Origin of the sequence: Cellulomonas sp. ICMP 17802 (genome assembly GCF_041295535.1) — a bacterium.
Taxonomy (GTDB): Bacteria; Actinomycetota; Actinomycetes; order Actinomycetales; family Cellulomonadaceae; genus Cellulomonas.
In genome coordinates this window covers 1-53,034 of the sequence record NZ_JBGFQZ010000023.1, presented here as the reverse complement: position 1 = coordinate 53,034, position 53,034 = coordinate 1, and the positions used below count along the sequence as shown (strand labels likewise).

Sequence of the window (53,034 nt, the reverse complement as noted above, 5' to 3'; positions counted from 1 at the left end):
CGCGGGCCCCCCCCCCCCCCCCCCCCCCCGGGCCCCCCCCCCCCGCCCCGCCCGGGGTCGGCCTTCCTCGGTCCGGTGGTGCGTGCCACACTCGGCCGAGGAGGAGAGTGCCGCGCAAGCCCCAGCAGCTCGAAGTCCGATTACTCGGCCCGTTCGAGGTGTATGCGCAGGGGATGCCGGCTGATGTCGGCGGCGCGAGGCGCCGGGCGGTCCTGGCCATGCTGGCGCTCCAGGACGGCCGACTGATCACGGTCGACACGCTGATCGAGGGCCTGTGGGGGGAGCATCTCCCGGCATCTCCCAAGAATGCGATCCATCACCACATCGCTCGACTTCGCGCCGCCCTTGGCGACACGACGATCGTCGGCACGGCCGAGGGGTATGCACTGCGCGACGCCCGGGCGGATGCGCTCCGGTTCGAGGACCTGCTCGTGAGGACGCGCGATGCTCTGCGGGACGGTGACCTCCGTGCGGCCGACGACGCGGTCACGGCGGCGCTGAACCTGTGGCGCGGCCAGGCACTGCAGGCGCTACCGGCGACGGAGTGGTTCACCGCTGAGGCGCGCCGGCTGGACGGGTTGCACGTCGACGCGCTCGAGGAGCAGTTCGACGTCGCGCTCGCGCTCGGTGCCCATCGTGACCTGGCACCCGCGCTCCGGTCGGCGCTGGCCGGCAACCCGTTCCGGGAGCGCCTGTGGGGGCAGCTGATGCTGGCGCTGTACCGCAGCGGGCGGCAGGCCGAGGCGCTGGAGACGTACCAGGAGGTACGGCGACTGCTCGCCGACGAGCTGGGGGTCGAGCCCGGGCCGGAGCTGCGTCGGCTCCACGACTCCATCCTGGGGCACGACCCCGCGATCGACGTCGCCTCCCTCGTCCGTGCCCGCAGCGAGACCCTGCCGGCGTCCTCGACGTCGTTCGTGGGGCGCGCGGACGAGCTGGCCGTCGTGACCGCACGGCTCTGCGAGCACCGGCTGGTCACTCTCGTCGGGCCGCCCGGGGTCGGGAAGAGCCGGCTGGCGCTCGAGACCGCACGTTCGCTCCAGGACGACTACCCCGACGGCACCTGGCTCGTCGATTTCTCACGCGTGGACCGACCCGGTGACCCGGTCCACGTTCTCGCGGACGCCGTGGGGGTCCGCGGCGCCGACCCGCTGGAGCGGGTCGTCTCCCGGCTCCGATATCTTCACGCGCTCGTCGTCCTCGACGCGTGCGAGCGCGTCGTCGGCGATGCCGCCCGGATCGTGTCGGAGGTCCTCGCCGGCTGTGCGCAGGTCCGCGTCCTGGCGGCGAGCCGTGAGGTGCTGCACCTGCCGGGCGAGGTGCACGTGTTCGTCCAGCCGCTCGGCCCCGCCGGCGTCCAGCTCTTCGTCGAGCGGGCGCGGGCGGCGCGGCCCGGGTTCGAGCCGGACGGTGTGGGGCTGGCCCTCGCCGGTCGGATCGTCCGGCGGCTGGACGGGTTGCCCCTCGCCATTGAGCTCGCCGCCGCGCGTGCCGGCGTGCTGGGCCTCGAGGAGATCCTCGCCGTCCTCGACCGGCGCACGACGCTCCTCCGCGACCTGCCCGTGCACGACCCGGCCCGCTCGTCGCTGCAGGCGCTCGTCGAGTGGAGCTACGACCTCCTCGTGGACGACGAGAAGCTGCTGCTCCACCAGCTGGCCGTGCACCGGGGCGGCGCTTCCCTGTCGTCGCTGTGCGCGATGGCGGCAATCCGCGGCCTCAGCGAAGCGAACGTCGTGTCGATCCTCGGTGCGCTCGTCGGCAAGTCGGTCGTCTCCGCCTCGTTCCCCGCGGGCGCCGCGCGGTACGAGCTGCTCGACGCCGTCCGCGAGTACGTGCTCGACGAGCTCGCGGCCAGCGGCGGGCTGGCTGTCGTGCGGGAGGCCCACGCGGAGCACTTCGCGAGTCTCGCCGACTCGGCGCGAACAGGGCTGCGGAATCCCGACTGGCTGACATGGATGGACAGGCTCGAGCTCGAGCTCGACAACCTGCGGGCGGCGCTGGCTCACGCGAGCGAGGAGCGCCTCCCGATGGTCGCCGCCCGGCTGGGGGCCGGTCTCGCGCTGTACTTCAGCATCGCCGGCCGGGTCTCGGAGGGCCGCGCCTACGTCGACTCGGCGTACACGGCTGCGCAGGACGCGTCGCTCCCGGTCCGTGTCGAGCTGCTCGCGTGGGCCTGCTATCTCGCGACGGAGGAGGACGACCTCGACGCGGCGGTCGGGGCCGGGCAGCGCGGCCTGGCCCTTGCGTCGGGCGCCGGGCTGCCGTGGGAGACCGCACTGGTGCAGCTCGCCCTGGCCTTCGCGTACGACCGCGCGGGGCGCTACAAACCCGCGGTCGCGCTGGCCGAGGAGGCGCGCCGTGTGTTCGACGAGCTCGGCGATCGTTGGGGGGCGGCGTCGGCGCTCACGTTCGGCGCTATCGGCGCGCTGGGCTCCGGTAACGAGCCGACTGCTGCCGCGCTGACGGCGGACGCCGTCCGTCTGCACGGCGACTACGACGTCGGCACCGTCCCCGCCGCACTGCTCACCGCCTCGTTGGCGGAGCGGCGAGGCGACGCAGACGCGGCGTGCGACGCCTACCGTGCGGCGCTCGAGGGATCCGAGCGTGCCGGCTTCGCCGATCACGCCTCGTTCGCGCTCGCCGGGCTCGGCTCTGTCGCTGCGGGCCAGGGCCGGCTCGACGAGGCGGAGGCTCATCTCCGACGGGCCCTCGCGGTCGCCGCCGCGGCTCCCGCGCCCTGGCATGTCGCTCACGCGAGGGTACGGCTCGCGCAGCTGCTCGAGACCCTCGGTGACGTGGCGGGTGCCGCGAGCCTGTACCGCGACGTGATCGCATGGTCGGAGGCACCGCGCCGACGGCAGGGCCGCGAGGCGCTCTTCATCGCGCTCGCCGGCAGCCCCACCAGTGCGGCGCTGCTGGGGCTCGCCGGGCTCACCGAACTCGCCGGCCGAGCTCCGGCGACCGACGACGCTCGCGGGCGGGCGGGCTCCACCCCGACCTGACCCCGGTCTCGTCATCGGGTGGCTGAACGCTCCGGCGCGGTCGTCGCGCCGCCGAGCAGCCGGTCGTGCAGCTCGCTCGTCATCACCTCGATGGCACGCGTGAGCTCGGTGTTGGTCGTGAGCTCGGCCTCCTGCCGGCGGAAGTCGTCGTCGGCCTTGGCCTGCTGGAAGGCTGCCTGCCGGTTCTGCCCGATCATCACGAAGGTGGACAGGAAGATCGCCTCCAGGGAGACCGCGAGCGTGAGCCTCGGCCACGGCGAGGGCTCCAAGAGCAGCATCCAGGTCGCGAAGATCGCGATGTGCCAGTAGACGAACGGCATCGAGCCGGCGAACCGCGTGATGATGTCGGCGATGCGCAGCTGCCGGTCGTCGGCGCGCCTCTTGAGCTGCTCGGCGACCACCGGGTGGTGCGCGGGGCCGTGCGGTCGGGGATCGGGCATGGTGTCCTCCTCGGCGCCGTCTCGCCCGTGACCGGGAGAGCCGTCGCCCGGTCAGTGGGTGAGAGCGAGGGCGAGGTACACGACGCTCAGCCCGAGCGCGACGAGCGCCGGGATCGCCTCCCGCGGGCTGTCCCCCGCCCGCCGGTGGGCAACGAGCGCGCCGACCAGGAGCGCCGTCATCCCGGAGGCGGCGGCGACGCCCAACGCGGGCATCACCAGGCCGGCCAGCAGGCCCGCTGCAGCCCCGAGCTCGGCCACGCCGACCAGGCGATAACGGGACCACGGGATGCCGAAGTGGGCGGCGGCCGCCCGCATCCGCGGGTGAGCCAGGAGCTTGCCGGCGGCGGGAACGAGGCAGGCGGCAGTGAGCAGAAGCGTGATGGTGACGAGCACGGGGACTCCCAGGACGGTTGCGGTTGACATATCGGACTTTAGCACGCCATCATCAGTTCTGTCATGCATCATCAGTTATGACTAGGGCGTCAGGCAGCAGGCCTAACGCCAACCTCAGAAGGGACGTGTCATGTTCAAGTCCGTCGCCAGCTCCGTCATCGCGCGGGGCGTGCTCGCTCTCGTCGTGGGCGCCGTGGCTCTCGCCTGGCCCGGTGTCACGGTGGGCGCGTTTGTCGTCATGTTCGCCGTGTACGCCTTCCTGGACGCCTTCGCCCAGCTCGGGCTCGCGTTCGCCAGCCCCACCGCGAAGCCGCTGTTCGGCCATCTCGTGCTCGGTGTGGTCGAGATCGCGGCCGGCGTCATCGCCCTCGCGTGGCCCGGCGCCACCGCCCTCGCCCTGGTGCTGCTCGTCGGCGGCTGGGCGATCGTGACGGGTGTCATCGAGTTCGCCGCGGCTTTCCGCAGCGGCGCGACGGCCGGCTACCGCGCGATGTCCGTCGTCGGTGGCCTCGTGTCCATCGTGTTCGGCGTCGTGCTCTTCGCCCGTCCCGAGGTGGGCGCCGTCACGCTCGCGGTGATGTTCGGCCTGTTCAACGTCGTCGTCGGCACAGGGATGCTCGTGCAGGGCATCCAGCTGCGCTCTGCCGACAAGCAGCTGCGCTCCCTGACGCAGCCGGCGACCGTTCCCGTGGCCGCCTGACCCGGGCGGTGCGCGGCACCGGTGGAGGCGGCGGGCGCTCATCGAGGCGCCCGCCGTCATGACCACCCGAGGAGAGCGGCGGCGGGCGACGACGCGCCAGTCGCTCGTCGACGCCGTCGTCCGGCCGATGGCCGACGGCCGGGGGAACCGCGCGAGCATCCGGGAGATCACCGAGACCGCCGACGTGGCGGTCGGCTCCTTCTCCAACGACTTCGTCGGCAAGGACAAGCTGTTCCGGATCGCGAGGGACGAGGTCCTCGAACGCTGGGGACGGATGATCGACGCCCGGGTCCGCCGGCCTCTGCGGCCCCGCCGAGGTGTTCGCCGTCTCCCTACGGCTCTCGGCGGCCCTGGCCTCGACCCATCCCGAGATCGCCGCCTTCGCGGCCGGTTCCGATCTCGGCCTGCTCGGCGCTCCGTGCGGCCTCGGGCCTCGTGCGCTGCGCGACGTCCGCGCGGGGCAGGACGCCGGCCGGTTCACCGTCGCCGACGCCGAGGTCGCGCTGAGCGCCGTGGCCGGCGGCCTTCTCGGGGTGCTGCGACTCCGGGAGCGCCAGCCTGCACGTGTCGACACGAACGTCGTCGACGAGCCGACCGACGGATGTCTACGCCTGCTCGGCGTGAGCGCCATCGAGGCTCGACGGCTGGCCCACCGGCCGCGTCCCGCAGAGACGACCTGGTCGATGGCCCTCAGCGCGCCCGCGTCATTCTCATGACGAGGCGCGACGTCGTTCGGCCGACGACCGCTCCGGTCACGGCGCCGACGATCACGTCACCCGGGTAGTGCACGCCGGTGTAGACCCGCGAGAAGGCCACCGTGGCCGCGGCGACCCGCAGCGGGACCCGCAGCTGCGGGATGACCCCTCCGACGGCGACGGCGAACGCGGCGGCGGACGCCGAGTGCCCGGACGGGAAGGACGTCGACGCGGGCATGGGGATCCACCGCGCGACCGGCACGCGCATCGAGCGCCGGTCCGGCCGCCGGCGGGACCCGGCGCGCTTCATCGGCTGGTTCACCACGAAGGACGTCGCACCGATCGCCGCCACACCCGCCAGCGCTGCCCGGCGCCCGGTCGGCCCGCCGACGACGGCGAGGACCGCCGCGGTTGCCAGCCAGGGCTTCGAGTGGTCGGCAACCCGAGACACGACCCGCATCGGCTCGTCGAGCAGCGGCGTCGACAGCCCGGCCACCACCTCGTACGTCCGCCGGTCCCACCCGCCGAGCACGCGCAGGACGCGCAGCAACCCCGCGGGCGGCACCCCCGGACCCGCGTCGACGAGCCGCCGAGCCAGCCAGTCCTCGACCGACTCCCTGCCACCCGACGGGGAACCGCTCCCCGCCGGCACCGGTCCACTCCCGACCCGCTCGTTCACGTCAGGCCCCTCGGCCGGACGCCAGCCGAGACAGCGCTGTGAACGGCGAAGGGCTCGCGGCGCCGGCGGGCAGCGGCATCGATCTGCGCGGCAGACGCGCTCGCGCGATCCGGACGACCAGGGCGCCCGGCCGCGTCACGAAGTGCAGCGGGGCCTCGAGCGTGACGGCCTCGCCGTCCACGCCCAGGGCGACGGGCTGTCCGGAGGCGACGTCGAGCTCGTTCGTCGTCCACTCGTGCCACCCGGGGAACCGTTCACTGTGCCCGGCCGCGTCGAGAGCGGCCAGCCGTTCGGCCTCCGCACGACCCGGCACGCGAACCGACACGACGCCCAGAAGGCCGCTGTCAAGCCGCGGGCGACCCGCCCCCTGCGGCGGGCCCGAAAGGCGGTAGGGGTTGTTCGACACGAGCAGCACCTGAGCCGTCGTGGCCCGCTCGCCGCCGGGCAGCGCATACCGGAGGTCGGCGGGCGCGGCCGACGGGCCGACCAGCTCGGGCAGCAGCTCGACGGCGGTGCGGACCTTCGCCTCGCGATAGCCCGGCGAGCGAACGAGCTCGGCGTACGCACCCATCGACGCGTTGTTGACGAACACGCGGCCGTTGACCTCGGCGAGGTCGACACGGACATCGACACCGTCGACGAACGCCGACAGCGAGCCGACGACACCGGTGCCGACGCCGAGGTCGCGCGCGAAGTGGTTCCGCGTGCCGGCGGGGACGACGACGAACGGAACACCGTGGCGGGCCGCGACGGAGGCGACCAGGGCCTGCGAGCCGTCCCCGCCGGCCATGCCGAGAAGGTCGCTCCCCCGCGCGACGGCGGACTCCGCCAGCTCGACGAGGTCATCACCGGGATGCAGCACGACGGCCTCCACGCCGAGGTCGCGGCAGCGGTCGCCCAGCCGGTATCGGGTCACCGTGCCGCCGCCCGACCTCGGGTTCATCAGCAGGACGGGGTGCGTCGCACGGAGCGCGCGGTCGGCAGGGTGCCGCTCGCGGCGCGGCGGGCCGCCCGCGGCGTCGGCGGACTCCTGCGACATGCGGGCCCTCCCGCCTCCTGGTCGGTCCGATTAGTGATGATAGTATCAGAACTGATCTCAGCATCGTCAAGCAGAGGAGACGTTACGGTGGCGCTCGTGACAGCGGAGCCTGAGGAGCAGCGGACCCGCCTGGACCGTCGCAAGGAGCGGACGCGTCGGGCGCTGATCGAGGCCGCGCAGCGGATCCTCGCCGAGCGAGGCACCGACGTGAGCATCCAGGAGATCACCGAGACCGCCGACGTCGGCTTCGGGTCCTTCTACAACCACTTCGCGTCGAAGTCCGAGCTCTTCGAGGTCGCTGTCGGGGAGATCCTCGAGGAGTACGGGGCCGCGCTCGACAAGGCGTCCGCGGACCTGACCGACTCCGCCGAGATCTATGCGGTCGGGGTGCGGATGACGGCGCGGCTCGCGCTGACCCGCCGCGCCGTCGCGCAGGTGCTCCTTCAGGTCGGCCTGTCGTACGCGGCCGAGGACCGAGGGCTCGCCCATCGGGCGCTGCGCGACATCAGGCAGGGTGTCGCCGACGGCCGATTCACCATCGAGAACGCCCGGCTCGGAGTCATCACGACGGCCGGTTGCCTGCTCGCGTTCCTCCAGACGGCACTTGAGCCCACGAGCGAGCTCGACGAGTCGGATGCGGACGCGCTCGCGGAGATGCTGCTGCGGATGCTGGGCATGACTGCACGGTCTGCGGCCGCCGTCGCGCGGCGCCCACTGCCGGCGATCCCCGTCTGACGGACGGGCGAACGGGCGCCGGTCCAGCGGGCGTTTCACTCGTTGCCGAAGACCCACAACGAAGACTCTCAAGTATCGCGACCACCTTCCGCCTCCCGTGTCGGTGGGTCCTGCGACCATGGCGCGGGGACGAAGGAGGCGGCGGTGCAGCGGATCACGTACGAACGACGCCCGCAGGGCGATCGCACCCTGTTCGTCGTCCGGACCGATGATCAGATGCTGCTCCCGGGGTTGGCGGCCGGCGGGTTTGCACACGAGGGGGACGCCTGGACGAAGTCGTTCCCGAGCGATGCGCCGCACCTAGACCGGGCGTGGCTCAACATCCAGGAGCTGCTCGTGCCCTGGCTGCGCCAGACGGTCGGTCTGGACCCCGTGCCGTGGGCCGGCACCCTGGCGTCGGTGATCGACCGGCTTGGTCGGGACGGCATCGACTGGTGGCTCACGGGCAGCGCCGCCCTGGCGGTGCAGGGGGTCAAGGTCTCCCCCGCCGACCTCGACCTGGTGGTCGCCGGCGACGACGCCCGAGCCGTGGGCGACCTGCTCGTCGACGGGCTCGTGGAGCCGGTGGCGCGCGTCGACTGGTTCTGCGACTGGTGGGGACGTGCGTTCCTCGGCTGCCGCGTCGAGTGGGTCGGCGGCATCGGACCGCGTGCCGACGAGCCCGAGGTGACGGACTTCGGCCCGACCGCAGCGGCCGCGCTCCGCACGGTCACGTGGCACGGCCGCCCGGTCCGGGTGCCGCCGATCGAGCTGCAACGCGCGGTCAGCGTGCGCCGCGGGCTGTCCGACCGGGTCGCGGCGATCGATCGATACAGACTGCGCACAGCCCTGCGCTGACCTCGACAGACGACGAAACCCTCGGCACCGCACGAAGCGGTGCCGAACGTTCGTTCGTCCAGCGCGCAGGCTTACGTCTTGGCTGACGTCGCGCTCGCGTCAGGCAGCGAACACCACGGGTACCGGCGAATTGCTAATCCGACGCGCGCCGGATGACGCATCGATGATGGCGACACCGACCGTCGGTCGAGCACCGCACGCCGTCGGCCGGATGCCTCGGGCGCCGCGACGTTCGTTCCAGGGCGAGGCTCCCACGCCCGAAGCGGAGGCCTAGGTCCGGTCAGCGCTGGACGCTCGGGGTCCCGCATCGGCAGGGTCGGCGGCCCAGGAGGCGAGCAGGCGGAGACGTTCCGCGGATGGCGAGCCTGGTTCGGCGGTGTAGATCAGGAGCACCTGTCCGGGCTCCGCGGTGATGTCGAGCTCCTCGTACACGAGGGTGAGCTCGCCGACGACGGGGTGATGGAACCGCTTGGTCCCCGTGCCGTGGGTCCGCACGTCGTGAGCGCCCCACAGCCGCCGGAACACGTCGCTGCGGGTGGATAGCTCGCCGACCAGGTCCTGCAGGCCCTTGTCGTGAGGATCTCGGCCGGCTTCGGCGCGCATGATCCCGACACACATCTCGGCGAACAGGTCCCAGTCGGGGTAGAAGTCACGGGCGGCGGGGTCGAGGAACTGGAACCGGGCGAGGTTCGGTGTGCGGCCGCCGTCGCCGATCACGGGCGAGTAGAAAGCGTGGCCGAGGGCGTTGGTGGCGAGGAGGTTCTGGCGCTGGTCGCGGACGAACGCGACGCCGTCCGTGATCGCGGACAGCGCCCACTGCAGGCTCGGCCGTGGTGCGGCGGCCCTGGCCACGCGCCGACGGGCGCGTCCGGACGGCGGTATGCCGTCCGCCGCCCGCGCCAGGTCGAACAGGTGCGCGCGCTCGGTGTCGTCGAGCTGAAGGGCCCGGGCCACCGCCTCCAGGACGGAGGCCGAGGCGCCGGCGATCGCGCCACGTTCGAGCTTGGAGTAGTACTCCACGCTGACACCGGCGAGGGCGGCGACCTCGCCACGCCGCAGGCCCGGCACACGCCGGTTGGCGCCCCCGATCACGCCCGCAGCCTCAGGGGTGACCTTGGCGCGTCGCGACATGAGGAACTCGCGCACGTCCGCTCGGTTGTCCATGCTCTCGACGGTAGGTCGTCGGACGGCGGTCTGGGGTGCCCTGGCGGTACACCTCAGGACAGAGACTCCCCGGCCCGGCACGGCGCAGGTTCTCTTGGCGCATGACGTTCTCGCCCGAGCATCCATGGCCCGCCTCCGGTCGGGTGCTGCCTCCGCTCCTGCTGCTGCTGACGATCTTCGGTCCGATCTCGATGGACCTGTACCTGCCTGCGCTGCCGGCACTCACGGCCGAGCTGGGCGCCGCGACCTCGACCGCCCAGCTGACCGTGACGGCCTGCCTGATCGGTCTCGCGCTCGGCCAGCTGATCGCCGGCCCGATGTCCGACCGGTTCGGTCGACGGCCGGTGCTCCTGGTCGGCGTGGTCGCCTACGTCGTCACCTCGTTGCTGTGCGCGGCCAGCCCCACTGTGGAGTCGCTGGTGCTGGCCCGGCTGGTGCAGGGCCTCGCGGGCGGCGTCGGGATCGTGGTCGCCCAGGCGGCGGGCCGCGACGTGTACAGCGGGCCGACATTGCTGCGTTTCTACGGGCGGCTGACCGTGGTCGGCGGCCTGGCGGCGGTCGTCGGGCCGCTGGTCGGTGGGCTGCTGACCGCGGTCACCAGCTGGCGCGGTCTGTTCGTCGTCCTCGCCGCCGTGGGGACCCTCCTGCTCCTGACCACCCTGGCGCTCTTCCCCGAGACGCTTCCCGTGCGGCGGCGCACCCGCGGCGGGTTCACGCAGACCAGCCGCGACTACCGGGCACTGCTGTCCGACCGGGTGTACGTCGGCGCCGTGCTGAGCCAGGGCCTCACCTACGCCGCGCTGTTCGCCTACCTCGCCGGCGCCACCTTTGTGCTGCAGGGCATCTACGGGATGTCGCCACAGGGCTACGCGCTCGCGTTCGGGCTCAACTCGGCCGGGTTCATGGTCTTCGGGCACCTCGGCGGCCGGAGCGCAGCCACCTGGGGGCCGAACCGCACCTTGCTCACCGGCACAACCATCGCCGCCGTCGGGGCGTCGGGCCTGCTCCTGGCCGGCCTGTCGCCCATGCCGGTCGGCGTGGTCGTCGTCTCCCTGCTCGTGCTGGCCAGCGGCGCCGCCTTCACCTCGCCCCCGGCCACCACCCTCGCGCTGGCCAGCTACCCGCAGATGGCCGGCACCGCCTCGTCGCTGCTGGGGATGGTCCGGTTCGGCCTCGGCGGGATCGCCGCACCGCTGGTGGGCGTCGCCGGAGCCGCGAGCATCCTGCCGCTGGGCGTCGTCACCCTCACCTGCCTCGCCCTGGCCGCCGGGTCCTACCTGGCACTGACCTCCCGCGCCCGACGGGCGCTGGCACCCACCACCACCCCCGCCGTCGCGCTCGCCGCGCAGCGGTAGAACCACGAGAAGAAGGGCTACACCCATGCGTGCAGTCGTCATGTACGGAACCGGCGACGTCCGGGTCGACCAGACCGAGCGGCCCAAGCTCGCCGAGCCGACCGACGCCATCATCAAGCTCGCAGCGACCTGCATCTGCGGGTCCGACCTGTGGCCATACCGCGGTGCCGACGACGTCGACCACCAGCCGATGGGCCACGAGTACGTCGGCGTCGTCGAGGAGATCGGCGCCGCCGTGCGGAACGTCCAGGTCGGGGACTTCGTCGTCGGGTCGTTCTTCTCCTCGGACAACACCTGCGAGATCTGCCAGGCCGGCTACCAGACCCACTGCGTGCACCGCGGACCCGGTGCGATCCCCGGCGCACAGGCCGAGTTCGCGCGCATCCCGCACGCCGACGGCACCCTGGTCGCGACGCCCGGCACTCCCGAGCCCGACCTGATCCCGTCGCTGCTGGCCGCGTCCGACGTGCTGGGCACCGGCTGGTTCGCCGCCGTCGCCGCCGAGGTCGGCCCGGGCAAGACCGTGGCCGTGGTCGGTGACGGCGCCGTCGGCCTGCTCGGGGTGCTCGCCGCGAAGCAGCTCGGCGCCGAGCGGATCATCGCGATGTCCCGCCACGTCGACCGGCAGTCCCTCGCCCGGGAGCTCGGTGCGACCGACATCGTCGAGGAGCGCGGCGACGCCGGCGTCGAGAGGATCAAGGAGCTCACCGGTGGGCTCGGTGCGCACAGCACGATCGAGGCCGTGGGTACCCAGGAGTCGATGATGCAGGCCATCCGCGCGACGCGCGCCGGCGGTCACGTCGGCTACGTCGGCGTCTCGCACGGCGTCTCCCTGCCCGGCCAGGAGCTGTTCTTCTCCTGCGTGCACCTGCACGGCGGACCCGCCCCCGTGCGGCGCTTCCTGCCCGAGCTGATCACCCTGATCTGGGACAGGCAGATCGACCCCGGCAAGGTCTTCGACCTCACCCTCCCGCTCGACCAGGCCGCCGACGGCTACCGCGCCATGGACGAGCGCCGCGCCACCAAGGTCCTGCTCACCCTCTGACGCAAGCCGGACAACCAGGAGGTACCACCGTCATGACCGACACCAAGGTCTGGTTCATCACCGGCGCCGGCCGCGGCATGGGCGTCGACATCGCCCAGGCCGCACTCGCCGCCGGACACCGGGTCGTCGCCACCGCGCGCGACGCGAGCAAGGCCGTCGCGGCCGTCGGCGAGCACGACAACCTGCTGCCTGTCGACCTGGACATCACCGACACGGACTCGGTCGACGCGGCCGTCCGAGCCGCGACAGACCGCTTCGGACGGATCGACGTCCTGGTCAACAACGCCGGTAGCTTCCAGGCCGGCTTCTTCGAGGAGATCTCCCCCGCCCAGTTCCTGGCCCAGATGGAGACCAACTTCTTCGGCCCGTTGAACGTCACCCGCGCCGTCCTGCCGGTGATGCGCCGCCGGCGCTCGGGCCACGTGCTGACCATCACCTCAACCGCCGGCATCGTCAGCGGGCCGTTCGTCAGCGCCTACGGCGCCTCCAAGTTCGCTCTCGAGGGCTGGACCGAGTCCCTGCGCGACGAGGTTGCGCAGTTCGGCATCCGCGTGACCGCCGTCGAACCGGGGTTCTTCCGCACAGAGCTGCTCGTCGAAGGCTCCTCGACCCTCTGGCCCGAGCGGTCGATCGGCGACTACGCCGCAGCGACCGAGCAGACCATCGCGACGTGGAAGTCGATGAACGGGCAGCAGAGCGGCGATCCCGCCAAGCTCGCCGCCAACCTCGTCAAGGTCGCCGAGCTCGACGAGGCCCCCGCCCGGTGGGTCGCCGGCTCCGACGCCGTCGACGCCGTCCGCCAGAAGGGTCAGACCCTGATCGACCAGGCCGGCGCGCTCCTTGACCTGTCCACAGGCCTCGATCACCAGACCGACAGCTGACCGCAGCCACCCCACCCAAGGAGCACCATGCGCATCGAATCGCAGCCACCCACCACCCAGGGACCCGCCGACTGGTTCACCGGCACCGTTCACGTCGACACGATCCGCACCCCGGACGCGCAGTCCGCCGTCGGCGCCGCGCACGTCCGGTTCACGCCGGGCGCACGGACCGCCTGGCACCACCACCCCAAGGGCCAGACCCTCTACGTCACCGACGGCATCGGCTACGTCGCACGGCGCGGCGGCTCGGTACAGGAGATCCGCCCCGGCGACGTCGTCTACATCGAGCCCGGCGAGGAGCACTGGCACGGCGCCACGCCGCAGCGGTTCATGGCGCACGTCGCCATCCAGGAGGCCAACGCCGAGGGCAGGGTCGTGACCTGGCTCGAGCACGTCACCGACGAGGACTACCCGGACTGACGAACCGCCCGCGCCCACGAGGCCGGCCGCCTCACCCGCTCGTGGTGCGGGCGATCCAGTCGTCCAGGCCCGATCCCGCGTCAGGCACCTCTTCGCCGCGGACCGGCGTCCGCGTCGCCCTACCCCTACCTTCCGTCACCGGCGCGACGTGTTCGCTTCGCGTGACGCGACACACGACAGGGCGGTGGCTTCGGTTCCACTTCCGTCCTAGCTGGCGACGATTCGACACCTTCGCCGCAGATCACAGTGCTGCCATGTCGAGCTTTCCAACCTGGCTACGCGGGTTCGATTCCCGTCGTCCGCTCCCGTCCGAGCAGGTGCAGGGTTCGACCCGTCCGCGATCGTGTCGCGCACGCGAGGCCGACCTCACCCCACGTCCACCGCTACGGCTGCTCCTCGTCGGCCCCGCGGTGGGTGGTGCGGCTGGTGGTGCCGCCGTGCCACTCGAGGAGCAGCAACGCGGCGTCGTCCTGGATGTCGTTGCCGACCGTCTCGAGGAAGAGGCGTGAGATGCCCTGGGCCACGCTGCGGGCGTGCTGGTCGGCGGTGTCGCGGAAGGCACCGGGGAGGTCGAAGCTCGCGGCGCTGCGCTCGAACATCCCGTCGGTCATCAGCAGCAGCCGGTCTCCGGGGTACAGCTCGATCTCCTCGACCTGGAACTCGTGCTCGCGCAGCCCGAGCAGCGGGTTGTTGGCCGGTGCGACGGTGCTGACGTGTCCCTCGTGCAGCAGGAGGGCGCCGGGGTGCCCCGCGTTGATGATCCGGGCGACGGTGCGATCGCCCGGGCGGTCCTCGCCGCCGGACGATCGCAGGTCCATCTCCAGGAGGATCCCCGTGACGAAGCCGCGGTCTCCGTGGTGCTCGAGAAGGGCGGTGTTCGCGGCCTTCGCCTGCTCGGCGAGGCCGGCGCCCCGCCGCCGGGCGTTGCGCAGCGCATTCACCGTCAGGGTCGCCACCATGGCGGCGCCGAGGTCGTGCCCGGTGGCGTCGGTCAACGAGGCCGTGAGGCGGTCGGGGGATGCGACGTAGTCGAAGGTGTCGCCGGCGGCGCTGGCGGACGGCTCGAGCCACCCGGCGATCGTGAAGGATCCTCCCTCGCACACGAACCCCGGCGGCAGGAGGCGTCGCTGGATCTCCCGGGCGAGCGTGAACTCGACCGACCGCATGGCCGTCTCGTACCGGTCCGTGTGTCGCTGGCTGGCGATGAGGACGTAGCCGAGGGCGTGGGCCACGGCCGCGAGCTGGTCTGCCGTCGTCGGGCTGTCCGCGCTCTCTGGAGCGCCCGGGCCGGTGTCCTGCGCCGGCAGCTGGACCGCGAGGACCCCGAGCGCGTCGCCCCGCACCGTCACGGGCGCGTACACCCACCCGTGCCCGTCATCCACCGTGCGCTGCTCGCGCCAGGCCCGCCCCTCGTCCGTGCCGTCGAGCTCGAAGCGCCCCTCAGGGTCCGCGGGGTCAACCAGCGTGCTCCCGGCGGCGTCGGCGATGAGGAACCTCGCGGACCGCACGCCCAGCGTCCGGCGCAGCACGTCAGCGGCGACGGACATCGCCTCGGCAGGCGACGCGTCCTCCACGGCGGTCAGGACGGCGGAGATGTCGACCTGGGCACGTGTCATCGCGCCACCATGGCACGACAACCGAGCGCCCGCCCGGTTCGCCCGGGCCGCCGGTCCGGCAGGAGACCGCCGAGTGCGTTCGCCAGGGTGCCGGTCGCGATGATGCCGACGGCGTGCTGCTCCTCGCTAGGCTGGCACCCGTCGGCCCGTGCGGGAGGTGCCGTGGGTCCTGTGCTCGTCCCGGTACGCGGCGGCGCGCTGCCCCGGCGCCGAGAGATCGGCGTGTCCGGCGCCCACCCCGTGCTCGCGGTGTTCGGCTCGACCGCCCGGCTGGAGCCCGAGCTGGCGCGGTCGCTCGCACCCGCCCTGCGCGAGGTCCTGCGGTCCGCGGCCGCGCGCGGCGCGGTGGTCGTCACCGGAGGCACCGACGCCGGGGTGTTCCGCCTGCTGGGCGCCGCCGCGGCGGCCCTCCCGACCGCGCCGCGGCTGGTCGGCGTCGCGCCCGCCGGTCGGGTCCGCGGCCAGGGCGCCCCCGACGGGGACCCGGACCAGGCCGACCTCGAGCCGCACCATGACGTCGCCGTCCTGGTCCCGGGCGACCGGTGGGGCGACGAGGTGCCGACGATCTCCGCGCTGATGAGCGCCGTCGCCCGACGGCACCCCGCGGTCGCGCTCCTCGTCGGCGGCGGGGACGTGTCCCGGGCCGAGGTGCGCGAGCACCTGCGGCGCGACCGGCCCGTCGTCGTGCTGGCCGGCTCGGGGCGCCTCGCCGACGCGATCGCCGACGGGTCGGCGGCGCAGGACGACGCCGACCTCGCGGCGCTGCTGGCGGCCGGGGCGGTGCACGTGGTCGACGTCGGCCGCCCGGCCCAGGTGCGCGCGACGCTCGACCGGCTGCTCGGGTCCCCGCCGGTGCACGGGGTGCGCGGCCGACTCTCCGCGCTCGACGCGCTCCCCCGCTGGCACGCGCCCTCGGCGGGGTCCGGGCGCCAGCTCGGCGCCGACGTCGCGGCCTCCTACCCCGCCCTGGCGGAGGCCATCGGCCAGGCGGAGCGGCTCATCGTGCCGGCCATGCGCGAGTGCGACGCGACCGCGCTGCGCGAGCAGAACCGGCACCGCTGGTACGTCACGCTGGGCCTGGTGGGAGGCCTGGCGACCACGGTGCTGGGCGCCGTGCAGTCGTGGCTGGACTCGGCGGCGTGGCCCGGCGTCGCGGTGGCGACGGTCGGCGCCGCCACCTCCGGACTGCTCACGGTCTCGCGCCGACAGGGCTCGCTGGACACGTACGTGGCGGCCCGCACGCGCGCCGAGCGGCTGCGCAGCCTGTACTTCGAGTTCCTCACCGCCGGGCCGGACGTCGCGTCCCGGCCCGACTCCGCGACCCGCCTGCAGGAGGAGGTGGCTCGTCGGCAGTACGGGCAGGGCTCGGCATCCCGGGCCGCCGACGCCCCGCGGGACGTGGCCCCCGCGGCGGGGTCGGGTCCCGAGCCCAGGACGGCCGACGACGCCTGGCGCGCGCAGGCGCTGGACCTCTACCGGACGCACCGGCTCGACGAGCAGGCCGCCTGGTACGCCAACCGCTCCCGTCGCTTCGACGCCGCGCTGCGCGCCACGGTGACCACGTCCGCCGTCCTGCTCGTCCTGGCGGCGTTCTTCGGGGCGCTGGGCACGGCGGACGCCGGCCGCCGACCCCTGTGGGCCGTGTGCGCCGCCGCGTGCGGTGCGCTGGCGGCGACGCTCAACACCTACGAGGCGACCGCCGGGTTCGGGCGGCTCGCGCGGCAGTACGCCGACACGCTCGCGGCCGTGCGGCTGGCCGAGGCGCACGGCATGGCCGCGGTGGGGTCCGACGAGGACCGGCCGGGCGCGCTGGTCGCCCTGACCGAACAGATCCTGCTCGGCGAGGTCAACGCCTGGTCGCTGGTGCTCCGGCAGGCCGACGACGGCAAGGACGGGAACGGCCGGGCCGGCTCCTAGTAGTAGTACTGGCCGTTCATGGAGGACGCGATCAGGACCAGGAACCCGACGACCGTGCCGCCGATCGCGATCCACAGCCCGATCTGCCAGCGCGGCTCCTGCTTGCTGCGGCCGACGAGCGCGCAGACGATCCCGGCGACGCCGAACAGGAAGAAGAACACCCCGAGGACGCCGAGCACCATGGCGACGATCGACAGCACGTTGCTCTGCCCCGGCGCACGGGGCGGCGCCGGGAGATTCGGCATCGCAACCGGTGCCGGGCGCGGCGCGGGCGTCGGGCCCGTCGTCGGCGCGCCGGGCGACCGGTGGTCGGTCCACGCGGTGCCGTCCCAGTAGCGCATCCCCGATCCCCCGCTGTCGGGGTACCAGCCGGCGGGCACGCGGGGCGTCGCCGGCGAGGGGCTCGGCTGAGGCGAGGGCGAGGGCGAGGGCGATGGCGCCGGCGCGGGCGCGGGCGTGGGACGGGTCGCCTGCTCGGTGGACGGCCGCGGCGCGGTCGACGTGGTCGACGCCGCGGGGGCGCTCGGCGCCGCGGACGGGGCCGACGCGGTCGGTGCCGCGGACGTGGCGGACGAGCCGCCCGCGCTCGACGCGCCGGCGCCGGCCCGGTCGGCCACGGGCGTGAGCACCCGGTCGATGTCCGCGGCGTTGCGCACGGTGAGGTCGTTGCGCCGCCGGAGGGCCCGCAGCAGGGTGCGGATGTCCTCGCGCACCCCCTCGTCCTGCTCGTCCTCGAGCCCCTCGCGCAGCTGGCGCACGAGGTCGGCCTGCTGGTCGATCGTCAGCGAAGGCGCCTCGATCTCGGCCGAGAGCCGCAGGAGGTAGGCGTACGGAACCGGAGGCGGCTCCGGCAGGACGTCGGGCAGCGTGCGCGGGTGCGCCGCCTTCTCCTGGACCACCGACACCAGGTCGATCACGGAGTCCACGCTGCGGTCCACGTACGGGATGATCTGCAGGTTCGCCAGCTCGATCACGCGCACGGCACCCAGCGGGCCCACCTGCACGGGCACGATGTGCATGCCGAGGTCCCGCGCGTACTGCAGCTCGGCCTTGCACGCCTTGGACGCCCTCGAGTTGTCCGAGACGGCGAAGACGAAGACCTCCGAGGCGCGGATGCGGCCCAGGATCTCGTCCCACCACACGTCGCCGCCGCGCAGCTCCTCGTCGAACCAGACCTCGAGGCGCGCGCGCTGGAGGTCCTGGACCATCGCGCGCACCGCGGCGACGTCCCTGCTGGAGTAGCTCACGAACAGTGGCATCCGGGGCCCCCTCGCGACCGGTGCACGTCGGCACCGGCTCGGGTGCCGACAAAATGTGGCTTACGTCACCTTTTCAGGGATCCTCCCAGACCCTTGGTCCGTCTGGCCAGGGTCCCAGCGGGCGAAGCCTGGCGCCGCCGTGAGGGCCGACGGACGACAACGGCCCCGGTGCTGCGTCGCGACTCTCGTCGCACGCTGCACCGGGGCCGCATGTCTGTCAGCACCTGTAGGTCACCGCCCACCGCGCCCGCTTGTCCTTGTTGCGCGCGGCTTGAACCGCCCCCAGCGCCATTGGGGGCTGTCGATGATCAGCCACCCGGACCATGGCCGTCTGCCGCTCTCGTAGCGACGCGTTCCACCTCCGGGCCGATCCTTCGCGATGGGATGCTGACACCATCACGCAGACCGGGAGATCCAAAGTTGAACTATACACGGATCCTGGTCACGTGTCCACCTCGCCCGACGGGCACCGCCGCCGCGGCCCGTCCTGTCGTCTGTCGGCGGCCCGTGGAAGGGTGAAGGTCACCAGCCCGACCAGCGTCGAAGGAGACCCCCGTGGCCACGTCCCTGAACCCGTACCTGAACTTCCGCGACACCGCGCGTCAGGCGATGGAGTTCTACCAGTCCGTCTTCGGCGGCGAGCTCACTCTCAGCACGTTCGGGGAGTTCCACGCCAGCGAGGACCCCGCGGAGGCCGACAACATCATGCACGGCCAGCTGGAGACGCCCGACGGGTTCGTGCTCATGGGTGCGGACACGCCCCGCTCGATGGAGCTGGCCACGCAGAGCAACGTGTCCGTGTCGCTGAGCGGCGAGGACCACGCCCAGCTCCAGGGGTTCTGGGACAAGCTGGCCGACGGGGCCACGATCGTCGTCCCGCTCGCTGCGGCTCCGTGGGGCGCCACGTTCGGCATGCTCGACGACAAGTTCGGCACCCACTGGCTGGTCAACATCGCTCCGGCGGGGGCCTAGCGGTCGACCGTCTCCGGCCGGTCCGGCCGGCCTCAGCCTGGCCGCCCGGACCCGGCTCCGGGACGCGCGGGTCCGACTGTTGTCCGCCTGGTGGGGATGCTTTGCGCGCGCACCGGCGTTGACGCTAGCGTCGTGGCCGATCGTGCCCCGCACCCGCGGGGCGACGACGGCTGATCGACCGGTCGGACCGGTCTCGGAGGACGAAGCGATGAGCGCGCAGGCTGCCGCCCCCGCCGTCCTCGTGCGCGCCTGCGTGTCGCGCCCCTGTTGTCGCTGTCTGTAGAGCGCTGGCTGCTCCTTCGCGTGCGGACCCCCTGAGCGGGGACCGCCTCCCGCGCCAGCGCTCGCCCCTCGCGCGGACACCCCGTCGTGACGCGCACCCACCGGCGCACCGCCGCCGGCGGAGCCCCAGACTCCGCTAGTCCCCCACCAGCTGCCGGCCGGACCGGCAGCCTCGACCGAAGAGGAACCATGGCACGCATCTACGACGACGCGACGGCGCTCATCGGCAACACCCCGCTGGTCCGCATCAACAAGATCACCGACGGGGCCCCCGCCACCGTCGTCGGCAAGCTCGAGTTCTACAACCCCGCCAACTCGGTCAAGGACCGCATCGGTGTCGCGATCATCGACGCGGCCGAGGCGTCCGGCGAGCTCAAGCCCGGCGGCACCATCGTCGAGGCCACCAGCGGCAACACGGGCATCGCGCTGGCGTTCGTCGGTGCCGCCCGCGGGTACAAGGTCGTGCTGACCATGCCCGAGACGATGTCGAAGGAGCGTCGCGCCCTGCTGCGTGCGTTCGGCGCCGAGCTCATCCTCACGCCGGGCTCCGAGGGCATGAAGGGCGCGGTCAACCGGGCCGACGAGATCGTCAAGGAGCGCGAGGGCGCCATCCTGGCCCGTCAGTTCGCCAACGAGGCCAACCCCGAGATCCACCGCACCACCACGGCCGAGGAGATCTGGGCCGACACGGACGGCAAGATCGACATCTTCGTCGCCGGCATCGGCACCGGCGGCACCATCACCGGCGTCGGCCAGGTGCTCAAGTCGCGCAACCCGAACATCCAGGTCGTCGGCGTCGAGCCGGCGGAGTCGCCCATCCTCAACGGTGGCGCGCCCGGCCCGCACAAGATCCAGGGCATCGGCGCCAACTTCGTGCCCGAGATCCTGGACACCACGGTCTACGACGAGATCATCGACGTCGACGCCGAGACGGCCGTCAAGGTCGCCCGCCGCGCCGCCGCCGAGGAGGGCCTGCTGGTCGGCATCTCGTCCGGCGCCGCCCTGCACGCCGCGACCATCCTGGCCAACCGCCCCGAGAACGCCGGCAAGCTCATCGTCGCGATCATCCCGTCGTTCGGCGAGCGCTACCTGTCGACCGTGCTCTACGCGGACCTGCTCGACTGAGCCGGGTCCTCGCGCCCGCCACCGACTGCACACCCCCACAGGACGAAGGCACCGTGTCCGAGCATCTGCACCTCCTGGCCACGCTCAGGGAAGACCTCGAGGCCGCCCGGCACCGCGACCCCGCGGCCCGGTCCCTCGCCGAGGTCGCCCTGGGGTACCCGGGCGTGCACGCCGTGTGGGTGTACCGGCTGGCGCACAGGATGTGGCACCAGCCCGGCCTGAGGCTGCCCGCGCGACTGGTCTCCCAGCTCGCGCGGGCACTCACCGGCATCGAGATCCACCCCGGCGCGCGCCTGGGCCGGCGGTTGTTCATCGACCACGGGATGGGCGTGGTCATCGGGGAGACGGCCGAGGTGGGCGACGACGTGGTGCTCTTCCACGGGTCGACCCTGGGCGGCAAGACCATGCGGCACGGGAAGCGGCACCCCACGCTCGGCGACGGGGTCGTCGTCGGCGCGGGTGCCAAGGTGCTCGGTCCCGTGTGGATCGGCCCGGGAGCGCAGATCGGCGCGAACGCGGTCGTCATCCACGACGTGCCGGCCGGCGCGATCGCCGTGGGTGTCCCCGCGACCATCCGCCTGCGCCCGAAGGCCGCGCCGTTCGACGTCGAGATCGACGACCCGGCGATCTACATCTGACGCAGGAGAGACCCCGCCCGATCGCCGGGCGGGGTCTTTCCGTCTCCGCTTGTTCTAGTTGTCATCAAACAACTATCCTGGTCCCATGCTCTTCCGCGTCGACCCCTCCTCCCCGGACCCGCTGTTCACGCAGCTGGCCGGCCAGGTGCGCTCGGCGGTGGCGCGCGGGGAGCTGGCGGACGGCGAGCGCCTGCCGGGCGCGCGGGAGCTGGCGGCCTCCCTCGACATCAACCTGCACACCGTGCTGCGCGCGTACCAGGAGCTCCGCGACGAGGGCCTGATCGAGCTGCGCCGCGGGCGCGGAGCCGTCGTCACCGCCGCGCCCCAGGACAACGCCGAGCTGCACGAGGCCATCGACACGCTGGTCCGCGTCGCGCGCTCGCTCGGCATCGCGCCCCAGACCACGACAGCCCTCGTCAAGGAGGCCCTCCGGTGAGCCCGGTCCCCCACCGCACACTGACCACCGTGCTGACCCTCGTCGTCCCGGCGGCCCTCGTCGCCAGCACGTTCGTGGTCGCCGGCGCATGGTCGGCCGAGCTGCCCGACCCGGTCGCCGTGCACTTCGGCTCCGACGGGCCGGACGGCTTCGCCTCGCTGTCCGGCGCACTCTGGCCGCCCGCGATCATCTCGCTGGCCGTGGCGGTCCTGTGCTGGGCGCTCGCGTTCTTCTGGGGCCGCGCGGCCCTGGTCCGCCGGATCAGCGCCGCGCTCGCTCTGGGGCTCACCGCGTTCATCAGCGCGCTGACCGTGGGGCTGCTCGACCTGCAGCGCGGGCTGGCGGACGCGTCGCAGACCGGGCCGACCGGGCTCGTCCTCACGCTCGCGTTCACCCTCGGCATCGCCGCCGCCGCGCTCGGCGCCTGGCTGACGCCGGGCGACCTCCACCAGCCGACGACCGACCCGGTCCCGGCCTCCGCCGCCGTGCTCGACCTCGGTCCCGACGAGACCGCGAGCTGGGTCGCGCACGCCGAGAGCCGCGCGGCGCTCGTGGTGGGCGGCAGCGTCACGGTCCTGGTCGTCGCGCTGGGCCTCCTGCTGTCGACGCCGTTCGTGCTGGTCCCGGCCCTGGTGGTCGCCGCGGCCATCGCGTCGATCGCCTGGTTCACCGTGACCGTCGACCGCCGCGGCCTCACCGTGCGCTCGGCGGTCGGGTGGCCGCGCGCGGTGGTGCCGCTCGACGAGGTCGTCCGGGCGGACGTGGTGGCCGTGCGGCCGTTCGCCGAGTTCGGCGGCTGGGGCTACCGCGTGGGCCGTGGCGGGCGCGTCGGGGTGGTGCTGCGCACCGGCCAGGGGCTGCAGGTGGAGCGGACGGGTGGTCGGTCGTTCGTCGTGACCGTCGACGACGCCGCCACCGGGGCCGCGCTGCTCAACACCCTCGCGGCACGCGCCCGGGCGGACCGGCCGGCACGCGATACCCGCGGTACCAGGTAGCCTGGCGCGGGCGTCGACGGCGACGCCGGACCGGGAGGACTGAGATGCGGCTGGGCTACCACACGGGCTACTGGTCGGCGGGTCCCCCTCCGGGCGCGCAGGAGGCCGTCCTCGGCGCCGAGCAGCTCGGGTTCGACTCGGTCTGGACCGCCGAGGCGTACGGCTCCGACGCCCTGACCCCGCTCGCGTGGTGGGGCTCGCGCACGACGCGCATCCGGCTGGGCACCGCGATCGCGCAGCTCTCGGCCCGTACCCCGACGGCCGCCGCGATGGCCGCCCTGACGCTCGACCACCTGTCCGGCGGGCGCTTCGTCCTCGGCCTCGGAGCCTCCGGCCCGCAGGTGGTGGAGGGCTGGTACGGCCAGCCGTACCCGCGCCCGCTGGCGCGCACGCGCGAGTACGTGTCGATCGTGCGCCAGGTGCTGGCGCGCGAGGCGCCCGTGACGTTCGACGGGCAGTTCTACCGGCTGCCCCTCGGGCCCGACGAGGGCGCCGGCCTGGGCAAGGCGCTGCGCTCGACCGTGCACCCGCTGCGGTCCGACCTGCCGATCCACCTCGCCGCCGAGGGCCCGAAGAACATCGCGATGTCGGCCGAGATCGCCGACGGCTGGCTGCCGCTGTTCTACTCGCCCCGCATGGACGCCGAGTACCGCGCGCTGCTGGCCGAGGGCTTCGCCCTGCGCGCGCCCGAGCGCAGCGCCGTCGAGGACTTCGAGGTGGTCGCCACGGTGCCCGTCGTGCTCGGCGCCGACGTCGAGTCCGCGGCCGACAGCGTGCGACCGTTCATCGCGCTGTACGCCGGAGGCATGGGGGCCAAGGGCGCCAACTACCACCGGGCCGTGCTCGACCGCCTCGGGTACACCGAGGCCTGCGACGAGATCCAGGCGCACTACCTGGCGGGCGACCGGGCCCGCGCCACGGCCGCCGTGCCGCTCGAGCTGGTGCGGGACATCGCCCTGGTGGGCACCGCGCAGGACATCCGCGCCCAGCTGCCCGCGTGGGAGGCGACCGCGGTGACGACCATGCTGATCCAGGCCGACCCGCGCACCCTGCCGGCGGTCGCCGACGCGCTGCGGGGCTGACGGCGCCCGTGGACGACGACTACGCCGAGGCGGTGCTCGACCTCGTGGACGAGATCCCCGCCGGGCGCGCGATGACCTACGGCACGATCGCCGAGGTCGTCGCGGACCGGCTCGAGGCCCTGGACGGCCGTCGGCGGGGCGGGCCGCGGCAGGTCGGGCAGGTCCTGAGCCGGGCCGGGTCGGGCGTGCCGTGGTGGCGAGTGGTCAACGCCGCGGGCAGCCCGCCGGCCCGGCACCTGACGCGCGCGCTGGACCTGCTCGGCGACGAGGGCACCCCGCTGAGCGCGGACGGCACGCGCGTGGCGCTGCGCCGGGCGATCTGGTTCCCCGAGACCTGACCAACCCGCGTGTCCCCGCGGTCCGCGCCGCGCCGACCGACCTACCCTGGCCGCGCGAGGGGTCCGCCCCCCGTGATCGAGCACCGACCCGGGGGAACCATGACCGTCACCGCGCAGCGCCCCGCGCCCGTGGTGGTCCGCCCGCCCGCCGCACCGGCACCGAGGCCGGCGCGCCTCCCGCACCTGCCGGGCCTCGACGGCATCCGGGCGCTGGCTGTGGCGGGCGTCGTCGTCTACCACCTCGGGGCCCCCTGGATGCGCGGCGGCTTCCTCGGCGTCGACGTCTTCTTCGTCCTGTCCGGCTACCTCATCACCACGCTCGTGCTCGACGAGGTGGAGGGCACCGGCCGCTTCTCCTTCCGCCGGTTCTACGCCCGGCGCGCGCGGCGCCTGCTGCCGGCCCTCGCGCTCCTCCTGCTCGCCATGGCCGGGGTCGCCGTCGCGATGCCGAGCGAGGCGCGCGAGCTGCGCGGGGACATCGCCGCCGCCGTGGGGTACGTCTCGAACTGGTGGCAGGTGCTGGCCGAGCGCTCGTACTTCGAGATGGTGAGCCGGCCCCCGCTGCTCCAGCACCTGTGGTCGCTGGCGATCGAGGAGCAGTTCTACCTGGTCTTCCCGCTCGTGGTCCTGCTCGCGCTGCGCGCGGGCCGCGCCCGCGTCGGGCAGGTGGCCGCGGTGCTGGCCGTGCTGTCCACGGCGGCGATGGCCGTCCTGGCGATCCGGGGTTCCGCGCCCGTGCCGAACGACCCGAGCCGCGTGTACTTCGGCACCGACACGCACTCGATGGGCCTGCTGGTCGGGGCAGCCATGGCGGCCGTGTGGACGCCGTGGCGCACGTGGCAGCGGGCCGGCTCGTGGGCACGCGAGCGCGGCGTCGCCGTCCGGCGGTTCGAGGCCGGCGTCGCCGACGTGCTCGGGGTCCTCGCCCTCGTCGCGGTCCTGGCCGCGTTCGTGTGGGTCGACGAGTTCAGCGCCGCCCTGTACCGCGGCGGCTTCCTGGCGTTCTCGCTGCTGGCGGCGGTGCTGGTGGGCACGGTGGCGGACCCCGCGGGCCTGCTCGGTCGGGCGCTGGGCCGGCAGCCGTGGCGCTGGGTCGGCGAGCGGTCGTACGGCATCTACCTGTGGCACTGGCCCGTGCTGATGCTCACGCGGCCGGGGGTCGACCTCGCCGTGTCGCCGTGGCTGGCCACGCCCCTGCGCCTCGCGGCGGTGCTGGGCCTGGCCGAGCTCTCGTACCGGGCCGTCGAGCTGCCCGTCCGCCGTGGCGCGCTCGGCCGCGCGCTCGCCCGCCTGCGCCGCCCGGGCGGTGATCGGCCCCGGACCGTGCTGCGGGTCGTCGCGGCGACCATCGGCCTGGTGGTCGTCGGCGGCGTCGCCACGGCGGCCCTCGCGCAGGTGCCCGCAGAGCCGACCGGCGCCGGGGCGTGGCAGCCGGGTCCGCAGCCCGCGGTGACGTCCCTGCGGCCGTCGCCGACGCACACCCCGACCGCGACGCCGACCGTCACCGCGTCCCCGACCCCGACCCCGACGGTGACCCCGACCGCGGTCGCCCCGGTCGCGCCGCCTCCCCCGCCCCCGGAGCAGATCGGCGGCGCGTCCGCCTTCGGCGACTCGGTCATGCTGGGCGCCGCCCCGGAGCTGACCGCCCGCGGCATCGCGGTCGACGCGGTGGAGTCACGACAGTTCGGCGCGATGGTCGACCTGGTCCGCGCCGCGGCCGCCGCCGGCACCCTCGGGCACACCGTCATCGTGCACGGCGGGACCAACGGACCCATCGACGAGCGCACCCTGCGGGACCTGCTGGAGCTCACCAAGGACCGCCGCGTCTACCTGGTCAACGTGCACGTGCCACGCACCTGGGCCGCGTACGACAACGACCTGTTCGCCCGCGTGGGCCCGGAGTACCCGAACGCCCACGTGCTCGACTGGAACACGCTGGCGACGGGGAACCGCGGCTGGCTGTACAGCGACGACATCCACCTGCGGCCCGGGGCCGGGCGCGAGGGTTACGCGGACTGGCTGGCGGCGTCGATCCAGCCCTGAGCGCTCATCGGACCTGGGTCACGAGCGGCGGAGCAGGACGACCGCGCGGTCGTCGTCGTCCCCCCGGCGCACGCCCGCCAGCACCGCCGCCGCGGTGCCGCGGCCGGACACCAGCACGCGGTCGGCCACCCCCATGAGCCGGTCGATGCCCTGGTCGAGGTCGCCGCCCCGGGTCTCGACCAGCCCGTCGGTGTAGAGCATCAGCACGTCGCCGTGGTCGAGGCGGCCCGCGCACGGCTCCGACCGGAAGCCCGCGACGACCCCCAGCGCCGGGCTGCCCACCGTGTCGAGCAGCTCGAGGCGACCGGAGCCGGCGTGCAGCTGGACCGCGGGCGGGTGGCCCGCCGACGACACCCAGAACTCGCCCGTGGGCAGGTCGACCACGACGTGGATCGCCGTCGCGAAGCCCTCCTCCCACGCCTGGTCCAGCAGGTACTGGTTCGCGGCGGCGAGGAACTGGTCGCGCGGCATGGCGCCCAGCAGCCCGCCGAAGGCCCCGGAGAGCTGCAGCGACCGGACACCGGCGTCCAGGCCCTTGCCGGACACGTCCACGAGCGCGATCTCCAGGGCCGACCCGCCCGACCGCACCCCCGCGACCATGAAGTCCCCGGAGAACCCGTCGGCGTGCGCGGACCGGATCTCGCTGTCCACCCGCCAGCCGGGAGGCAGCGGCGGGACCCGGCCGTGCGCGGCGAGCCGGTCGCGCAGGTCGACCAGCATGAGGTTGCCCGGCGCGCCCTGCAGGCCGAGCCGCTCGCGGTCGCGTGCGAACGCGATGCTGGCCAGGACCGCCACGGTCACGACGACGAGGACACCCGGGATCACGGTCGGCGCACCCCACCACCTCAAGCCCCAGAGGCACGCGAGGACCACGACGCCGAGCACCACCAGCGGGCGCAGCCGCAGCAGGAAGACCGCCACCACCACGAGGAGCACGAACGCCGACGGCGGCACCCACGCGGGCTGCCGCACCACGCCGAACGTCAGCGCGCACGCGCAGAGCACCAGCGCGACCAGCAGGGTCTCCTGCGAGCGACCGCTCCACCGGCGCAGCACGACGGTGGCGCGCGTGAAGAGCCCTCGCTCCGCCCCCCGCCGCGTCCGCCGCACCCGGCGAGCGTATCCGCAGGTCGCGGGCGCGCCCAGCAGCCCGCCGCGCGGATATCGGGGTGCCGACGGAGCGTCCCATGCCGCACGATGGACGCCATGAGCCCCCTTCCCCCCGGATACCGCCTCGTCGACGTCTCGGAGAGCCGCAAGGACGAGTTCCTCGAGGTCGACCGTCTCGCGTTCGCGTTCGACACGACCCCGGAGACCGACGCCCTCGTGCCGATCACGTTCGAGTGGGACCGCGCGCAGGCGGTCGAGGACCCCGACGGTGGCCTCGCGTCGGTCCACGCCTCGTACGAGCACCAGATGGCCGTCCCGGGCGCGACGATCGCCTGCTCGGGGCTCACGTGGGTGGGGGCGCGCCCCGACCAGCGCCGGCGCGGGCTGCTGACCGCGATGATCGAGTCGCACTTCGCCCGCTCGCTCGCGCGACACGAGCCCGTCTCCGCGCTGTTCGCCGCCGAGCACGCCATCTACGGCCGCTACGGGTACGGCTCGGCCGCCGACGACGTCCGGGTCAAGATCGCCCGCGGCGCCGCGCTGCGCGACGTGCCGGGCACCGACGGGCTCACCGTGCGGATGGCCACCGCCGACGTCGAGAAGCACAGCGCGCTGGTCGCCGAGGTGCACGGCGCGGCCGGCGCGGGCCGACCCGGCTGGATCACCCGGGCGACGGACGCGTGGCGCACCCGCATGCTGGTGGACCCGCCGGCCTGGCGCGACGGCGGCGAGCCGCTGCGGATCGCGACGGTGCACGACGCGGCCGGCGACGTGCGCGCCTACGCGCTGTTCCGGCGCAAGGAGAACTGGGCCGAGGGCGGCCCGGCCGGGACGGTCCGGGTCCGCGAGGCCGCCGCGCTCGACGCCGCGGCGACGCACAGCCTGTGGTCGTTCCTGCTCGACCTGGACCTGACGGCCACCGTCGAGGGGCCGATGCTGCCCGTCGACGACGCGCTGCTGCACCTGCTGGTGGACCCGCGCGCCGTGGTCCCCAAGGTCAACGACAACCTCTGGGTCCGGCTGCTCGACCTGCCCGTCGCGCTCGCCGGCCGTCGGTACGCCGCGCCGGTCGACGTGGTCCTCGAGGTCACCGACGCCCGGCTGCCCGCGAACGCCGGGCGCTGGCGCCTGACCACCGGCGACCGCGGCCCGGACGGCACCTGGGCGGCCGAGGTCACCCGGACCGAGGACGCGGCGGACCTTCGACTCGACGTGCGCGAGCTCGGCGCCGCCTACCTCGGCGGCAGGTCGCTCGCGGCGCAGGCGCGGGCCGGCCTCGTGGTCGAGGAGACGGCCGGGGCGCTGCAGTCGGCCGCGGCGGCGTTCCTGTGGCCCGTCGCGCCGTTCTGCAGCTACGTCTGGTAGCTACCGGGTGGCCTCGTAGGCCGCGAGCAGGTCGATCCGGCGCTGGTGGCGCGGGTCGTGGCTGAACGGCTCGGCCACGAACGCGTCCACCAGGGCCAGGGCCTCGTCGACCGAGTGCTGGCGGGCGCCCACGGCGACCACGTTGGCGTCGTTGTGCTGGCGGCCCAGCTGGGCGGTGGCCAGGTTCCACGCGAGCGCCGCCCGGACGCCGGTGACCTTGTTGGCGGCGATCTGCTCGCCGTTGCCCGAGCCGCCGATGACGACGCCGAGCGACCCGGGGTCGGCGACCACCGCCTCCCCGGCGGCGAAGCAGAACGGCGGGTAGTCGTCCTGGGCGTCGTAGGTGTGGGCGCCGTGGTCGACGACGTCGTGGCCCGCGGCGGTCAGGTGCTCGACGAGCGCGACCTTGAGCTCGTACCCGGCATGGTCGGAGGCGACGTGGATGCGCATGGGTCCATCCTGCCGCACGGGCCGCCGGCACCGGCGCCGCGCGTCCGCCCTCGGCGTAAGCCGCGACGTGGTGTGGGTCGCCGTCCCTAGGCTGTCCGCATGACGCGCAGTGGCATCGACCTCACCGCCCTCGACCCCGCGGTCCGTCCCCAGGACGACCTCTACTCCCACGTGAACGGCCGATGGGTCGCCTCGCACGAGATCCCCGCCGACCGGGCGATGGACGGCTCGTTCCGGGCGCTCCACGACCAGGCCGAGGAGCAGGTGCGGGACATCATCGCCGACGCCGGAGCGGCGGCCGCCGCGGGCGGTGCCGCCGACGGTGTCGAGGCCAAGGTCGGCGCGGTCTACGCGTCGTTCATGGACACCGCCGCCGTCGCCGCGGCCGGCACCGCGCCGCTGCGCACGGACCTCGCGCTCCTCGCGTCCGCCACCACGCAGGCCGAGCTGACCGGCGCCCTCGGCGCGCTCCAGCGCACGGGTGCGGGCGGCGCGGTCGGGTTCTACGTCGACAACGACGCCAAGGAGCCCACCCGCTACGCCGTGCACCTCGCGCAGGGCGGCCTGGGCCTGCCGGACGAGGCCTACTACCGCGACGAGCAGTACGCCGCGGTGCTCGCGGCCTACCGCCCGCACGTCGCCCGCATGCTGACCCTGGGCGGCGTCGCCGCGGACGCCGAGGCGGCCGAGGAGCTCGCCGGCCGGGTGGTCGCGCTGGAGACCAAGCTGGCCGCGGGGCACTGGGACGTGGTCAAGGACCGCGACGCCGACCTCACCTACAACGCGCTCAGCCTGACCGAGCTCGCCGAGCGGGCGCCCGGCTTCGACTGGAACTCGTGGGTGCTCGCGCTGGGCGCACCCGCGGGGTCGTTCGACCGGCTGGTCGTGCGTGAGCCGTCGTTCGCCGAGGCGTTCGCCGGGCTGTGGGCGAGCGAGCCGCTGGCCGACTGGCAGGCGTGGGCGGCGTACCACGTGATCACGGACCGGGCGCCGTACCTGACGGACGAGCTGGTCGAGGCGAACTTCGACTTCTACGGCCGCACCCTCACGGGCGCGCAGGAGCTGCGCGACCGCTGGAAGCGCGGGGTGTCGCTGGTGCAGGGCGTGCTCGGCGAGGCCGTCGGCAAGGTCTACGTCGAGCGGCACTTCCCGCCCGCGCACAAGGCGCGGATGGAGGAGCTCGTCGGCAACCTGGTGGCCGCCTACCGCGAGTCGATCTCGCAGCTCGAGTGGATGGGCGAGGAGACGCGCGCCAAGGCGCTGGCCAAGCTCGAGGCGTTCACCCCGAAGCTCGGCTACCCGGAGCGCTGGCGCGACTACTCGGCGCTCGAGGTGGCTGCCGACGACCTGGTGGGCAACGTCCGCCGCGCCTACGCGTTCGAGCAGGACCGCGACCTGGGCAAGATCGGCAAGCCGATCGACCGCGACGAGTGGTTCATGACCCCGCAGACCGTGAACGCGTACTACAACCCCGGCATGAACGAGATCGTCTTCCCCGCGGCCATCCTCCAGCCGCCGTTCTTCGACGCCGAGGCCGACGACGCGGTGAACTACGGCGGCATCGGCGCCGTGATCGGGCACGAGATCGGCCACGGGTTCGACGACCAGGGCTCCAAGTACGACGGCGACGGCCGGCTCGAGGACTGGTGGACGGCCGACGACCGCGCGGAGTTCGAGACCCGGACCAAGGCCCTCATCGACCAGTACTCGGAGTTCTCCCCGGCGCAGCTGGGCGGGTCGCACCACGTCAACGGCGAGCTCACCATCGGCGAGAACATCGGCGACCTGGGCGGCCTGTCCATCGCGCTCAAGGCGTACCGCATCGCGCTGGGCCGGCCGCTGGAGGAGGCACCCGTGATCGACGGCCTCACCGGCGTGCAGCGGGTCCTGCTCGGGTGGGCGCAGGTCTGGCAGTCCAAGGGCCGCGACGAGGAGGTCGTCCGGCGCCTCGCCACCGACCCGCACTCCCCCAACGAGTTCCGCTGCAACGGCGTGGTGCGCAACGTGGACGAGTTCTACGCCGCGTACGACGTGCAGCCCGGCGACGCGCTGTACCTGGCGCCGGAGGACCGCGTCCGCATCTGGTGACCCGCCGGACGTCCCCCGCGTCGCCCGCTCACGGTCGGCGCGGGGGCCGACCACCCGGGTCCGCCGACTAGCCGGGCAGCTCGGACCAGGACGCCCGGGCCAGCCGGAAGCCGACGCCCGACGCGTCCGTGCACTGCACGCCGTCGGTGGCGCTGCGGCACGTGTAGTCGCCCACGCTCGTGCTCGAGCCGTACTCGAGGACCGGGACGTCGTCCCCGGCGACCGCGGGCGGCGGGCCGCTCACGCAGTCGAACGCCACGCCGTCGGAGTTGAGCACGAGCACGTGGCCGGTCACCTCGGTGCACCCGGCCACGACGGGCGGCGCGTACGTGTAGCTGGCGATGGTGCAGGTCACGCCGTCGACCGACATGGTGCAGGCGATGTTCCCGCTGGGCAGCGCGAACGCGACGGGCTCGCTGGAGGTCGCGGACGAGCTCGACGACGGGCCGCCCGAGGCGCTCGGCGCGGGCGACTGACCGGACGTGTCGTCGGCGTTCCCCCCGCCGCCACCGCTGCCCAGGAACACGAACAGCAGCACCAGGGCGAGCACGACGAGCACCGCGTCGACGATGACGAAGAGCCGGACGTTGCGTGCCGAGGTCATGCCGCTCCGATCCTCCCCGAGGGGCCGCCGGCCCGGCCCCGGTTCGGGGCGGGCACGGCGACCAGGATCACACGGGACGAACCGGACGGGCCAATCGCGCTGGTCGCGCGGTCAGAAGGACGGGCCTGCGGTCCGGGTCCGCTTGAGCTCGTAGAAGCCGGGCACGGAGGTCATCAGCGCCAGGCCGTCGAACAGCCGGCCGGCGACCTCGCCGGTCGGGGCGGGCGTCACGACCGGACCGAAGAACCCGACGCCGTCGATGGCCACGACGGGGGTGCCCACCTCCTCGCCGACCAGCGAGATGCCCTCGCCGTGCGACTCGCGCAGGAGCGCGTCGACGTCCTCGGTGCCCGCGACGTCGGCCAGCTCGGCCGGCAGCCCGACCTCGGCCAGGGACTCGGCGATGATCGCGGACCAGTCCTCCTGGCCGCCGGGGTGGCGGCGGGTGCCCATGGCGTCGTAGAGCGGCTTGATGACCTGGTCGCCGTGGTCGCGCGCGGCGGCGACGATGACGCGGACGGGACCCCAGCCGGCCGCGAGCATCTCGCGGTACCGGTCGGGCAGGTCGTCCTTCTTCTCGTTGAGGACGGACAGGCTCATCACGTGCCAGCGGACGTCGATGTCCCGGATCGCGCTGACCTCGTCCATCCAGCGGGAGGTCATCCACGCCCAGGGGCACAGCGGGTCGAACCAGAAGTCGACGACGGGGCGGGCGGTGGGCGTGCTCGTCACAGGGTCCTCCGAGGGGTCTAGGTGCCTCGCGCAACCTTAGGCGGGCGCCGCGGTATTCCCTGAGGACGTCAGCCGGCCACCAGCACTGCCATCGCGGCCGCCCGGCCGGGGATGCCGCTGACCCCGCCGCCGCGCCGCGCGCCCGCCCCGGCCAGGAGCACGCGGGGATCCGCCGTGCCGACGCCCCAGGTGCCCGCCTCGTCGTCCGACTCGGCCCACGGCCACGCGAGGTCGCGGTGGAAGATGTGTCCGGCCGGCAGGGCGACGTCGGCCTCGAGGTCCACCGGGCTGCGCACCTCCAGGCACGGCGACCCGTCCGCGTCGAGCGCGAGGCAGTCCTCGATCGGCTCGGCGAGCACGCTGTCGATCGAGCGCAGGGTCGCGGCGAGGGCCTCGGCCCGGGCGCCCTCCGGGTCCGCGGCGAACAGCCGCGCCGGCATGTGCAGCCCGAACGCCGTGAGGGTGTGGTGGCCGGACGCGCGCAACCCGGGCCCGAGGATCGAGTCGTCGGTCAGCGAGTGGCAGTAGGTCTCGACGGGCGGGGTGGACGGGACCCGGCCGGCCGCGGCCTCCTGGTAGGCCGCCTCGAGCTCGGTGGCGGACTCGTGCACGTGGAAGGTGCCCGAGAACGCGGCGCGGGGGTCGACGCCCGACCGCAGGCGCGGCAGGCGCGTGAGCAGCATGTTCACCTTGAGCTGGGCGCCCTCGGGCGCGGGCTCTGCGGGCACGCGACCCCGCAGCCGGTCGAGCACCGCCGGCGCGCAGGCCGCGAGCACGTGCCGCGCCCCCACCCGGTGCTCGCCGCCGTCGGCGTCGGTCCACACCACCTCGGCGCCGGTCGTCCCGGGATCCACGGCGGTCACCTCGCTCGACGTCCGCAGCTCCGCGCCCCCCGCGCGCGCCGCCGCCTCGAGCGCACCCGCGACGGCCCCCATGCCCCCCACCGGCACGTCCCAGTCGCCGGTCCCGCCGCCGATCACGTGGTACAGGAAGCACCGGTTCGCGCGACCGTCGGCGTCGTGGGCGCGCGCGAAGGTGCCGATCAGGGCGTCGGTGAGCACGACCCCGCGGACGAGGTCCGTGCCGAACGTCGCGTCCACCACCTCGCCGACCGGCCGCTCGACCAGGTCGCGCCAGTCGTCCTCGCCCAGCAGCCGGCGCGCGTCGGCTGTCGACAGGAGGGGGTCCGTCATCGTCGGGAACAGTCGCGCCGCGAGCGCGCCGGTGCGCGCGCCGAACGCCCGGAAGGCCGCGAGGTCGCCGGCGGCACCGACGTCGGCGAACGACGCCGCGGTCGCCGCCTCGTCGGCCGTGTCCACCAGCAGGCCGCGGTCCCCCACGGGCGTGTAGGAGGCGATGCGACGCCGCCGCAGCTCGAGCCGCAGGCCCAGCTCGTCGCGCACCTGCCGGGGCATCAGCGAGACCAGGTAGGAGTACCGCGACACGTTCGCGTCGACACCCGGGAACACCCGCTCCGACCGGGTGGCGCCCCCCAGGTGGTCGGCGCGCTCGAGCAGCAGCACGGAGCGCCCGGCCCGGGCGAGGTAGGCGGCGGCGGTGAGCCCGTTGTGGCCCCCGCCGACGATGACGGCGTCGTAGGTCGCGTGCACGCGTCGACCCTAGGCCGGGATGCGATGATCGACCCGGCCACGAGCCCGTCGTGCCTCACGTCGTCCCACCCGTCTCACAAGGAGAACCTGCGTGCCCGGAGAGAACCTCACCCGTGCCGAGGCGCGCGAGCGCGCCGCCGTCGTCGCCACCGAGTCGTACGAGGTCACCCTCGACCTGACGACCGGGCCGACGACCTTCGCCTCCCGCACGGTGGTGCGGTTCGCGGCGACAGCGGGCGCCAGCACCTTCATCGACCTCATCGCGCCGACCGTGCACGAGGTCACCCTCAACGGCCGGGCGCTGGACGTCGCGGACGTGGTGGCGGACTCCCGGATCCGGCTGGACGACCTCGCGGCGAGCAACGTGCTGGTCGTCGTCGCCGACGCCCCGTACATGAACACCGGCGAGGGCCTGCACCGCTTCGTCGACCCGGTCGACGACGAGGTCTACCTGTACTCGCAGTTCGAGGTGGCCGACTCCCGGCGCGTGTTCGCCGTGTTCGAGCAGCCGGACCTCAAGGCGACCTTCACGTTCACGGTGACGGCCCCCGCGCACTGGACGGTCGTGTCCAACTACCCGCAGGTCGGCGAGCCGGTGCCCGTCGAGGACGGCGTGAACCGCAACGGCGGTGTCGACAAGGGCACCGCGACCTGGTCGTTCGAGACGACCCCGCGCATCTCGTCGTACATCACCGCCGTCATCGCCGGGCCGTACCACGCGGAGCACCGCGAGCTCAGCAGCCAGGACGGCCGCACCATTCCCCTGGGCGTCTACTGCCGCGGGTCGCTGGCCGAGCACCTCGACACCGACAACATCGTCGACATCACGCGCGCCGGGTTCGACTTCTACGAGCGGGCCTTCGGGGTCGCCTACCCGTTCGCCAAGTACGACCAGCTCTTCGTGCCGGAGTTCAACGCGGGCGCCATGGAGAACGCGGGCGCGGTCACGTTCCTCGAGTCCTACGTGTTCCGGTCCAAGGTGCCTGAGGCCACGATCGAGCGCCGTGCGGTGACGATCCTGCACGAGCTGGCGCACATGTGGTTCGGCGACCTGGTGACCATGCGCTGGTGGGACGACCTGTGGCTCAACGAGTCGTTCGCCGAGTACATGTCGACGCTCGCGACCGCCCGTGCCACGCGCTGGACCAGCGCCTGGACCACGTTCTCCTCGCTGGAGAAGAACTGGGCCTACCGCCAGGACCAGCTGCCCTCGACGCACCCGATCGTCGCGGACATGCGGGACCTCGAGGACGTCGAGGTCAACTTCGACGGCATCACCTACGCCAAGGGCGCCAGCGTGCTCAAGCAGCTGGTGTCGTGGGTGGGCCAGGACGAGTTCTTCGACGGCGTGCGCGCCTACTTCGCCAAGCACGCGTGGGGCAACACCGAGCTGCGCGACTTCCTCACCGAGCTCGAGGCCACGAGCGGCCGCGACCTGTCCGCCTGGTCCGGCCTGTGGCTGGAGAAGGCCGGCGTCACGCTGCTGCGCCCGTCGCTCGAGGTCGACGACGCCGGCGTGATCACGTCGTTCGCGGTGCTGCAGGAGGTGCCCGACGAGCACCCCGTGCAGCGCCCCCACCGCCTCGCGATCGGCGGCTACGACCTCGCGGAGGGCCGCCTCGTCCGCACGGTCCACGTCGAGCTCGACATCGACGGTCCGCGCACCGAGGTCCCCGCCCTGGTCGGCGTGCCGCGGCCCGCGCTCCTGCTGGTCAACGACGACGACCTCGCGTACGCCAAGGTGCGCCTCGACGAGCAGTCGCTGGCCGCGTCGATCGACCTGCTGGGCTCGTTCGACGACTCGCTGCCCCGCACGCTCGTCTGGACCGCCGCCTGGGACGCCACGCGCGACGGCGAGGCGCCCGCCCGGGACTTCGTCGACCTCGTGCTGAACAACATCGCGCACGAGACGGACTCCTCGGTCGTGCTGGTCCTGCTCCGGCAGCTGTCCACCGCGCTCGACCTGTACGTGGCGCCCGAGCACCGCCTCGCCACCGAGACGGCCGCCGCCGACCGCCTGCTCGAGCTCGCGCGCGCCGCCGAGGCCGGCTCGGACACGCAGCTGCAGCTGGTCAAGTCCTTCGCGGGCCGCGCCGCCACCGCCGAGCAGCTGGACGCCGTCCGCGACCTGCTCGACGGCCAGGCGCAGCTCGACGGCCTGTCGATCGACACCGACCTGCGCTGGGAGCTGCTCACGTCCCTGGTCACCGGCGGCCGGGCCGGCGAGCCCGACATCGCCGCCCAGCTGGCCGACGACGCGACCGCGACCGGTCAGCGCGCCGCGGCGGCGGCCCGGGCGGCCGTGCCCACCGCCGAGGCCAAGGCGGCCGCGTGGACCGCCGTGGTGGACGGGGACGGGCTGCCCAACGCCCTGCAGGCCGCGACGATCGCCGGCTTCGGCCGCGTGCACGACCGGACGCTGCTGCTGCCGTTCGTCGAGCCGTACTTCGCGGGCCTGGAGACCGTGTGGGCCGACAAGACCAGCGAGATGGCGCAGAACATCGTCGTCGGCCTGTACCCCACGGACCTGGTCGACGAGGCGTCCGCCGACGTGCTCGGCGCGACCGACGCGTGGCTCGACGCCCACCCGGACGCGCCTGCGGCACTGCGCCGCCTGGTGCTCGAGTCCCGGGACGGCGTGCGCCGCGCGCTGGCCGCGCAGGAGGCGGACCGCCGCCGCGCCTGATCCCGCACCGCCGACGGGCCCGCACTCCTCCGGGGGGCGGGCCCGTCGCGTCGGCCCCGTCAGCGTCACCGACCAGAGACATCGAGGGCACGGGTCGGGTTGTCTGGCACCATCCGCCCCATGACTGACGATGAGACGGCAAGCGAGCACGAGTGCACCTTCTGCGCCATCGTCGCCGGGCGAGCGGAGGCAAGCCTCGTCCACGACGACGGGACCGCGGTGGTCTTCATGGATCTGAACCCGGTCACGCGCGGCCACCTTCTCGTCGCGCCACGCATGCACGCGGTCGGCCTCGAGGACCTCGACGCGACCACGAGCGCTCACGTCTGGTCGGTCGGTCATGCCATGGCACGTGCCTTGCGACGGTCGAGCCTGGCCTGCGAGGGGATCAACGTCCTCGTGTGCGACGGCGAGGTCGCCTTCCAGACCGTCCCCCACTTCCACCTCCACGTCATCCCTCGCTACGCGGGTGACGGCTGGACGATCGTTCCCGAGACGCAGGAACGGGACAGGTCGCTCCTCGACGTCGACGCGCGAGCGATCAGGGAGGCCTTCGCTTCGACGGACTGACCGGTCACGTCAGCGTCCCGCCGTGGCGCGGCCGCAGGCACGCCGGGCTAGAGAGCCATCAGCCAGCGCTGGGCCTCGCGCGGGCTGCGCAGGCGGACCACCGGGATCGCGGACTCCCGCGCCAGCTGCTCGTACCGCAGCCGGTAGGGCTCGTGCTGCGTCCACGACCACAGGACCACGTTCTGGTCGGGGTCGCGGCGCAGCAGGCTGCGGAGGTCCTCACGGTTGCCGTGCCAGAGCTCGGTCCTCAGCAGGCCGCGGCGGAGCGTCCGGCGGACCACCCGCGGCATGACCGTGCGGCGCGGGAAGTCGAGCCAGACGTAGGCGTCGGCGTCGTCCATCAGGTGTGCGAGGTTCGACGTCCAGTTCCCGTCCGCCACCCAGCCGGCCGGCGACGAGGCGACGAACGCCCGGACGAGCCCGCGCGCCTCGTCGACGTCGCGCTTGGTCCAGTCGGCGGCCCAGAACACCGCGTCGAGCTCGAGGTGCGGCAGACCGAGCCGCTCGGCCGCGCGGGCGGCGAATGTGGTCTTGCCCGACCCGGTGTTGCCCACGACGCGGAGACGACGCAGCTTCATCAGCTGTTGAGGACGGCCGCCAACGAGCGGAGGCGCTGGTTGGTGAACAGGTCCTCGACCAGCACCACGCGGCCCGAGCTGTCGGCCAAAGGGACCTTCCAGTTGGGGTACTCCTGGTCGGTCCCGGGCTGGTTCTGCGCGCGCCGCTCCCCCACCGCGTCGGCCAGCGAGACGCCCACCAGCACGGACGGCGTCGCCAGGACGTAGCGGTGCAGGGCCTCGACGATCTCGCGCTCGGAGGGGTCGTCGCCCACCAGGCCGCGGTCGCGCAGGACGCCGAGCATCTGGTCGCGCTCGGCCAGCGCCGCGGCCCGGACCACCTCGACCGGCTCGGTGAGCAGCCCGAGCCGCTCCCGGATGGCCACGTGCTCGCCCGCCAGGTAGCCGGCGCTGGGCGGCAGGTCGTGGGTGGTCACCGTGGCCAGCACCAGCGGCCGGTAGTGCTCGGGCGCCAGCGGTGCTCCGTGCATGTCCCGCTCGAACCACAGCACCGACGTGCCGAGGATCCCGCGGTCGGACAGGTAGTCGCGCACCCACGGCTCGACCACGCCGAGGTCCTCGCCGATCACCACGGCGCCGGCCCGGTGCGCCTCGAGGGCGAGGATGCCGACGAGCGCCTCGTGGTCGTACCGGACGTAGGCGCCGTCGCCGGCGTCGGCACCCTCGGGGATCCACCACAGCCGGAACAGGCCGATCACGTGGTCGATCCGGATGGCGCCCGCGTGCCGCAGGACCGTGCGGAGCATGTCGCGGTAAGGGCGGTAGGCGGCCCGGGCCAGGGCGTCGGGACGCCACGGCGGCTGCGACCAGTTCTGCCCCTGCTGGTTGTACATGTCCGGCGGGGCGCCGACGGTCGCGCCGCGGGCGAGCACGTCGCCCAGCGCCCAGACGTCGGCGCCCTGGGGATGCACCCCGACGGCCAGGTCGTGCATGATCCCCAGCGCCATGCCGCCGTCGAGCGCGGCCCGCTGCGCGTCGGCCAGCTGCTCGTCGGCCAGCCACTGCAGCCACATGTGGAACTCGACGCGCTCCGCCAGCTCCTCACGCAGGCTCGCCACCAGCGCCGACGCCGGGTCGAGCGCCTCCTGCGGCCACGCCGGAGCGTCGTCGTACTTCTCCGCGAGCGCGCACCAGAGCGCGAAGGTCTCGAGCCCCGCGCCCTCCTGCTCGACGAACGCGTCGAACGCCGCCTGCCGCGCGGCCGAGCGGGGCGCCGCGAACACGACCTCGAGGGCGGCCCGCTTGGCGGTCCAGGCGGCGTCGCGGTCGATCGGCCCGGCGTCGCCGTCCGCCGCCAGCACGGGCTCGGCGGCCCACTCGACCAGCGTGCGGTCCGCCGACGAGAGGTACCCGGCCTCGCGCACGTCCTCCACCCGGATGTACAGCGGGTTCACGAACCGGCGGGTGGTCGGCAGGTACGGCGACGGCGTGAGCGGGACGGTCGGCTCCGCGGCGTGCAGCGGGTTGATGAGCAGGAAGTCGGCGCCGAGCTCGCGACCGGCCAGCCAGCCGATCTCCGCCAGGTCGGCCAGGTCGCCCACGCCCCACGACGCGCGGGAGCGCACCGAGTAGAGCTGGGCCATGAGTCCCCACGCGCGGTGGCCCTGCAGCGCCGGGGGCAGCTGCAGCCGCGACGGGGTCACCACCAGGGGGCTGTGCGCCGACGCGCTGGGCCCCTCGGCGACCACCTCGTGCCAGCCGAGCGGCAGGTCGGGCGGCAGCGTGAACGTCGCGCGGCCGACCAGCCGGCCGTCGACGGTGCGCGGGTCCACCGTCACGTCGGCCTGGGACACCTCGCGCCGGCCGCCGCCCACCTCGGGGTCGAGCTCGATCCAGACCTCGACGGGGTCGCCGTGCGTGACGTGCACGGGCACGTGGGCCTGGCGCCCCTCGCGGACGACGAGCACCGGCGGCAGCACGCGGCGCCAGGGCATGTCCTCGACGTGCGCGATCGCGAGCTCGACCCGCTCGGGGGACGAGGCGTCGACGCCGAGCGCACCCAGCACCCCCTGCAGCGTGGCGGCCGAGGCCCGCCGGTTGCGGCCGTGGAAGTCCCAGTGGTCGGGGACCACGCCGTAGGCGGCCGCGAGGCGCAGCAGGGCGTCGGACGCGGTGCCGGGGTCGTCTGCCACAGACCGATCCTGCCAGAGCCACGCGCGCACGCAGGCCTGACGCTCCCGACGGGTGCCTCGCGTCGCGTCGCCCCCTCGCGTCGTAACCTTGCGGACCATGACCGCACCCGCTCTGCGCACCTACCCACCGGCCCCTCGGACCGACCTGGTCGAGGATCTCCACGGGCACCGGGTCGCCGACCCGTACCGCGCGCTCGAGGACGCCACGTCCGAGGTGACCGAGGCCTGGTCCGCCGCGCAGGACGACCTCTACGACGCCTACCGCGCGCAGCTGGGCGGCGCGGACGGCGCGTTCGCGACCGAGCGGCTCACCGAGCGCCTGCACGCGCTGCTCGGCGCCGGCTTCGTCAGCCCGCCGGCCTGGCGCGGCGACCGCCGGTTCTTCTCCCGGCGCTCCGGCGACCAGGAGCACGCGGTGGTCGTCGTGGCCGAGGGGGACGACGAGCGCGTGCTCATCGACCCCATCGCGCTCGACCCGGCGGGCACCACTACGCTCGACTCCTGGCAGCCGTCGAAGGAGGGGCACCTGGTGGCCTACCAGGTGTCGTCGGGCGGCACCGAGGAGAGCGTGCTCCACGTGCTCGACGTGGCCACGGGCGACCTGGTGGACGGCCCGATCGACCGCGCGCGGTACTCCCCCGTGGCCTGGCTGCCCGGCGGCGAGGCGTTCTTCTACGTGCGCCGGCTGCCGCCGGAGGACCTGCCCGCCGACGAGGCGCAGTACCACCGCCGCGTGTGGCTGCACACGCTGGGCACCCCCGCCGCGGACGACGTCGAGGTGTTCGGCGCGGGCCTGGACCACACGAACTATTACGGCGTGTCGGTCTCCCGCGACGGCCGCTGGCTCATCGTCTCGGCCTCGGCCGGCACCGCACCCCGCACGGACGTCTGGATCGCCGACCTGACGGCGACCGGGCCGGCGGCACCGGCGTTCGTCGAGGTCGCGGTCGGCCTCGACGCGGAGACGGGCGCCTGGGTGGCCCGCGACGGCCGCCTCTACGTGCACACCAACCTCGACGCGCCGCGCGGTCGCGTCGCGGTCACGGACCCGACCGCTCCGGGCGTCGAGCACTGGACGACCCTGGTGGGCGAGGACCCGACCGCGGTGCTGGAGGACGTCGCGTTCACCGACGGCGGCGGCGACCTCACCGACCCGGAGCTGCTGCTCGTGTCGTGGCGCCGGCACGCGGTGTCGGAGGTGACCGTGCACGACCCCCGGACCGGGTCGCGCTCCGGCGCCGTGGACCTGCCCGGGCTCGGCTCGATCTCCGGCCTGGTCACGCGGCCCGACGGCGGCCCGGAGGTCTGGTTCTCCTACGCCGACCACACCACGCCGACCACGGTCCACCGGTTCGACGCGCGCACCGGCGCGACGTCGCTGTGGGCCGCCCCGCCTGGACTCGTCGCCGACCTGCCCGACGTGCGAGCCCAGCAGATCGAGGTCACCAGCCCCGATGGCACCGTCGTGCGCGCGTTCGTCGTCGCGCGGACCGACGCGCTCGACGCGTCGGGGCGGCCGCTCGCGCCGGCGCCGACCATCCTCTACGGCTACGGCGGCTTCCAGATCTCGCTCGACCCCGCCTTCTCCGCCAGCACGCTCGCGTGGGTCGAGGCCGGCGGCGTGTACGTCGTCGCCAACCTGCGCGGGGGCGGCGAGGAGGGCGAGGAGTGGCACCGCGCCGGCATGCGCGCGCACAAGCAGAACGTGTTCGACGACTTCCACGCGGTGGGCGACCACCTCGTCGCGCAGGGCTGGACCACGCCCGCCGCGCTGGCGTGCTGGGGCGGCTCGAACGGCGGCCTGCTCGTCGGCGCCGCGCTGACCCAGCGCCCCGACCTCTTCGCGGCGGTCGTCTGCTCGGCGCCGCTGCTCGACATGGTGCGCTACCAGCGGTTCGGGCTCGGCGTGACGTGGACCGAGGAGTACGGCGACGCGGACGACCCCACCGAGCTCGGCTGGCTGCTGGGCTACTCGCCGTACCACCGCGTGGTCGACGGCACCGACTACCCCGCGACGCTGTTCACGGTCTTCGAGGGCGACACGCGTGTGGACCCGCTGCACGCCCGCAAGCTCGCGGCCGCGCTGCAGGCGGCGACCAGCGGCGACCGGCCCGTGCTGGTCCGGCGGGAGCGCGGCGTCGGCCACGGCGGTCGGGCGTTGTCCCGCACGATCGCGCTCACGGTCGAGCAGCTGCAGTTCGTCGCGGATCGCACCGGGCTGGCCGGGAGCGGCGCATGACCGGCGCGACGCCGAGCCCCGAGCCGCTCGTCCCGACCGACACCACCTCGCCGCAGTCGTGGGCCGACTGGTTCCTCGGCCTGCCGCTGCGGATCATCCTCATCGTCGGGATCAGCGGCATCGTGCTGGTGCTGCTGCGGCGCAGCATCCGCACGATCACCAACCACGTGGCCGAGGGCACCCCGTTCCTCGACCGCGGGATCCTCAAGCCGATCGGGCAGTCGGAGGTCGGCGGCGTGCTGGCCAAGGCGAACCCGCTCGCGAGCGCGCGCCGCGCCCAGCGGGCCCGGACCCTGGGGTCGGTGCTGCGCTCGACCGCGACGATCGTCGTCGGCGGCATCGCGTTCTTCCTCGTGCTCGCCGAGCTGGGCGTGAACCTCGCGCCGTTCATCGCCTCCGCGGGCGTCATCGGCGTCGCGGTCGGCTTCGGCGCGCAGAGCCTGGTCAAGGACTTCCTCACCGGGCTGTTCATGCTGCTCGAGGACCAGTACGGGGTGGGCGACGTGGTCGACGTCGGGCCGGCCAACGGGACGGTCGAGGCGGTCAGCCTGCGCGTCACCAAGATCCGCGACGCCGACGGCACCCTCTGGTACGTGCCCAACGGCACCATGCTGCGGGTCGGCAACAAGACCCAGGGCTGGGCGACCGCGGTGGTCGAGATCGACGTGGACTACTTCGCCGACCTGGACCAGGTGCGGTCGCTGCTCGCCCAGGCCGCGGCGCGCGTGGTGAAGGACCCCGTGGTCGGCACGCACGTCCTGGGCGAGCCGACGATCACCGGCATCGAGCGGCTCAGCGCGGACGCGGTCACGCTGCGCCTCAAGGTCAAGACGTCTCCCGCGATGCAGTGGCAGGTGGCGCGCGAGCTGCGGATCGCCGCGCGGGCCGCCCTGGAGCGGGCCGACGTGCCCCTCGCCGGGCAGCGGGACCTCCTGGCCACCCACCGGGCGGCGGCCCTGGGCGCCCACGACGGCGAGGAGCGGGGCGCCGGGGCCGACGCCGGGGAGCCCACGCCGCGGGACCCTCGGAACACCCCCCTCGACGACGCGGTCTCGGGCCGCGACGCGCGCGTGGCCGCCATCGGCGAGGAGCCCGTGGCGACGGAGGAGCCGGACCCCCGCTGAGGCGCGTCAGGCCCAGTCGAGGAGCGGGTCGCCGGCTTGCAGCGTGTCCCCGTCCGCAACCAGCACGGTCAGCGCCGCCGAGTCCGCCTGGAGCGCGACCACCGGGCAGATGGTGGCCAGCCCCGCGGCGGCGACGTCGAGGGGCGACCAGGTGATCAGGCGGTCCCCCGCGCGCACGGTCTGCCCGCCGTCGACGTGCAGCGTGAAGCCCTGGCCGGCCAGGCCGACCGTGTCGATGCCGAGGTGCACCAGGACGACGCGGCCCTCGCTCAGCTCGAGCGCGAACGCGTGCGGGTGCAGGGCACCGATCACGCCGTCGGCGGGCGCCAGCACGGTCTGGGACTGCACGTGCGGGGGCTCGATCGCGACGCCCGGGCCCACGATCCCCTCGGCGAACACCGGGTCGGGCACGGCGCTGACGGGTCGCAGCGTGCCCGCCAGCGGGCTCAGCAGCCGGAGCGTGGTCATCGGCTGCGGCGGGCGGTCAGCGCAGGCTGTCGAGCTCGGCGGCGAGGTTGTCGGCCTCGGGACCGACGATCACCTGGACGATGCGGCCGGAGCGCACGACGCCGAACGCCCCGCTGGCCTTGAGGGCGGGCTCGTCGACGAGGTGGGCGTCGTTCACCTCGACGCGCAGCCGGGTGATGCACGGCTCGAGGTCGACGACGTTCCCGTCGCCGCCCAGCGCTGCGAGGATCTGCTCTGCCTTGCTCATGGAACTCCCCAGCTCACGTGGCGCCGCTCGACGCACGCCACAGCCTAACCCTGAGACGGCGCTCACACGTCGGCGCGGCCGTGTCCCGCTGGCGTCCGCCGACGCCGAAGGACCACACTGCGACCAGGTCGACGAGGAGGTGGCACTGAGTGAGCGCCGTGAGCCCGGTGGACGCTGCACACCCGACGGTCATCACCGGGATCGGGGTGAGCCCCGGCCGCGTCGTCGCGCCGGCCGTGCTCATGCCGGACCCGGTCGCCGAGCCGCCGTCCGGCCGCCGCCTGCCGCCCGGCACCGACTACGCCGCGGCCGCGAAGCGGATCGGCGCGGCCTCCGAGGTGGTCCGGGCCGCGCTCGACGCCGCGGCGGACCGGGCCGAGGGCGACAGCGCCGACCTGCTGCACGCGACCGCGGCGATCGCCGCCGACCCCACCCTGGTGGCCGACGCCGAGCAGCGCGTCGTGGCCGACCAGCTGGTGCCCGAGCGCGCGGTCTGGGAGGCCGCGGAGGCCGTCGCCGCGCAGTTCGAGGCGCTCGGCGGCTACTTCGCGGAGCGCACGCGCGACATCGCCGACGTGCGCGACCGGCTCGTCGCCGAGCTCACCGGGCGACCCGCGCCCGGCGTGCCCGTGCACGAGGCGCCGTTCGTGCTGGTGGCCGCGGACCTGGCCCCGGCGATCGTCGCGACCCTCGACGTCGACCGCGTCCGCGCGATCGTCACCGGTACCGGCGGTCCCACGTCGCACACGGCGATCCTGGCCCGCGCGCGCGGCATCCCGACGGTCGTGGCGGCCCGCGGCGCTGAGGCGGCGGTGCAGGCCGAGACCCTGGTGCTGGTCGACGGCTCGGCGGGCACGGTCACCATCGACCCCACCGACGAGCAGGTCGCCGCCGCGCTCGCGCTGGCCGCGCACGTGCGCACGTTCGACGGCCACGGGCACACCGCGGACGGGCACCACGTCGAGCTGCTGGCCAACGTGGGCGACCCCGCCGACGCCGGGCCGGCCGCGGCGGCGGGCGCCGAGGGCGTCGGGCTGTTCCGCACCGAGTTCGGGTTCCTCGACCGCGAGGAGGCGCCGAGCATCGACGAGCAGGTGGCGGCCTACCGCAAGGTGCTCGCCGCGTTCCCCGGCCGCAAGGTCGTCGTCCGCACGCTCGACGCCGGCGCGGACAAGCCGCTCCCGTTCCTCGCCGGGGACCCCGAGGTCAACCCCGCGCTCGGCGTGCGCGGGCTGCGCACGGCCGTGCGGCACCCCGAGGTGCTGCAGGACCAGCTCGCGGCGATCGCGCAGGCGGCCGCCGCGGAGACCGCCGAGGTCTGGGTCATGGCGCCGATGGTCTCCACCGTCGACGAGACCGCGCAGTTCGTCGCGGCGTGCGCGGCGCACGGGCTGGGCGTCGCGGGCGTGATGATCGAGGTGCCCAGCGCGGCACTGCTGGCCGGGCCGATCCTGGCGCACGCGTCGTTCGCGAGCATCGGTACCAACGACCTCACGCAGTACGCGATGGCCGCCGACCGGCTGCTGGGCGCCGTGGCGGAGCTGTCCGACCCGTGGCAGCCGGCGGTCCTGCACCTCGTGGCCGCGGCCTGCCGCGGCGGCGCCCAGCAGGGCCGGCCGGTCGGCGTCTGCGGCGAGGCGGCCGCCAACCCGGCGCTCGCCGCCGTGCTGGTGGGGCTCGGCGTCTCGTCGCTGTCGATGACCCCGCGCGCGCTGCCCGACGTCGCCGCCCTGCTCGCGGCGGTGTCGCTGGAGGACTGCCGACGCCTCGCGCAGCTCGCGCTCGACGCGTCCAGCGCCGCCGACGCCAGGGCTGTCGTCCGCGCGGGCCTGCCCGTGCTGGAGGAGCTGGGGCTCTGAGTCCGCGTGTGAGGATGGCCGCGTGAGATCCGACTCCTTCTACGCGGCGATCGGCGGCCACGACACGTTCGTCCGCCTGGTCGACGAGTTCTACCGCGGCGTCGCCGACGACCCGGTGCTGCGCCCCATGTACCCCGAGCAGGACCTCGGCCCCGCCGCCGAGCGGCTGACCCTGTTCCTCGAGCAGTACTGGGGCGGACCGACCACGTACTCGGACCAGCGCGGGCACCCGCGGCTGCGCATGCGGCACGCGCCGTTCAAGGTGAACCCGGACGCGCGCGACCGCTGGCTCCTGCACATGCGCGCCGCCGTCGACAGCCTGGACCTCGCGCCGATGCACCAGGCGCAGCTGTGGGACTACCTCGAGCGGGCCGCGCACTCGATGCTCAACACCTTCGACGACTGAGCGACCGACATCACGCTCCCGGCGGCCGTGCCGGGCGCACCGGTCGTGAGACGCTGCGGGCCATGACCACCGAGCCCGACCCGTCCGCCCCCGTCCTCGACATCCTGCGGCTGGCGGAGGACCCGGCGGCCGCGGACCAGTTCACCGGTCGCAGCCTGCCGCAGCCCAGCGGCCGGGTGTTCGGGGGCCAGGTGCTCGCGCAGTCGCTGCTCGCCGCGGGCCGGACGGTGCCCGACAGCCGCCTGCCGCACTCCATGCACGGCTACTTCCTGCGCGCCGGCGACGTGCGCGAGCCCATCACGTTCGCGGTCGAGCGGCTGCGCGACGGCCGGTCGTTCAGCGCCCGCCGGACGCACGCGCTGCAGGGCGGCGAGGCGATCCTGTCGATGATCGCGTCGTTCCAGGAGCAGCAGCCCGGCCTCGACTACGCCGACCCGATGCCCGCCGGGATCCCCGGCCCGGACGAGGTGCCGTCGGCCCTGGACGTGCTGGGCGGCATCGACCACCCGGTCGCCAAGTTCTGGACGCAGGAGGCCGCGTTCGACGTCCGGCACGTCGACGGGTCGATCTACCTCGGCCCGCCCAAGGAGGCGACCGGTCAGCAGGCCGTGTGGTTCCGCTCGCGCGGCCCGCTGCCCGACGACCAGCTGCTGCACCGGGCGCTGCTGGCGTACGCGTGCGACCAGGTGATGCTCGAGCCGATCCTGCGCCGGGCGGGCCGGTCGTGGGTGACCCGCGGCCTGTCGATCGCGAGCCTGGACCACGCCATGTGGTGGCACCGCGACGTCCGGGTCGACGACTGGCTCGTGTACGTGCAGTCCACGCCGAGCGCCCAGGGCGGGCGCGGCCTGGGCGCGGCGCGCGTGTTCACGCAGGACGGGGTGCTCGTCGCGTCCGTCGCGCAGGAGGGCATGGTCCGCTTCCCGGACTGACCGCAGGGCCGACCGCTCCCCGCGCGCGCGGCCCGTGGCCGGGTGACACTGCCCGGATGGTCCGCCTGCGCCGCGTCCGCCTCGACGCCCCCGGTTGGTCGCGACGCCGCGCCGGCCGGGGGTTCGTCTACCTCGACTTCGAGAAGGTCCGCATCGTCGACGAGGAGCACCTCGAGCGGATCACCACGCTCGCCATCCCGCCCGCGTGGCGCGAGGTCTGGATCAGCCCGTGGCCCAACGGGCACATCCAGGCGGCCGGGCTCGACGACGCCGAGCGGCGCCAGTACCTGTACCACCAGCAGTGGACCGTCCGCCGGGGCCGCCTCAAGCACGACCGCGTGCTGGAGATCGCCCGCCGGCTGCCCGCCGCCCGGCGCCGGGTCCGCGCGCACCTGGCGCTCGAGGGGATGCCGCGCGAGAAGGTGCTGGCCCTGGCCTTTCGCCTGCTCGACCTCGCCTACCTGCGGGTCGGCGGCGAGGGCTACGCGCTCCAGCACGGCTCGTACGGTCTGGCCACCCTGCTGCGCTCGCACGTCCGCGTGCTCGCCCCCGAGAGCGACGGCGACCCGGGCCGCGTGCACCTGCACTTCCCCGCCAAGTCCGGTCAGGTGCGGGACACCGTGGTCGAGGACGACGACGTCGCCACCCTGGTGCGGACCCTGACCCGGCGTCGGGACGACGGCGAGGAGCTGCTCGCGTGGCGCGACGACGAGGGCGGCTGGCACGACGTGACCAGCGCGGACGTCGGCGCGTACGTCAAGGCACAGCTGGGCGAGGACGCCACCCCGAAGGACTTCCGCACGTGGCACGCGACCGTGCTGGCCGCCCGCGGCCTGGCCGACGCCGGCGCCCCGCCGGCGTCCGAGCGCGCACGGCGGCGCGTGGTCACGGACGTGGTGCGCGCCGTCGCCGAGGAGCTGGGCAACACGCCGGCCGTGTGCCGGGCGTCCTACATCGACCCGCGGATCATCGACCTCTGGGAGCGCGGCGAGACGATCCGGCCGACCCGGTCGCAGGCCGTGGCGGAGCGGCGGACGCTCGCGTTGCTGAGGGAGCGCTGAGGATCCGGCCCGAGCGGGTGCGGGTCCGCACGGTGCACCGCAGACTGCCCTGATGGCCACTGCCCCGGACGACCTCCTGCCCGCCCCGGTCGCGGCGACCCTCGGCGGGCTCGTCCCCGGGCTCGGGCCCGACGGCCATCCCCGGCCCGACGCCCCGCTCGTCGCCGTCACCGGGGTCACCGGGTACGTCGGCGGTCGGCTGGTGCCGGAGCTGCTGGCCGCGGGCTACCGCGTGCGGGCGATCGCGCGCCACCCCGACCGGCTGCGCGGGCGGCCCTGGTTCGACGACGTCGAGGTCGCCTCGGCCGACGCGTCCGAGCCCGAGCAGATCCGCGCGGCGCTCGAGGGCGTCGACGTCGCGTACTACCTCATCCACTCGCTGGGCTCGGGCCGCAGCTTCGAGTCGACCGACCGCCACACGGCCCTGACGTTCGGCCAGGCGGCGCGCGAGGCCGGCGTCGGGCGCGTGGTCTACCTCGGCGGCCTGTACCCCGCGGGCGAGGACCTCTCGCCGCACCTGGCGTCGCGCACCGAGGTGGGCGAGATCCTGCTGGCCAGCGGCGTGCCGACCACCGTGCTGCGCGCCGCCGTCATCCTGGGGTCCGGCTCCGCGTCGTTCGAGATGATGCGCTACCTCACCGAGCGGCTGCCCGCGATGACGGTCCCGCGCTGGGTGGAGAACCGGATCCAGCCGATCGCGATCCGCGACGTGCTGCGCTACCTGGTGGGCTCGGCCGCCATGCCCCGCGAGATCAACCGGGGGTTCGACATCGGCGGCCCGGACGTGCTGACCTACCGCGAGATGATGCAGCGCTACGCGCAGGCCGCGGGGCTGCCGCGGCGGATCATCGTCGGCGTCGGCGTGCTCACGCCGCGCCTGTCGAGCCTGTGGGTGTCACTGGTGACGCCCGTCCCGTCCGGCCTGGCGCGGCCGCTGGTCGAGTCGCTGGTGCACGAGGTGGTGTGCGACGAGCACGATATCGCCGCGCACGTGCCGGACCCGCCCGGCGGCCTGATCGGGTTCGACCGTGCCGTCCGGCTGGCCCTGCAGCGCGTGCAGGACGCCGCCGTGAGCACCCGCTGGTCGTCGGCCTCGGTGCCGGGCGCCCCGAGCGACCCGCTGCCCAGCGACCCCGACTGGGCTGGGGGGTCGCTGTTCGTCGACGAGCGCCGGGTCACCGTCGACGCCTCGCCGGCCGCCCTGTGGCGCGTGCTCGAGTCGGTCGGCGGCGAGCACGGCTGGTACTCGTGGGGGCTCGCGTGGCGCGTCCGCGGGCTGGCCGACCGGCTGGTGGGCGGTCCGGGCCTGCGCCGCGGTCGCCGCGACCCCCGGCAGCTGCTGGTGGACGACGCCGTCGACTTCTGGCGCGTCGAGGCCATCGAGCCCGGGCGGCTGCTGCGCCTGCGGGCCGAGATGCGGGTACCCGGCCTCGCGTGGCTCGAGCTGCGGGTCGAGCCGGGCGGCGCCGCCCCGGACTCCGCGCCGACCGTGTTCTCGCAGCGCGCGCTGTTCCACCCGAAGGGCCTGCTGGGCCAGCTCTACTGGTGGTCGGTGTACCCGTTCCACGGGGTGGTGTTCGGCGGGATGCAGCGCAACATCGCCCGCGCGGCCGAGACGGCGGAGCGCGCCCGGACGGACCGCGCGCGGACCGTCAGCGGCGCCGGCGGATGACCACCGGCTCCTCCAGGTACGCGCCCCACGCCTCCCGGCCGACCGCGTCGATGCGCCGCGGCGCACCCGTGGCGGCGTCGACCAGCACGAGCGTGGTGACCGCGCGCGCGTAGGTGACGCGGTCCGGGCTCGGCTCGCCGGCGTCGCGCACCTCGTAGCAGACGTCGAGGCTCGCGCCGCCGAGGTACCCGATCCACATCTCCACGATCACCGGCGTCCGGCGGTACCCCAGAGGCTTGAGGTACTCGATCTCCTGGCGCGCGACGAGCGTGGACAGCTCGGCGCCCGGGCCCGCGTCCAGCACCGCGGTGGGCCACGAGCTCTCGACCCGGCTGCCGTCGGGCGCCGCGGGGTGGCTCCAGAACGCCTCGATCCGGGCCTCCTCGAGCAGCCGGAGCATCTCGACGTTGTTGACGTGCTGGTAGGCGTCCATGTCCGACCAGCGCAGCTGGACGGGAACCTCGAGGCGAGTCATGCCGACGATCCTAGGAGCCGTCAGGCCGCCGCCTTCGACGCGGCCACGCGGCACCGCGCCAGCGCGTCCATCTCGGCGGCGACCGGGCCGATGACGTGGTCGTTCACCGCGAGCGCCACGGACGCCCCGAGCTTCCGGCGGGCGCGGGCGGCTCGGCGGCGGCCCGCGAGCGCGCCGAGCACCCAGCCGAGCCCAGCCACCAGCACGCCCGCGAGCGCGCCCGCGAGGAGCAGGAACGTCGGCGCGGGGATGCCCCACCACATCGGCGTGTCGGGCGCGGGCAGCCGGAGCCACCCGAGCCCCGCGAGGACGACGAGCCACAGCAGCCCCGCCACCGCCACCGCGAGCAGCGCCCACTGGAGCAGCGCGAGCACGCGCCACGTCCACGGCACGCCCGCAGCCGCGACCGGGACGCGGACGACCGTCCGGTCGAGCACGTCGTCGAGGTCGACCTGGGCCGCCCGGGTCCGGGCCGCGAGCACCCAGTCGTCCGGCGCGCCGGACGTCGCCGCGTCCACGTACGTGCGGACGGCGCTCAGGGCCGCGGCCCGCTCCCCCGCGCCCGGCGCCGACCGCGAGGAGCGCAGCAGGTCGTCCTGACCCGCCTGGGCGCGCTCGCGACCGAGCCCCAGCCGCCGCAGCGGGTCGGGGCGCAGCCGCGCGACCCAGCGCGTCACCGGCCACCCGGTGGTCGCGCGGGCGGACCGGCGCGTCGAGCGGCGCACGGCGTCGGCGACCTCGTCGATCCCCGCGGCCGTCTCCCACGTGCGGACCAGCGCCGCCGCGGCACCGACCTCCCGGCGGGTGTTGGGCGCGCGGCCGCACGCGTCGACCAGCGCCCGGGCCACGAGCCGGACGTCGCCCGTGACCCGCTCGGTGGCGGCCAGCCGGCGCTGCGCCGCCCGGGCCAGCAGCTCCCTCAGCTCCGCGACGCCGGCGCCCGTGGTCGCGCTGACCGCCAGCACCGGCGACGCCGCGAGCCCGTCCTCCGCGGCCAGCCGCTGCAGGTCGGCCACCATCGCGCGCTGCTCGGCGATGCTCAGCCGGTCGGCCTGGTTGAGCACGAGCACGACGACGCCGGCGTGGTCGGCGAGCCCGCGCAGGTAGCGCGCGTGCAGGGCGGCGTCCGCGTACTTCTGCGGGTCCACCACCCAGACCAGCAGGTCGACGCGCTGGTACAGCCGCTCCGCGATCGTGCGGTGCTCGGTCACCACCGAGTCGTGGTCGGGCAGGTCGAGCAGCACCAGCCCGGTGGCCGACGCCTGCAGCACCCTGCTGCCGGCCACGTGGCGCTCCTGCACGTCGAGCCAGTCGAGGAGCTCGTCGGCGCCCTGCACGTCGGTGGTCCCGGACCGCTCCGGCACGATCACGGCGACCGGCCGCCCCGTCGTCGGCCGGCGGACCCCGGGTTCCGCGATCCGCGCCTCCGCGAGGGCGTTGAGCAGCGACGACTTGCCCGAGCCCGTCGCGCCCGCCAGCGCGACGACCGTGTACTCACCCGAGAGGGCCGCGCGGTCCCGCGCCCGCGCCACCACCGCGGCCGGGGCCTCGAGCGACGCGTCGGGCAACCGCCCGCGCGCCAGACCGACGGCCTCGTCCAGCGCGGCGACGCGCGTGCGCAGGCTCCCCGGTGACGCGCTCGGACTCACCCCTGCCCCCCGAACCAGCGGCTCCACCACCGGGCGCGCGGCGCCGACTCCGGCCCGTGGACGCGCGCGGTGGACCTCTGGACGGCGCCGGTCCCCCGCAGGTTCCCGTGCCCACCCGCCGGCAGCTCCCCGGCGCCCCAGGCCGTCGGGGTCGGCCGGGCGGCCATGGCCGTGCGCACCCGGTCGGCCGCCGCGCGCAGGTCGTCGCCGTCGCGACCCGCCGCTCCCATGGCGTCGAGCTGTCGCGTGAACCTCGTGGACTCCTCCTCCAGCAGCGCGCCCGTGCGGACCGCCAGCCGCGTCTCGGCCTCCTGCGTGAGGCGGCGGACGGCGTCGTCGCCGAACACCGCCTCGAGCACCCGTTGCGCGAGGAGCGCCGAGCCGCCGACGATGCCGATCTCGGCGCCCGTGAGCCCGCCCGTCGAGGCGAAGACCGCGACCATGAGCACCGCACCGAGCCCGTTGACGCCGTACGACGCGGCCCGGGCGGCCGTCCGGCGCCCGGCGCCCTCGGTCTCGACCAGCGCCAGCACGTCGCCCTGCCAGGCCCGCACCTGCTCGGCCGTGCGCGTGCGCAGGTCCCCGGACGCGCGGGACAGCGCCAGCCCGTCGAGCAGCGCGATCCCCGCGGGGTCGTGGCGCCAGACCGAGTGCGCCGTCTCGGCCGCCTCCTCCGCCGCGTCCTGGATGACGGCCGACAGCCCGTGCGCGACCGCCTCCACCAGCGCCGGCTCGGCGGCCCTCCGCCCGCGCACGAAGCCGACCACCCGGTCGCGCAGCCTCGACACCCCCTGCTCCAGGGTGCGGAACCACTCGCTGGTGCCGACCACGTCCTGCCACCGCGCCAGCACCTCGCCGCGCAGCAGCGACCCGTCCGACGTCGCGTGCG

The 53,034-nt window shown here is 74.4% G+C and carries 47 protein-coding genes and 1 pseudogene; 29 read left to right on the top strand and 19 right to left on the bottom strand.

Annotated elements, in window-relative coordinates; all coding sequences use genetic code 11:
- The first annotated feature begins 173 nt into the window (after positions 1-173).
- Entirely contained in the window at positions 174-3,002 is a 2,829-nt protein-coding gene (locus AB5970_RS15010) for a BTAD domain-containing putative transcriptional regulator (RefSeq protein ID WP_370504747.1), read from the top strand.
- An 11-nt stretch (positions 3,003-3,013) separates the two neighbouring features.
- Here the strand turns inward: AB5970_RS15010 and AB5970_RS15005 are convergent, their stop codons facing one another.
- Entirely contained in the window at positions 3,014-3,442 is a 429-nt protein-coding gene (locus tag AB5970_RS15005; RefSeq protein WP_370504746.1) for a DUF1003 domain-containing protein, read from the bottom strand.
- A 51-nt stretch (positions 3,443-3,493) separates the two neighbouring features.
- Positions 3,494-3,865, bottom strand: coding sequence for a DoxX family protein (locus AB5970_RS15000; RefSeq protein WP_370504745.1), 372 nt, complete (start codon positions 3,863-3,865; stop codon positions 3,494-3,496).
- A 100-nt stretch (positions 3,866-3,965) separates the two neighbouring features.
- Between AB5970_RS15000 and AB5970_RS14995 the strand changes: the two genes are divergently transcribed.
- Both AB5970_RS14995 and AB5970_RS14990 read left to right on the top strand, forming a co-directional pair.
- Positions 3,966-4,535 carry an HdeD family acid-resistance protein gene (locus tag AB5970_RS14995; RefSeq protein WP_370504744.1) on the top strand — a complete coding sequence of 190 codons (570 nt, stop codon included), beginning with the start codon at positions 3,966-3,968 and terminating at the stop codon, positions 4,533-4,535.
- Positions 4,536-4,852: 317 nt separating this feature from the next.
- The gene (locus AB5970_RS14990; RefSeq protein WP_370504743.1) at positions 4,853-5,251 is read left to right on the top strand and encodes a hypothetical protein; all 399 of its coding nucleotides are present in this window, start codon (positions 4,853-4,855) and stop codon (positions 5,249-5,251) included.
- On the opposite strand, the gene AB5970_RS14985 is transcribed toward AB5970_RS14990, so the two are convergent.
- Together AB5970_RS14985 and AB5970_RS14980 are read right to left on the bottom strand one after the other, a co-directional pair.
- Positions 5,226-5,909, bottom strand: coding sequence for a phosphatase PAP2 family protein (locus tag AB5970_RS14985; protein ID WP_370504742.1), 684 nt, complete (start codon positions 5,907-5,909; stop codon positions 5,226-5,228). The two genes, AB5970_RS14990 and AB5970_RS14985, sit on opposite strands and share 26 nt — an antisense overlap.
- Position 5,910: 1 nt before the next feature.
- Positions 5,911-6,948: a diacylglycerol/lipid kinase family protein gene (locus tag AB5970_RS14980; RefSeq protein WP_370504741.1), complete on the bottom strand. Its 1,038-nt coding sequence runs from the start codon at positions 6,946-6,948 to the stop codon at positions 5,911-5,913.
- 96 nt (positions 6,949-7,044) lie between these two features.
- On the opposite strand from AB5970_RS14980, the gene AB5970_RS14975 reads away from it, so the two are divergent.
- Together AB5970_RS14975 and AB5970_RS14970 are read left to right on the top strand one after the other, a co-directional pair.
- The gene (locus tag AB5970_RS14975) at positions 7,045-7,683 is read left to right on the top strand and encodes a TetR/AcrR family transcriptional regulator (protein WP_370504740.1); all 639 of its coding nucleotides are present in this window, start codon (positions 7,045-7,047) and stop codon (positions 7,681-7,683) included.
- A 144-nt stretch (positions 7,684-7,827) separates the two neighbouring features.
- Positions 7,828-8,520, top strand: a complete 693-nt coding sequence (locus AB5970_RS14970) for a nucleotidyltransferase domain-containing protein (protein ID WP_370504739.1) — start codon at positions 7,828-7,830, stop codon at positions 8,518-8,520.
- 270 nt (positions 8,521-8,790) lie between these two features.
- Here AB5970_RS14970 and AB5970_RS14965 read toward each other — a convergent pair whose 3' ends face one another.
- Positions 8,791-9,684: a helix-turn-helix transcriptional regulator gene (locus AB5970_RS14965; RefSeq protein ID WP_370504738.1), complete on the bottom strand. Its 894-nt coding sequence runs from the start codon at positions 9,682-9,684 to the stop codon at positions 8,791-8,793.
- 101 nt (positions 9,685-9,785) lie between these two features.
- On the opposite strand from AB5970_RS14965, the gene AB5970_RS14960 reads away from it, so the two are divergent.
- From AB5970_RS14960 to AB5970_RS14945, 4 genes are read left to right on the top strand one after another with little or no spacing between them, the layout of a single operon-like run.
- Positions 9,786-11,039, top strand: coding sequence for a multidrug effflux MFS transporter (locus AB5970_RS14960; RefSeq protein ID WP_370504737.1), 1,254 nt, complete (start codon positions 9,786-9,788; stop codon positions 11,037-11,039).
- Positions 11,040-11,064: 25 nt separating this feature from the next.
- Positions 11,065-12,084: a zinc-dependent alcohol dehydrogenase family protein gene (locus tag AB5970_RS14955; RefSeq protein ID WP_370504736.1), complete on the top strand. Its 1,020-nt coding sequence runs from the start codon at positions 11,065-11,067 to the stop codon at positions 12,082-12,084.
- Between the two features lie 32 nt (positions 12,085-12,116).
- The gene (locus AB5970_RS14950; RefSeq protein ID WP_370504735.1) at positions 12,117-12,965 is read left to right on the top strand and encodes an SDR family NAD(P)-dependent oxidoreductase; all 849 of its coding nucleotides are present in this window, start codon (positions 12,117-12,119) and stop codon (positions 12,963-12,965) included.
- 27 nt (positions 12,966-12,992) lie between these two features.
- Positions 12,993-13,385 (top strand): (R)-mandelonitrile lyase, encoded by a 393-nt coding sequence (locus AB5970_RS14945; protein ID WP_370504734.1) that lies wholly within the window; start codon positions 12,993-12,995, stop codon positions 13,383-13,385.
- Between the two features lie 383 nt (positions 13,386-13,768).
- Here AB5970_RS14945 and AB5970_RS14940 read toward each other — a convergent pair whose 3' ends face one another.
- Positions 13,769-15,001, bottom strand: coding sequence for a PP2C family protein-serine/threonine phosphatase (locus AB5970_RS14940; protein WP_370504733.1), 1,233 nt, complete (start codon positions 14,999-15,001; stop codon positions 13,769-13,771).
- 162 nt (positions 15,002-15,163) lie between these two features.
- Between AB5970_RS14940 and AB5970_RS14935 the strand changes: the two genes are divergently transcribed.
- On the top strand, positions 15,164-16,918 hold the full coding sequence (locus tag AB5970_RS14935; RefSeq protein ID WP_370504732.1) for an SLATT domain-containing protein: 1,755 nt from the start codon (positions 15,164-15,166) through the stop codon (positions 16,916-16,918).
- Here AB5970_RS14935 and AB5970_RS14930 read toward each other — a convergent pair.
- On the bottom strand, positions 16,915-18,177 hold the full coding sequence (locus AB5970_RS14930) for a TIR domain-containing protein (protein WP_370504731.1): 1,263 nt from the start codon (positions 18,175-18,177) through the stop codon (positions 16,915-16,917). The genes AB5970_RS14935 and AB5970_RS14930 overlap by 4 nt on opposite strands.
- A 555-nt stretch (positions 18,178-18,732) precedes the next feature.
- On the opposite strand from AB5970_RS14930, the gene AB5970_RS14925 reads away from it, so the two are divergent.
- The 8 genes from AB5970_RS14925 to AB5970_RS14890 all read left to right on the top strand — a co-directional run bounded on the left by AB5970_RS14925 (position 18,733) and on the right by AB5970_RS14890 (position 26,088).
- The gene (locus AB5970_RS14925; RefSeq protein WP_370504730.1) at positions 18,733-19,149 is read left to right on the top strand and encodes a VOC family protein; all 417 of its coding nucleotides are present in this window, start codon (positions 18,733-18,735) and stop codon (positions 19,147-19,149) included.
- Between the two features lie 471 nt (positions 19,150-19,620).
- A complete protein-coding gene (gene cysK, locus AB5970_RS14920) occupies positions 19,621-20,556 on the top strand; it encodes a cysteine synthase A (protein ID WP_370504729.1) in 936 nt (311 codons plus the stop codon).
- 53 nt (positions 20,557-20,609) lie between these two features.
- Positions 20,610-21,194, top strand: a complete 585-nt coding sequence (gene epsC / locus AB5970_RS14915) for a serine O-acetyltransferase EpsC (protein WP_370504728.1) — start codon at positions 20,610-20,612, stop codon at positions 21,192-21,194.
- 85 nt (positions 21,195-21,279) lie between these two features.
- Complete coding sequence (locus AB5970_RS14910) at positions 21,280-21,630, top strand: GntR family transcriptional regulator (protein ID WP_370504727.1); 351 nt, start codon at positions 21,280-21,282, stop codon at positions 21,628-21,630.
- On the top strand, positions 21,627-22,625 hold the full coding sequence (locus AB5970_RS14905; RefSeq protein ID WP_370504726.1) for a DUF1648 domain-containing protein: 999 nt from the start codon (positions 21,627-21,629) through the stop codon (positions 22,623-22,625). The genes AB5970_RS14910 and AB5970_RS14905 overlap by 4 nt, the downstream gene beginning before the upstream one ends.
- Before the next feature lie 44 nt (positions 22,626-22,669).
- Complete coding sequence (locus AB5970_RS14900; protein ID WP_370504725.1) at positions 22,670-23,707, top strand: LLM class F420-dependent oxidoreductase; 1,038 nt, start codon at positions 22,670-22,672, stop codon at positions 23,705-23,707.
- 8 nt (positions 23,708-23,715) lie between these two features.
- Positions 23,716-24,045 carry an MGMT family protein gene (locus AB5970_RS14895; RefSeq protein WP_370504724.1) on the top strand — a complete coding sequence of 110 codons (330 nt, stop codon included), beginning with the start codon at positions 23,716-23,718 and terminating at the stop codon, positions 24,043-24,045.
- Positions 24,046-24,144: 99 nt separating this feature from the next.
- A complete protein-coding gene (locus AB5970_RS14890; protein WP_370504723.1) occupies positions 24,145-26,088 on the top strand; it encodes an acyltransferase family protein in 1,944 nt (647 codons plus the stop codon).
- Positions 26,089-26,106: 18 nt separating this feature from the next.
- Here AB5970_RS14890 and AB5970_RS14885 read toward each other — a convergent pair whose 3' ends face one another.
- A complete protein-coding gene (locus tag AB5970_RS14885) occupies positions 26,107-27,198 on the bottom strand; it encodes a PP2C family protein-serine/threonine phosphatase (RefSeq protein WP_370504722.1) in 1,092 nt (363 codons plus the stop codon).
- Between the two features lie 96 nt (positions 27,199-27,294).
- On the opposite strand from AB5970_RS14885, the gene AB5970_RS14880 reads away from it, so the two are divergent.
- Positions 27,295-28,563, top strand: a complete 1,269-nt coding sequence (locus AB5970_RS14880) for a GNAT family N-acetyltransferase (RefSeq protein WP_370504721.1) — start codon at positions 27,295-27,297, stop codon at positions 28,561-28,563.
- Here AB5970_RS14880 and AB5970_RS14875 read toward each other — a convergent pair whose 3' ends face one another.
- Positions 28,564-29,013, bottom strand: a complete 450-nt coding sequence (locus AB5970_RS14875; protein ID WP_370504720.1) for a ribose-5-phosphate isomerase — start codon at positions 29,011-29,013, stop codon at positions 28,564-28,566. It lies immediately after the preceding gene.
- 99 nt (positions 29,014-29,112) lie between these two features.
- On the opposite strand from AB5970_RS14875, the gene AB5970_RS14870 reads away from it, so the two are divergent.
- Complete coding sequence (locus tag AB5970_RS14870) at positions 29,113-31,101, top strand: M13 family metallopeptidase (RefSeq protein WP_370504719.1); 1,989 nt, start codon at positions 29,113-29,115, stop codon at positions 31,099-31,101.
- Between the two features lie 67 nt (positions 31,102-31,168).
- Here AB5970_RS14870 and AB5970_RS14865 read toward each other — a convergent pair whose 3' ends face one another.
- From AB5970_RS14865 to AB5970_RS14855, 3 genes are all read right to left on the bottom strand, one after another.
- Positions 31,169-31,705 (bottom strand): hypothetical protein, encoded by a 537-nt coding sequence (locus tag AB5970_RS14865; protein ID WP_370504718.1) that lies wholly within the window; start codon positions 31,703-31,705, stop codon positions 31,169-31,171.
- Between the two features lie 111 nt (positions 31,706-31,816).
- The gene (locus tag AB5970_RS14860) at positions 31,817-32,437 is read right to left on the bottom strand and encodes a disulfide bond formation protein DsbA (protein WP_370504717.1); all 621 of its coding nucleotides are present in this window, start codon (positions 32,435-32,437) and stop codon (positions 31,817-31,819) included.
- Positions 32,438-32,505: 68 nt separating this feature from the next.
- On the bottom strand, positions 32,506-34,047 hold the full coding sequence (locus tag AB5970_RS14855) for a phytoene desaturase family protein (protein WP_370504716.1): 1,542 nt from the start codon (positions 34,045-34,047) through the stop codon (positions 32,506-32,508).
- Positions 34,048-34,138: 91 nt separating this feature from the next.
- On the opposite strand from AB5970_RS14855, the gene pepN reads away from it, so the two are divergent.
- Both pepN and AB5970_RS14845 read left to right on the top strand, forming a co-directional pair.
- Positions 34,139-36,733: an aminopeptidase N gene (pepN, locus tag AB5970_RS14850; protein WP_370504715.1), complete on the top strand. Its 2,595-nt coding sequence runs from the start codon at positions 34,139-34,141 to the stop codon at positions 36,731-36,733.
- 120 nt (positions 36,734-36,853) lie between these two features.
- Positions 36,854-37,303, top strand: coding sequence for an HIT family protein (locus AB5970_RS14845; RefSeq protein ID WP_370504714.1), 450 nt, complete (start codon positions 36,854-36,856; stop codon positions 37,301-37,303).
- 47 nt (positions 37,304-37,350) lie between these two features.
- Here AB5970_RS14845 and AB5970_RS14840 read toward each other — a convergent pair whose 3' ends face one another.
- Both AB5970_RS14840 and malQ read right to left on the bottom strand, forming a co-directional pair.
- The gene (locus tag AB5970_RS14840; protein WP_370504713.1) at positions 37,351-37,881 is read right to left on the bottom strand and encodes a toxin; all 531 of its coding nucleotides are present in this window, start codon (positions 37,879-37,881) and stop codon (positions 37,351-37,353) included.
- On the bottom strand, positions 37,881-40,013 hold the full coding sequence (gene malQ, locus AB5970_RS14835; protein WP_370504712.1) for a 4-alpha-glucanotransferase: 2,133 nt from the start codon (positions 40,011-40,013) through the stop codon (positions 37,881-37,883). Before malQ ends, AB5970_RS14840 begins: the two co-directional genes overlap by 1 nt.
- A 97-nt stretch (positions 40,014-40,110) precedes the next feature.
- Between malQ and AB5970_RS14830 the strand changes: the two genes are divergently transcribed.
- Together AB5970_RS14830 and AB5970_RS14825 are read left to right on the top strand one after the other, a co-directional pair.
- Complete coding sequence (locus AB5970_RS14830; protein WP_370504711.1) at positions 40,111-42,252, top strand: prolyl oligopeptidase family serine peptidase; 2,142 nt, start codon at positions 40,111-40,113, stop codon at positions 42,250-42,252.
- Positions 42,249-43,376, top strand: a complete 1,128-nt coding sequence (locus AB5970_RS14825) for a mechanosensitive ion channel family protein (RefSeq protein ID WP_370504710.1) — start codon at positions 42,249-42,251, stop codon at positions 43,374-43,376. The genes AB5970_RS14830 and AB5970_RS14825 overlap by 4 nt, the downstream gene beginning before the upstream one ends.
- Positions 43,377-43,382: 6 nt before the next feature.
- Here the strand turns inward: AB5970_RS14825 and AB5970_RS14820 are convergent, their stop codons facing one another.
- Together AB5970_RS14820 and AB5970_RS14815 are read right to left on the bottom strand one after the other, a co-directional pair.
- Positions 43,383-43,844, bottom strand: coding sequence for a PTS sugar transporter subunit IIA (locus AB5970_RS14820; RefSeq protein ID WP_370504709.1), 462 nt, complete (start codon positions 43,842-43,844; stop codon positions 43,383-43,385).
- A 16-nt stretch (positions 43,845-43,860) separates the two neighbouring features.
- Positions 43,861-44,091 (bottom strand): glucose PTS transporter subunit EIIB, encoded by a 231-nt coding sequence (locus AB5970_RS14815; RefSeq protein WP_370504708.1) that lies wholly within the window; start codon positions 44,089-44,091, stop codon positions 43,861-43,863.
- A 149-nt stretch (positions 44,092-44,240) separates the two neighbouring features.
- Between AB5970_RS14815 and ptsP the strand changes: the two genes are divergently transcribed.
- The 5 genes from ptsP to AB5970_RS14790 all read left to right on the top strand — a co-directional run bounded on the left by ptsP (position 44,241) and on the right by AB5970_RS14790 (position 50,021).
- Positions 44,241-45,950, top strand: coding sequence for a phosphoenolpyruvate--protein phosphotransferase (gene ptsP / locus AB5970_RS14810; RefSeq protein WP_370504707.1), 1,710 nt, complete (start codon positions 44,241-44,243; stop codon positions 45,948-45,950).
- A gap of 22 nt (positions 45,951-45,972) precedes the next feature.
- Positions 45,973-46,356: a globin gene (locus AB5970_RS14805; protein WP_370504706.1), complete on the top strand. Its 384-nt coding sequence runs from the start codon at positions 45,973-45,975 to the stop codon at positions 46,354-46,356.
- A 62-nt stretch (positions 46,357-46,418) separates the two neighbouring features.
- Positions 46,419-47,288 (top strand): acyl-CoA thioesterase, encoded by an 870-nt coding sequence (locus tag AB5970_RS14800; protein ID WP_370504705.1) that lies wholly within the window; start codon positions 46,419-46,421, stop codon positions 47,286-47,288.
- Positions 47,289-47,344: 56 nt separating this feature from the next.
- Positions 47,345-48,349 carry a DNA topoisomerase IB gene (locus AB5970_RS14795; protein ID WP_370504704.1) on the top strand — a complete coding sequence of 335 codons (1,005 nt, stop codon included), beginning with the start codon at positions 47,345-47,347 and terminating at the stop codon, positions 48,347-48,349.
- 52 nt (positions 48,350-48,401) lie between these two features.
- Positions 48,402-50,021 carry an SDR family oxidoreductase gene (locus tag AB5970_RS14790; protein WP_370504703.1) on the top strand — a complete coding sequence of 540 codons (1,620 nt, stop codon included), beginning with the start codon at positions 48,402-48,404 and terminating at the stop codon, positions 50,019-50,021.
- Here the strand turns inward: AB5970_RS14790 and AB5970_RS14785 are convergent.
- The 3 genes and pseudogenes from AB5970_RS14785 to AB5970_RS14775 form a co-directional block, all read right to left on the bottom strand.
- Positions 50,002-50,496, bottom strand: a complete 495-nt coding sequence (locus AB5970_RS14785; RefSeq protein WP_370504702.1) for an acyl-CoA thioesterase — start codon at positions 50,494-50,496, stop codon at positions 50,002-50,004. The genes AB5970_RS14790 and AB5970_RS14785 overlap by 20 nt on opposite strands.
- A gap of 20 nt (positions 50,497-50,516) precedes the next feature.
- Entirely contained in the window at positions 50,517-52,145 is a 1,629-nt protein-coding gene (locus AB5970_RS14780) for a dynamin family protein (RefSeq protein WP_370504701.1), read from the bottom strand.
- Positions 52,142-53,034 (bottom strand): annotated as a pseudogene (locus AB5970_RS14775) (ABC transporter); the annotation flags it as partial. The pseudogene AB5970_RS14775 and the gene AB5970_RS14780, both read right to left, overlap by 4 nt.

Bases quoted from the DNA above. Each gene is read 5' to 3' on its own strand.
- AB5970_RS15010 (WP_370504747.1), top strand. From the start codon at position 174: ATGCCGGCTGATGTCGGCGGCGCGAGGCGCCGGGCGGTCCTGGCCATG.
- AB5970_RS15005 (WP_370504746.1), bottom strand. From the start codon at position 3,442: ATGCCCGATCCCCGACCGCACGGCCCCGCGCACCACCCGGTGGTCGCC.
- AB5970_RS15000 (WP_370504745.1), bottom strand. From the start codon at position 3,865: ATGTCAACCGCAACCGTCCTGGGAGTCCCCGTGCTCGTCACCATCACG.
- AB5970_RS14995 (WP_370504744.1), top strand. From the start codon at position 3,966: ATGTTCAAGTCCGTCGCCAGCTCCGTCATCGCGCGGGGCGTGCTCGCT.
- AB5970_RS14980 (WP_370504741.1), bottom strand. From the start codon at position 6,948: ATGTCGCAGGAGTCCGCCGACGCCGCGGGCGGCCCGCCGCGCCGCGAG.
- AB5970_RS14965 (WP_370504738.1), bottom strand. From the start codon at position 9,684: ATGGACAACCGAGCGGACGTGCGCGAGTTCCTCATGTCGCGACGCGCC.
- AB5970_RS14960 (WP_370504737.1), top strand. From the start codon at position 9,786: ATGACGTTCTCGCCCGAGCATCCATGGCCCGCCTCCGGTCGGGTGCTG.
- AB5970_RS14955 (WP_370504736.1), top strand. From the start codon at position 11,065: ATGCGTGCAGTCGTCATGTACGGAACCGGCGACGTCCGGGTCGACCAG.
- AB5970_RS14950 (WP_370504735.1), top strand. From the start codon at position 12,117: ATGACCGACACCAAGGTCTGGTTCATCACCGGCGCCGGCCGCGGCATG.
- AB5970_RS14945 (WP_370504734.1), top strand. From the start codon at position 12,993: ATGCGCATCGAATCGCAGCCACCCACCACCCAGGGACCCGCCGACTGG.
- AB5970_RS14940 (WP_370504733.1), bottom strand. From the start codon at position 15,001: ATGACACGTGCCCAGGTCGACATCTCCGCCGTCCTGACCGCCGTGGAG.
- AB5970_RS14930 (WP_370504731.1), bottom strand. From the start codon at position 18,177: ATGCCACTGTTCGTGAGCTACTCCAGCAGGGACGTCGCCGCGGTGCGC.
- cysK (WP_370504729.1), top strand. From the start codon at position 19,621: ATGGCACGCATCTACGACGACGCGACGGCGCTCATCGGCAACACCCCG.
- AB5970_RS14910 (WP_370504727.1), top strand. From the start codon at position 21,280: ATGCTCTTCCGCGTCGACCCCTCCTCCCCGGACCCGCTGTTCACGCAG.
- AB5970_RS14900 (WP_370504725.1), top strand. From the start codon at position 22,670: ATGCGGCTGGGCTACCACACGGGCTACTGGTCGGCGGGTCCCCCTCCG.
- AB5970_RS14890 (WP_370504723.1), top strand. From the start codon at position 24,145: ATGACCGTCACCGCGCAGCGCCCCGCGCCCGTGGTGGTCCGCCCGCCC.
- AB5970_RS14880 (WP_370504721.1), top strand. From the start codon at position 27,295: ATGAGCCCCCTTCCCCCCGGATACCGCCTCGTCGACGTCTCGGAGAGC.
- AB5970_RS14875 (WP_370504720.1), bottom strand. From the start codon at position 29,013: ATGCGCATCCACGTCGCCTCCGACCATGCCGGGTACGAGCTCAAGGTC.
- AB5970_RS14870 (WP_370504719.1), top strand. From the start codon at position 29,113: ATGACGCGCAGTGGCATCGACCTCACCGCCCTCGACCCCGCGGTCCGT.
- AB5970_RS14865 (WP_370504718.1), bottom strand. From the start codon at position 31,705: ATGACCTCGGCACGCAACGTCCGGCTCTTCGTCATCGTCGACGCGGTG.
- AB5970_RS14845 (WP_370504714.1), top strand. From the start codon at position 36,854: ATGACTGACGATGAGACGGCAAGCGAGCACGAGTGCACCTTCTGCGCC.
- AB5970_RS14840 (WP_370504713.1), bottom strand. From the start codon at position 37,881: ATGAAGCTGCGTCGTCTCCGCGTCGTGGGCAACACCGGGTCGGGCAAG.
- AB5970_RS14830 (WP_370504711.1), top strand. From the start codon at position 40,111: ATGACCGCACCCGCTCTGCGCACCTACCCACCGGCCCCTCGGACCGAC.
- AB5970_RS14825 (WP_370504710.1), top strand. From the start codon at position 42,249: ATGACCGGCGCGACGCCGAGCCCCGAGCCGCTCGTCCCGACCGACACC.
- AB5970_RS14820 (WP_370504709.1), bottom strand. From the start codon at position 43,844: ATGACCACGCTCCGGCTGCTGAGCCCGCTGGCGGGCACGCTGCGACCC.
- AB5970_RS14815 (WP_370504708.1), bottom strand. From the start codon at position 44,091: ATGAGCAAGGCAGAGCAGATCCTCGCAGCGCTGGGCGGCGACGGGAAC.
- AB5970_RS14800 (WP_370504705.1), top strand. From the start codon at position 46,419: ATGACCACCGAGCCCGACCCGTCCGCCCCCGTCCTCGACATCCTGCGG.
- AB5970_RS14795 (WP_370504704.1), top strand. From the start codon at position 47,345: ATGGTCCGCCTGCGCCGCGTCCGCCTCGACGCCCCCGGTTGGTCGCGA.
- AB5970_RS14790 (WP_370504703.1), top strand. From the start codon at position 48,402: ATGGCCACTGCCCCGGACGACCTCCTGCCCGCCCCGGTCGCGGCGACC.
- AB5970_RS14785 (WP_370504702.1), bottom strand. From the start codon at position 50,496: ATGACTCGCCTCGAGGTTCCCGTCCAGCTGCGCTGGTCGGACATGGAC.